Here is a 57,671-nt window from a genome sequence, read left to right as displayed (position 1 = left end):
CTTGCCAATTATCTTCCTGAGCAATGACTTCCCAAATAGATTCAATCACAGGTCTTAATAATGCCGTTTGCGGATTATGAACAGTTAGAGTTTGGGCAATTACATCGATGCGATGGCTATCAAAACCATTCAAGATTCTATGGTACAATATGCACCAATCATCAAAAATTGCTGACGCACCCGGTACTGGTACAATATCTGAACTATTCATCACAAAACCTGGTTCATCTCGCCATTTAGATGAAAAAGTACGAGCCATCTCATAAAAGAATTGGTGATAACCAACTTGGCTCTCTTTCAAAAATTCAATCGTTAGATTCAAGAGTTCTTGAGCTTGTGGATGTACTAACTCCACAAAACCTAACTTTTTCAACATCAAAGAACTGTATTCAGCTTCATAATATTCACCAAACCTAGCTAATCCAGCTTCCATTTCACCTTTATCAATAATCGCCTTTAAAGCTTCTTGGAGGATTTGTAGATTCAGCTGGCAAATACTTGGTTGATTACCGTAACAGTAGCGTCCAGAATAGTCAAAATATGCCGCTATAAAGTAGGGATTATAACTAGGGATAAACGCGTAAGGGCCATAATCAAAACTTTCTCCGGTAATCGACATATTGTCAGTATTCAGGACTCCATGACAAAAGCCAGCCGCCATCCACTGCGCCACTAGTTCTGCAACCCGTTTAACTAATTCGGCGTAAAACAAGGCATATTTATCTTGTTCAGTACTTAAGTGTCGATAATACTGCTCAATTACGTGGTCTAACAGCTTCTTAGTTAAATCTGGACGTTGGAAATAGTGCAGTCGCTCAAAAGTGCCAAACCGAATATGAGAACTGCTCATCCTGACCATCACAGATGAACGGGTAGGCGAAGGTTCATCGCCCCGCCAGAGGGGTAAACCTGTTTCAATCATGGTCAGACAGCGCGAAGTACGTACACCCAAGTAGTGCAGTGCTTCCGCAGCCAGAACTTCCCGCATTCCACCTTTGAGCGTGAGCATACCATCGCCACCACGGGAGTAGGGCGTTCTCCCAGAACCTTTCGTACCAAAATCGTACAATTCGCCATCATTGGCGCGGACTTGCCCGTAGAGAAAGCCTCTACCATCACCCAACTGTCCGTTATATTCACCAAATTGATAGCCGTGGTAACGAAGTGCTAACAAGGGTTTGCGCCCCTGAAATTTGCCAAAGGCTGTGATGAAATCTTCGTCTTTGACTACTTGGGGGTCTAGACCGAAACGGGGTAATAGTTCATCGTTACGCCAACGCAGGATGTGTTGAGGAAATTCCGCCGCTGCAACCTCATCGTAGTAGTCACCGCCTAGAGATTCTAAGGCGTTGTCGTAGTTGAGGGAGAGAAAAGGATTGCTAGAATTCTTGTAGTTTGGAGTTTCAGCCAGAGTCATTACGAGCAAAGCTTAATTCATTCTTCCCTTAATACTACCTCTGGCTTCAGCATCAGCATAGACGCAAAAAGCGACCCATATCTAAAATATGGCAGCGCCACCATCAAAATCTAGAGCGCATAATGGATAAATTTTTGCAATTCAATAAAAAGTTGACTCAATTAGCTCTTTTAGACGCTACATTTGAGGTTTTTGGTTCAGAATCACACCAATATCAATTTAAACCTTGCTTGAGTAACAAAGATATTCAAGTGTTTGAATCCAGATACAATATTACGCTACCAAGTGAATATCAAAACTTTCTGTTAGAAATTGGTAATGGTGGTGCAGGGCCAGGATACGGCTTATCTGGACTATCGGGAATTGAATATGAAGATGTCATCCCAGAGAAACTATACCAAGAGAACTACGAAATTCTATCTAAACCATTTCCTTTAACAGAAGCATGGAATGATTTGGATTTGATTGTCAAAAATAATCTGGGTTTTGTTACCAACAATGATCCCTACTTCAATGATAAGTTTATCCACGGTACTCTCACCATTACAAATTATGGTTGTGGAATTTATGGCATGTTAATTATTACTGGGGAGCAGTCCGGAAAAATCTGGATAGATGACCGGACTAATGATAATGGGATATATCCTGCTTCTTTGACTTTTTGTCATGCTTTCCATGACATTAACCCTGATGATTTTCATCCAGATAGCGATGAGGAACAGCCTTTGAGTTTTTCTGATTGGTATGAAGACTGGCTCAACCGAAGTTTGGAGCAAATCCGCCAGTCTTCGGAAACTTAACCTTAATTAAATAAAACTGAGTTTTTTACTTTGTAGCTGGTTGTGATGTTGGTGAAGTAATTCCTACTGAGTTTGATGTTGGTTGTGATGCCTGTGAAGATAGAATTTTTTTCACTTGCAGGTTATAAGTTTGCAAAATTGATTGAACCTGTTTCTGTTGATCTTGATTCAGATCCAAAGATTTTAACACTATTCTGATTCTCTGACGAGATTGCAGTGCTGCTTTAAATTTAGTATCTTGGGACGGGTTTAATAGAGCCTCAATATCCTTATCTCTTTCCTGGCGAGCCACTTGGATTTGTAGACGCTGTTGATTTGTGAGTTTGATTGGCTGGTGTGATGCAGCACTAGTCTGAGTTTTTAAAGCTGGTGTAGTGGGGGAATTTGGAACTGGTGTTGCCAAGACAACTCCGTGTAAGATGGTAGCAAAAGCGAAAATAGTAGAAAAGACAGATAAACGCTTTATAGAATTAATGGACATTTTGAAAAACTCCTCAATCATTTAATAAAATTGGACACATCGGCTAAAGTGAACCTTGATAACTGAGCCGGGTAGTGAACAAATATTACTATTGCATTTGCTTGTGGAGTTGCTGTGTATTTATTATGGATTTAACATGAATTTCTAAATGCTGCTAACTCGATGTCTCAAATTTGTTAATTAGCTGTGTATAAATAAACATAATACCCAGATCCCCGAATTGTTAGAAAAGTCGCGGATCTGGACACGGCGAATTTTCACAAATCAGATATGATTGCTAGATGAGCATTTTAAGTTATTGCAAAAGTTCTAGAGAATTATTTGAAATGACAGTTTATGTTTGCATAAAGCTCTAATATCTGCACTTACAAAGAAAGATAGGTGGATTTATTTTAGGAGAAAATAGCTGGCTAAAACTTTGGTGCTTGCCAATGAAAATTTGTAAGACTTGTCAGAATATGATCTTCCCATTGCCCATTAATTAACAAATAATCTCTAGCATATCCTTCAATGACAAAACCGAGCCTTTTGAGGACATTGCCACTGCGCCGATTGTGAGGCATATAATTAGCCATGACTCGGTGAAAATTTAACTCTTGAAATAGATATTGAGTTGCGGCTTTTAGCCCTTCTGTCATATATCCTTTACTTTGTTTATTTTCAGCAAGGCTGTATCCCACATAGCAAAAATGAGCGGCTCCTCGGACAAAATTACTGAAATTGACCGTTCCAATAATTACATTTGGATTTTTTTTGGTAAAAATAAATAGTTTTAACGATTGGCCATTGAGAAATTCCAGAAAACTATTTTCTATCTGATACAGCCAATATTCTTCAGTGAAAAAACCATCAGCCCAAAGTGGGTAGAATGGTGTGAGATAAGTTTTATTATCAGTAAAGTATTTGAGAATTTGGGGTATATCTTCATGGATCGCTGCTCGTAATAATAGGCGATCGCTTGTAATTAGTGGCAGTTCTGATATCATAAATTACTTAATCGACGGGATCTCTTCCAAGAACATTCTCGCTAATTTTGTAAATTCTCTCATACCTGCGGTTTAGGAGCAGTGAAGTGAGTATTTTTGCTGTGAATCTGCCATTCAACCAAAATCTTGATAAGCTGATGTCTAATATCTAGAGCGGAAGGATTGAGAGCTAATGGGTGATAAAGCACAGTGCGCGGCATAACTTCGATAAAATCGCTTTGCCCAAACGCTGTACCGCAGGAGATTCAACCAAAAGACAGCTCAAGATTCAACCCAGTCTACAAGAAGGATAGTGATGTGGTGGGAATACGCTACGATTGGCAGGAATTAGAGATTCGGGCGATATACAATGCGCCATTGCTAGAGCTTGTTTATCAAGCTGCTAGCGTGCATCGCCAATATCATGACCCAACAAAAATACAAGTTTGTAAGCTTATATCGATTAAAACGGGAGGTTGTCCAGAAGATTGTAGCTACTGTGCCCAATCTTCTCGCTATAAAACAGAGGTAAAAGCGCAAGCACTCCTAGAAAAGGAAACGGTAATTAGCATCGCCCAGAAAGCGAAAGAAACTGGTGTTAGTCGCATCTGCATGGGTGCTGCTTGGCGCGAAGTGCGGGATAACTCACAATTTGAGGAAGTCCTGGAAATGGTCAAGGATGTAACCGCAATGGGTTTAGAAGTGTGCTGCACTTTGGGTATGTTGACAGCAAATCAGGCTAGGAAATTGGAAGAAGCGGGACTTTACGCCTACAACCATAACTTAGACACCTCGCAGGAATATTACAGCACAATTATTACCACGAGGACATATAGCGATCGCTTGAACACAATTGAGAATGTCCGTCAGACAAATGTGACTGTATGTTCCGGCGGTATCCTGGGCTTGGGCGAAACTGCTGATGACCGGGTTGGTATGTTACAAACTTTGGCAAACTTACATCCGCATCCAGAATCCGTGCCAATTAATATTCTCTCCCAAGTACCGGGCACACCCTTAGAAAATCAGCCTGATGTCCCCATTTGGGATATTGTGCGGATGATTGCCACAGCCAGAATTTTAATGCCAGCTTCCGATGTACGTCTTAGTGCCGGTAGGGCTAGACTTTCTCAAGTAGAACAAGCTTTCTGCTTTATGGCAGGAGCTAATTCTATCTTTTCTAGTGACGACAACAAGATGTTGACAGTGACAACTCCCTGTCCAGATTACGATACTGACCGAGAAATGCTGAATTTACTTGGTTTAGGAATGCGTCCGCCTTCTCAAAGACAGGAGAAGGTGGCAAGTCCAGCTGTTGTGGGATAAATATCTTCTTGTGGGATGGGCGTCTCGCCCGTCCTTATTAAACTGAAGGCAGGCAAGACTTCCGCGTGAGCGCTCAGTGGAACGCTGCCCGCCCCACAAGAGTCTTGGTTAAATTATTTTGGCAGTCCGCAGACCGAAGAACAGAGCAACAGCCAAACCAAAGAACAAAGCTAAAAAGCCGATGTAAGCTGCAATTGCAAACATTTATTTTTCTCCACAATACTTCCTAAATCTATTGAATCATTAGTTGTTGGGCATTGGGCATTGGGCATTGAGCATTGGGCATTGGACATTGGAAAACTCTTCCCCAGTCCTCAGTCCCCACTCCCCACTCCCCAGTCCCCACTTCCCAGTCCCCAGTCCCCAGTCCCCAGATTGCGATACAATACAGCCCACGGGCGCTTGTTTGGGGTTGGGCAATGACTTCTGTAATTAATGTAAATTTACCAGAGCAGTCTTATGAGATTGTGATACCTGCGGTAAGCTACGCTAACGCACCTTCGAGTTTAGATCAACTGGGTCAACAGATGGCCAGTCTCAAGCTAGGCAAGAAGGTACTGCTGGTTTCTAATCCGACGATTTTAAAACATTTTGGGGAAAGAGCGATCGCATCCCTGATATCTGCTGGATTTGAAGTTGCTAGCTGCACCTTACCACCTGGGGAACGCTACAAAACCCTCAATTCCATCCAAAAACTTTACGATATTGCCTTGGAAAATCGCCTAGAACGTTCTTCTACTATGGTGGCTTTGGGCGGAGGCGTGATTGGCGATATGACTGGCTTTGCTGCCGCAACTTGGCTGCGCGGCATTAATGTTGTCCAAGTACCTACCACTCTCTTGGCGATGGTGGATTCGGCAATTGGTGGCAAAACTGGCGTGAATCATCCCCACGGAAAAAACTTGATTGGGGCATTCCATCAACCGCGCTTGGTTTTGATTGACCCAAATGTGTTGAAAACTCTTCCTATGCGCGAGTTTCGCGCAGGAATGGCAGAAGTTATTAAGTATGGTGTGATTTGGGATGCCGAATTGTTTGCCCAGTTGGAAGCAAGTAAACGCCTCGACCAACTCCGCTACGTAAAACCTGAGTTAATAAACACCATATTAACGCGCTCTTGTCAAGCTAAAGCTGACGTTGTTAGCAAAGATGAAAAAGAAGGCGGATTACGGGCGATTCTCAACTATGGACATACTATCGGTCATGCAGTGGAAAGTTTGACTGGTTATCGTTTAGTAAATCACGGTGAAGCGGTGGCCATTGGCATGGTAGCAGCGGGACAAATTGCTGTGGAATTAGGACTGTGGCAAAAGGAAGACACGGAACGTCAAAATGCTTTAATTCAAAAAACGGGTTTACCGACTCAGTTACCATCTGGGGTGGATATTGAAGCAATTATTCAGGCGTTGCAGTTAGATAAGAAAGTCAAAGCTGGGAAAGTGCGGTTTGTTTTACCAACGAAGATTGGTGTAGTGACAGTTACCGATGAAGTGCCATCGGATATTATTCGGCAAGTATTGCGGGGAATGTAAACAATTTCAAGAAGAATTCAGGAGTCAGAATTGAAATTAGTTGCTCTGTTTTTCAATTACGAATTACGAATTATTGAGCCATGATACTCCAAGCCAAAAATCAATTAACTTTGCAAGAGTTCCTAAATCTTCCGCCAGGCGAAGGAGACATAACTTATGAACTTGTTGATGGTCAAGCAATTCCTAAAATATCACCAAAAAAATTCCACTCTAAACTTACTCGCGCACTTCTCAATTTGATTGAGCAATGCTGTGAGGGAAAAGAAGAAGTTTACCCAGAATTAGCTGTTGCATTAACCCGTCGAGGGCGAGATTGGGTACCAATACCGGATATTTTATATATTTCTAATAAACGTTTACCCCCTGACTGGGATCAAGAAGGAGTATGTTCTGTTCCTCCCGATTTGGTGATTGAAATTATTTCGCCCTTCGGGATCGAGAGTTCGCAATCGGCGGAAACCGCCAAGACTGCGACTCTCTCACCAGGACAAATGACAGCTAAAGCTAAAGACTATTTGGATGCTAAAGTACTGCGGGTGTGGGTATTAGATAGTAAAGCCAGAAGTATTACTGTTTTTTATCCAGATGCAGCACCACAAACTTATATGGGAGAAGAATTACTCACAGATTCCCTATTCGAGGGACTGGAATTTACTGTTGATCAGGTGTTTCAAAAGGCGAAAATACCATTAGATGCCGGATAGCATCCTTTTTGCATCTAGCACAATTCGACGCATATTATTTTTATCGCCTGCTTTATATTGAGAAACAAATTCATCAATATCTATAATGCTTCTTCCCATACTTTCATGTGTGCGTAAGCTTAGACCATCGTAGACATCATTAGGGATTATTTCCTCAACAAATCCAGTCATGACCACAAGGTATGTAAGTTGCTCAGGTTGACTACCGTAATAATCAGACTGGATGACTTTCACAAGTTTTAATTCTCCCAGAGTTACTCTTACCTCCTCCATAACCTCTCGTCTTGCAGTTTCCTCACAAGTAAATTCGCCTATCTGTACATGTCCCCCAGGAAGGTCAATACCACGGGCAAGGAGAGCGCATACAATTAAACCATCCTTGGTAAAAGGTACGACTAGAACACTCGTTATCTTTTCAAAGGCAGGCAAAAATGAACTGCCAATATCTACAAAATTGACTTTTTGACCTGTTTGGATGACAGTCTTTCTGCGATCGCTCTCACTCATTACCTTAATTCCTGCTACTTAATACATTAGGATGAAATCCGTAACGCACCATTCGTAAGGATTTGGTGCGTTACGCTGTCGCTAACACACCCTACGTATCTTTTCAAAAATCAAATAGTAGTCCTATACGACTGTTACCAGAAGTTTGCAGTTCATAATTTGAGTTTTCTAGGGATGGGAGTCTACCCTATGTTAGTTCCTAAGCTGCTGCTCAGGAACTAGAATAACCTTGCTGAAATTAAGCGTTAGAAAACATTGTAAGCATTACTAATAGAACAACTAATGCACTGATCCAAAGAGCTAACGATCCCCAACTAACTGAATCTTTTTGTACTCTTTGCCAGAAATTGCTGACTAAATTATTCCGAATTGCCATTTTATAACCTCCAATTTTTATGAAACTTGTACTGACTCAATGCATTAAGCCTGCATTGAGTAAAAAAAAGTTCATCTTTGGGGGTATCAGTCTTGATTTGCTGATTCCCAGAGAGTAACCAACAGAGATTTAAATTAACCCATACAGCGATGTCTCCGACGGGCTACGCCTACGCGAATGCATACGTCTCAACGCATTACTGATCTAAAAAACAAACAAAAATTTACAAAAAGATATTTGTTGATGCTTAACTTGATTTTCCCATACGTAACTGTTTACACTCCCAAATTTGGCGATTTTGAGAGAATTCTTAATGTTGTGTTAACCACCGATAAAAGTTAGTGTTTTTCAAATCACAAACTACGTAAATAGTGACTCTGTTTCACTTTCACTTGTGATTTCTATAGACTTGAAAATAGGTGAGATTGGTAGGTAAATAATGGTGCAACAAATAAGACATAATGAACCGCAATATATCTGTACTATTCCAGTTGAGAAAATTACAGCTAACCAAGACGAAGAAATCATCACCTTTGGTGTATCTGCCGACGAGGCAAAAAAACAAGGCGAGGAATTATTAGCATCTACCTATGGTTGTAATCAATCGCAAGTTTTGGAATTGATGCAGCAAGCACGAATTGAAGCAATAGCTCAGTGGTGTGCTTCTAAAGAGCGCTAAAACTAGTTATGACGGTCTTGGCAACAGCAACTATTAGCAACCAAAATGGTATGCAAATATTCGGCTTACCTGCATGAAGGAGCAATGAATCTATGACTGATGCAAAGCAAACTTCCCCACGCCGCCGTCGCTCTTGGGCAGAGCCATATAAGATCAAGGTGGTTGAGCCATTAAAAATCACTACTCGCGCTGAACGCGAACAGGCGATCGCCCAAGCCGGTTACAATACTTTTCTATTACGTTCTGAAGATGTCTACATTGATTTGCTAACTGATAGCGGCACCTCAGCGATGAGTGATTATCAGTGGGCAGGGATGATGCTAGGTGATGAAGCTTACGCCGGCAGCAAAAATTTCTACAATTTAGAAGCAAGTATCCAAAAGTATTACGGCTATCGCCATATTGTACCCACTCATCAAGGGCGTGGTGCGGAAAACATTCTTTCTCAAATACTGATTAAACCAGGTGACTACATACCTGGTTTAATCAGTATTTCACCACAACCAGGCTGCATCAGGAGTTAGCTGGCGGCACCTTTGTAGATGTAATTATTGATGAAGCCCACGATGCCCAATTACTGCATCCATTTAAGGGTAATGTAGACTTGCAAAAGCTCACAGACCTAATCGAGCGAGTTGGGGCAGAACGTATTCCCTATATCAGCGCCGCCGGAACCGTGAATATGGCTGGCGGACAGCCGATTTCAATGGCTAACCTGCGGGCGGTACATCAGTTAGCCCAAACCTACGGTATCCGCATTATTCTTGATGCCACCCGCGCTGTGGAAAACGCTTACTTTATCCAGCAGCGAGAGGAGGATTATTCCAACCAGGCGATCGCAACCATCTTACATGAATTTTGCTCCTATACCGACGGTTGCACCATGAGTGGCAAGAAGGATGCACTAGTTAACATTGGCGGTTGGCTGGCTCTAAATGACTATGACCTTTACGAAGAAGCACGTAACCTGATAGTAATCTATGAGGGTCTACATACTTACGGCGGTATGGCTGGCCGGGATATAGAAGCTATGGCACGGGGTATAGAAGAGTCAGTTAAAGATGATCATATTCGTGCCCGTGTCGGGCAAGTTGAGTATCTCGGACAAAAGCTTTTAGATTGGGGTGTTCCAATTGTTGTACCTATTGGCGGTCATGCTATTTATTTAGATGCCAAACGCTTTTTATCACAAATCCCCCAAGACCAATTTCCGGCACAACGTCTAGCAGCAGAACTGTATCTAGAGGCCGGCATTCGGGCAATGGAACGGGGGATCGTTTCCGCAGGGCGCAGCAAAGAAACAGGCGATAATTATTATCCAGAGTTAGAACTAGTGCGTTTGACTATTCCACGCCGCGTTTACACCCAGGCTCACATGGATCTGACTGCTGAAGCAGTTGAAGAGGTTTATTATAATCGCGATCGCCTACGCGGACTCAAAATGATTTATGAGCCGAAGTATCTCCGCTTCTTTCAAGCAAGATTTGAATTGCTGTAAAGGGGGATTGGGGACTGGGGAATAGGGGACGAGTCTTTGATACTCGTGAATGAGTCCTTGATACTCGCTGACGAGTCTTTGATACTCGTGAATGAGTCTTTGAACTCCACTCCTCTGCCCCCTGCCCCCTGCTCCCCTGCCTATTGTCTTATGCGGCATAGAAAACCAACGTCCGCAACTCGATACTCTCGCGTGGCGGGGCATCCGGTTGGCTTGTGGGGCCATCGAATGCGGTGTGGGCGGCGAACCGCGCCAAACCTTCCTGTGCTGAGTCAAAACATTTTATGAGCAATGCCTCCTTGCGTTGCATTTGCGGAAAGTAGAACCACCGATGTTTCGGGTTATACGTGACTGCCTAGGTTTCGCCGACGCGATCGCGATATACAAGGTCGGTAGCCACAAGGTCTGTTGCTGCAATACTTTGGGCGTCACACACCGCTAATGGAGACTCCTGCACTGGCCCTGCGATCGGTCGCCAGAGGTTGACTACACTGAATCTATGCCGCAAAAGCTCATCTGCGTCTTCAGTACCGAGTGTTTCTAGCACGGTACGGGCGCGACTATAGCCAGACTTAGCAGTGAAGTCGTTGTGTACACCCCTTACTGGTGTCTTTATGCCTTGCTCGCCCTGCTTCGCCCGTTCGGCATTACGGAGGTTGTGATCGAACACTATCACCCTTTGGGCACCTGTCAAATCCTTGAGGAATTGCTCGGCTTCAGGGTAGTAAACACGGCGTACCTCATTCTGATCATAAAAGTCTTTAACAGTGCTGTGGTGTTCGGCCAAGGCGAATCCCTGTTGCTCCAAGGACACATCTTCTGCGATCGTCCGAGCATTATAAATAGGGAGTGTATGTACCTCATACTTCCCGCTTCGTTGTGGAATCCCTGGCGGTGGTTCGTAGGTGTAGTTGACAGGTTTTTCTGCTGTCGGAGTGAGGTAATGGAGTTCTCCCTCAACGTGCGGTAGTTCCTTGAACAATTGACTGTTTAAGCTCATGGGTTAAATCTCCCAGTGAATTCTACAATGTTTTGGTGATAGGGACTGTAACCTTTACCCTGTAACCTATTCCCTATTTCTTGCCCTACTTTTGAGAAGCAACGGCAGTAGGCGCACCAAGAATTTTGGCAAATCGTTCTAAGTAGAAGCTTGCAGGATTTTCCACAGCCCGAATTGACTCGCGATCGCGCACAGTATCCCACCATTTCTGCAAGCGAGGGGTTTCTGTTGGTAAGCTGAAATTGCGGAAGTGTTCCAAAAGAGGCAAGCGTTCAAACCAAGGATAGAAGCTGATATCGACTAAACTCAGCTTGTCCCCTAGCCAGTAAGGGCCATTACCAGACAGCTTACCTAGTCCTTCTTGCTCAATGTACAACAGCGATTCCAAAAACTCTCTTTGTCCCTGTCCCTGTTCTTGAGCATCTTTACCACGCAGAAATTTGTTAAAGGCGGGTACAAAGCGAGTGTTGGCATAGTCGATCCAGATCCGAGCGATCGCTTTAGCACCTGGATCGTGAGGTAATAAAGGTGGTTCTGGGAAGACTTCATCGAGATATTCGTTGATGATGGCAGACTCATAAATTTCGATATCCCCATGTTTGATGGCAGGGACTTTGCCGTAGCGCGAAATCTGTGTGTACCCATCTGGTTTGTTTTGTAAATCAATCTCAGTGGGGGTAAAGTCAATTCCTTTTTCCAGTAAAACCACACGGGTTCTTTGGGAAAAGGTGGAGGCTTTGGCAAAGTAAAGTTGTACGGTGCTCATAGAATACTTTCCTTGTAAATATTGCGTAGACGCGCAGTATCGCTAGACATTGCCTAGTTGAGACACAAGAGTGCTATCACATACTGGATAATATACTACGGTTTCTCAGTCGAATTAGCGTATGATATCTCGGAAATATTTCATAGTCTTTACAAAAATACAAGTCCTAACAATTGGAGATGGTTTGACAAAAGTGACCAAAGCCAAGTATCGATATTCTTGATAACCACTGCTAAAGTTGATACAGCACACAACTATGATGTTATAAGTGCAAAATTTAAATCTGTAAGAACTGCAATCAAAATTAGGTCAGTAAATCAGGATTTTCAAGTCAATATTATGGAGCCAATTCAGCCACAACAGCGCCGCGCCGCTGATCAAGTGTTTCAACAATCCCTCGATCAGTTGGAGGATATTTTACAAGAAAGTTTAGCTGAGGAAGAAGAAATCCCACAACTCCCACAACTGGATACTAGTAGTCTCAGTGAAGTCGAACTTGATCAAGACTTGATAAATATTGATTTAGCGGCTCTTGAGGATGCAGTTGCTGATATTGAACAATATCTCGAAGAAAAAACAAAAACTAAAGAAAAGTCATGAGTTTTAACTCCTGCACAGACGCGATTAACTCCTGCACAGACGCGATTAACTCCTGCACAGACGCGATTAATCGCGTCTCTACTCTTGACTCATTTGCCGCTGAGCTTCGTACAACATTAAAGCAGCTGCGATCGCCACATTCAATGATTCCACCCCAGGACTCAAAGGAATTCTTACTTGCTTGTCTGCGATCGCTGCTAAATCTGCCGATAATCCAGCCCCTTCATTTCCCAGTAAAATCAGACTGGGTTTACGCCAGTCCACGTCCCAATAAGTTAAAGTCGCACTGGGTAAGGTTGCCACTACCTGCATTCCTGCCTGCTGACTTTGTTGAACTGTTGCTTTTAAATCTTCGGTTACGGCCGTCGCTAGGCGAAACCATTGCCCTGCTGAAGCACGGAGAACTTTAGGGCTGTCTAAATCTACACTATCTCCACTTACCCACAACCCCGATGCTCCAACGGCGGCGGCAGTGCGGATCATCGTACCCAGGTTTCCCGGATCTTGCACCGTTTCTAAAGCTAGCACTAAACCAGTAAATGGTAGTTGAGTTTGGCCTTCGCTTCGTTTTGCGGTTGCCACCACACCATCCGGTTGGACTGTAGTAGCGATCGCATTTAATACTTCCTCGCTCACAATTTCGGAGCGATCGCTTTTATTACAAGCTTCTGACCAGAGTGAGGAGTGGGCTGCTTGCCATCCTGGGGTACAACACACTGTTTCTAGTGGGTAATTCACCGCACAAGCTTCCTCTAGCAGGTGCGTCCCTTCCAACAAAAATAACTGCTGCTTGTGCCGCTCCTTGGTGGAGTGGAGTTTGCGAATTTGCTTGACTAGGGAATTTTGTAAACTGGTCAACACGATTTTAGATTTTGGATTTTGGATTTTGGATTTTCGATTAATCTAAAATCGGCAATCTAAAATCCAAAATTATTATGCGGAACCCGGGACTTGAACCCGGAAGCCTTGCGGCACTAGAACCTGAATCTAGCGCGTCTGCCAATTCCGCCAGTTCCGCTGGCACTTGTACTTATCGACAATTTCCTATTATTGCGTAATTTTTTACCTTTGTCAAGTAAAAACATAACGCCTCGTTAAAAGTCTCAAACTGAAAACGAGTTTTTCAGAGGATAGGTTGAATCAAAATATTAACTGAACAGTACAGCAGAGATTTTTAGAGAACACTTAAGTTATTTTACTGAGTATTTAATTTTGCATAAAATTACTACTTATTCGTTATTTTTTGTAAAATTTTTAAAAAGCTCAAAAAGCCTGCTATTAATTCTTTTCAGCCCTCATTTTCCCCAAAAAAACACTTTTTTCATCCAAGATGTTGCCCTAAAATGTGGACAATTTGAATCTTTACTGTAGAATCAAAACCAACTTCAAACATATAAAATACGTATTACTTTTGGAGGTAGGCTTATTAATCCTTCTACCAGCTTACCAGATGCCAAAATTGCTCCAGAAGCAGACTCCTCAGTCTTGCAAATTTGGGGTGGGCATCCTTTGCGAGGTCATGTGAAAATTAGCGGGGCAAAAAATTCAGCACTGGTAATCATGGCTGGAGCCTTGCTGTGTCCGGGCGATTGTCGTATCCGCAATGTCCCCTTATTAGCGGACGTAGAGCGGATGGGTCAGGTATTATTGGCTTTGGGTGTACGCTTAACACGACAAGGTGATGTTTTAGACATCAACGCCAACGAAATTAAAACATCAAAAGCTCCCTACGAACTAGTTACCCAGCTGAGAGCGAGTTTTTTCGCCATTGGTGCCATTCTGGCAAGATTGGGAGTAGCACAGATGCCCTTACCAGGCGGTTGTGCTATTGGAGCAAGACCAGTTGACTTGCATGTCCGAGGACTGCAAGCAATGGGAGCTGAGGTGCAGATTGAGCATGGCATTTGTAATGCCTACGTCCCTGGCAGCAGCCGGAGATTAAAAGGTGCGAAGATTTACTTAGATATCGCCAGCGTTGGAGCGACAGAAAACTTGATGATGGCGGCTACCCTGGCAGAGGGTGAAACGGTCATCGAAAATGCTGCCAGAGAACCGGAAGTAGTTGATTTAGCTAACTTCTGTAACGCTATGGGAGCCAAGATCAAGGGGGCGGGGACTAGTAGGATTATTGTTGAAGGAGTCCCCAAGTTGCATTCTGTTGACTACAGCATTATTCCCGATCGCATTGAGGCCGGGACATTTTTACTGGCAGCAGCAATTACCCGCTCAGAACTTATCCTCTCGCCGGTGGCTCCAGAACATCTTGTACCAGTGATTGCCAAGCTGCGGGATATTGGGGTGACAATAATTGAAGAAAAGCCTGAACACTTACGCATCCTGCCAGCGGAAACCCTCAAGGCAACGGATATTGAAACTCAATACCATCCAGGTTTTCCCACAGATATGCAAGCGCCGTTCATGGCTTTGTTGACATTGGCCGAAGGCGACAGCGTGATTAACGAATCTGTCTTTGAAAATCGCTTGCGTCATGCCTCAGAGTTGAATCGCTTGGGGGCAGACATTCGTGTCAAAGGCAACGCTGCTTTCGTTCGGGGAGTACCGAAATTGTCTGGCGCACCAGTATTAGGCACAGACTTACGAGCATCGGCAGCGCTAGTCATCGCAGGACTGGCGGCAGAAGGACAAACCACAATTCAGGGATTACAGCACCTCGATCGCGGCTATGATCGACTCGATGTGAAATTGCAGCAATTGGGAGCTAAAATCCTGCGCGTGGGCGAAACATCAGCAGATGCAGAAATCGCTTCCAGCATCAGTAGCCTGTCAAGTTGAAATTGATCGGCTACTGATGCAAGAACAAGGGAAATGAGGGAGACAAGGTAAAATTTTCTTCCTCTGCTCCCCCTGCCCACCCTACTTAAATCGTTATACTAACTGTGGGAGGCTGTTTATTTAACCAGCCAAATTCCATAGTTATGTTTTTTTATAGCTTGCTGCACTATGTCCTTCATCAAAACCCCGCTGATTGGTTTAAAAGCTGACTCATTTCGTCATCCATTAGACCTGGAAGCTACCAGAGCGCTCAAGCAGATACCGGGCATAGATATGTTGGTACGAAATTGGCTCGGGCCAATGGCAGAACAGGTTTTCTATGTCGAAAATATTGCCTCCAGTGTTCTGGTAGGTGAAAAGCAACTACCCGATTTATACAAGCTGTTGTTAGACGCCTGTAAAATCCTGGATATAGATCCTCCCCAGTTGTACGTCCGGCAACATCCGGCTCCCAACGCCTATACTTTTGCTGTGCGGGGTAAGCAGCCGTTTGTTGTGCTCCACACATCTCTGATTGATATCCTCACTCCAGAGGAAATACAGGCAGTAATTGCCCACGAGTTGGGGCATCTCAAGTGTGACCATAGCGTTTACTTGACTCCTGTAAATTTATTAATATTAGCTGCGGCAATTGTGCCCAATGTCGGAACCTTCGTTGCTCAAGCGATACAGGCACAGCTTTTAGAATGGGTCCGCTGTGCTGAGTTTACCTGCGATCGCGCCGCATTACTAGCAACCCAAGACCCCAAAGTTGTCATGTCAGTGTTGATGAAGTTGGCGGGTGGTTCCCCCACCTTAGCGCCACAACTGAATCTCGATGCCTTTGTTGCCCAAGCCCGCGCTTACGATGATATTAGTAAGACTGAACTCGGTGAAATGGTCAAAACTGCCCGTACAGCCCAATTAACCCATCCAGTACCAGTGCTGCGGGCCCGAGAAATTGACCGTTGGTCAAGCAGCACAGAATATCAATCTTTAATCCAAAGTCATGGACTGAAGTCTACAAGCAATGAAGTTGCACCCAAAGGCGGATGGCGAAACTGGTAGAGCCACTAATGAAATTTGATTATGCAAATTTAGATGTGTTTTAGCTTACAATACTCCAGAGGATTAGCTTATGCGATCGCGCTTATTAGAGTAGTTGAGCCAAGCTATGGGCGATTGCACCGTGATGTAAAAATACTGCTACAGCCTAAAAATCAGCTAATGACCAGGTTCCCTTACGACCAGTTCGCCAAAGACTATCTTAAAGAATTGTTACAGCCATTGGGGGAAGTGGAAACAAGTCGGAAAGTTCCAGCCCAAATCCGAGAGATTGATGTTTATTTTGTACCTCCACTCCAATCCACAAAGAATACAATAGAATTAGGGCTGTTGGGAAAATTTGCGGCAGAACCTGCATTAGTTGAACCATTTAGAAATGCGGCTACAATTGCGGAGATCCGCAGTTGCATGAATAAGTTGTTTGATATCTTTGCTGAAGTAAAACGTCAAGCTAAAGGTGATAAAAATCGGCTTGCAGAATCAGAATTACCACGTTTGTGGATTTTGTCACCCACAGCTTCTGAATCGATACTGGATGGTTTTAAAACTAACCTAGATGAAGAAAATTGGGGAATAGGAGTATATTTTTTAGGGGATTATTTGAGAACAGCAATTGTGGTGATTCACCAATTAGCTCGTACAGAAGAGACACTATGGTTGAGAATTTTAGGTAAGGGAAGAGTCCAGCAACAAGCAATAGACGAACTAGAAGCACTTCCCCAAAATAATCCCTTACGTTCCAAAGCAATTGATTTATTATTGAATTTAAAGATTACCTTAGAATTCAATCAAAATATAGACGAGGAGGATAGAGATTTAATTATGCGCTTATCACCTATTTACGAGCAAAAATTAGCAGAAGTGAAACAAGAAGGAATCCAAGAAGGAATCCAAGAAGGAGTCCAAGAAGGAATTCAAGCAGAACGTCGTAATGTTATAGAAAATTTGTTGCGAGTTCGCTTTGGTTCTTTAGATGCAGAACTAAGAGTAATTACTGAAGCCTTATTGGCATTATCTCCAGAGGAATTTACTCCTTTATTAGTGCAACTATCCAGGGAAGAATTATTAGATAGGTTCTTTTAAAATAACTCAGTTACTAAGAAATCAATGATTACTTAAACTTGTTAAATCGGACAATCGCATTAAAAAACATCCCATTGGTTAACCCACAGCCGCTACCATGACAGTTGTAACCAACGACGATCGCTTTCAACCCATAAATCTCTTTGAGTACGAAAAGCTAGCAAAAGAGCATCTGTCTCAAATGACGCTCGATTATTATAGCAGTGGTGCTTGGGATGAAATCACATTGCGGGATAATCGTGCTGCCTTTGAGCGAGTCAAGCTGCGACCTCGGATATTAGTCGATGTTAGCGCTGTCTACGACGGGCTACGCCTACGCAATCTAAGTACCTCCATTTTAGGACAACCCCTGCAACTACCTTTGTTAATTGCGCCGATGGCTTTTCAATGTCTAGCCCATCCAGACGGAGAAGTTGCCACGGCTCGAGCTGCGGCATCAGCTGGTGTGGGCATGGTGTTAAGTACAATGGCCACAAAGAGCATTGAAGAAGTTGCGACTGCATGTGATAAATTTCCCGATTCTCTGCAATGGTTCCAGCTTTACATCCATAAAGATCGGGGATTAACTCGTGCTTTGGTAGAAAAAGCCTATAAAGCAGGCTACAAAGCCCTTTGTCTGACTGTAGATGCACCTGTTCTCGGACAGAGGGAGAGAGATAGACGTAACGAGTTTGCCTTACCCTTAGACTTACATCTCGCTAATCTCACCACCATCTCAGGGCTAGATATTTCCCATGAAAAAGGCGAATCTGGATTATTTACCTATTTTGCCCAACAGCTAAACCCAGCAGTAACTTGGCACGATTTGGAATGGTTGCAATCTTTGTCTCCACTACCTTTAGTCATCAAAGGAATTTTACGGGGAGATGATGCTGCCCGGGCTGTAGAATATGGAGCCAAAGCAATTGTTGTTTCCAATCATGGTGGCAGACAACTCGATGGTGCGATCGCTTCTTTAGATGCCCTAGTTGAAATAGTAGCAGCAGTCGATGGTAAAGTAGAAATACTGTTGGATGGAGGCATTCGCAGGGGCACAGACATTCTCAAAGCTCTGGCATTAGGAGCAAAAGCGGTACTAATCGGACGACCTATTTTGTGGGGACTAGCAGTAGCAGGAGAAATCGGTGTTTCTCATGTAATCTCACTCCTACAAGATGAGTTAAATGTGGGAATGGCACTTAGCGGCTGTGCAAAACTACAGGATATTGACCCTAGTTTATTGACCCTGCCACGCCTTTAAGCTTTATATTTAATAAGTTGGGCATATTATTCGAGAAAAACTTTGAGAATTAATTTACAAAGTTGTTACAAAATCCCTAAATTAGGGTAGAATAGTTAAGATTGGACATAAGGGCGGGTGGCGGAATTGGTAGACGCACCACACTCAAAATGTGGCGGCCTTGCGGTCATAGGAGTTCGATTCTCCTCCTGCCCACTACCAAACAATTACTAGAGAGGTTAAAAAGTTATGCGCCTCAAAAGATGGGAATCTCCCCGTAAAGAAGGCAGGAATGACAAAGGTAGAGGTGGTTCTGCAAGGAAGCGGCAACTTAAAAAGCAAAGGCAAATGTTACGGCAAAGACTCAAAGAAAGTAACAAACCAGACAATAACAAAAACAATAGAGCAGGGGAAGAAAAGTTTATCTTCCCCTTATTTTTTGGGCTTTTATTTCAGAAAAAAATAAATTTTAGGGATTTCTCAATACATAGACTAAATTAAATCTGTAATAAATTTGTCAAGTCATAAGAAAAAATTATTAGCCATTCTTTAAAATATACTAATTTAAATTAAACCTCTTAAGCGTATAGTTACGAATCAAAATTGGCAGACTGAGTTCCGGTATTTTGCTTCGCCATCTAATTTTTAGATGTAGCAAATATTACGCAACAAAATATATATCCATAGGAATTTATCGCAATTATAATGTTTGCATGAACAAATCAAAAATTAATTATGAAGGAAGTATGAATTTTGTCAAACAGCGTCTGAAATCTCTAGCTTAAAACAGTAAAATAGGACACAGCAGCAAATAATTATAATATTACCCATTAAGTCAAAAGTATACTAAGAAGGCAATTGCATCTCCACGTGTTAACTTCCAACGATGACACAAGCCGACAAAAAGTCAGGAGTCATTTAATCCGAATTATTCAATACTCGGATTGGTCTAGGTAATCTATGGATTTTTTTCTTGGACACAGGAGTTATTGATGGTGGCGAGAGTGCTTCTACCTACTAAAAAAGTGCTTGATTTTCCTATTACCGCTTTACGCTTTGACGACCAGGTTCAAACAATAGTTAAGTGGGCGAGTAGGCATGAGAGTAAAACTGTATATGTAGCCAATGTACATATGCTGATTGAAGCTCATTGGAATCCAGAGTTTGCCACCATATTACGAAATGCAGATATAGTTACTCCTGATGGTATGCCTCTTGTATGGATGATGCGAAAAATGGGAGCGCTTTACCAAGACCGTGTGGCAGGGATGGATATTTTCCTCGCATTGTGTCAGCTAACTCAAACACAAAATCTTAGTATTTTCTTTGTAGGTTCCCAAACAGAAATTCTTTCTAGGATGCAAAAAAAGTTAGAGCAGGAATTTCCGCAGATGAAGATTGCGGCGATGGAACCTCTACCCTTTCGTCCCCTAACTGAAACTGAAGACGAAGCTTTGGTTCAAAAGATTAACTCTAGTGGTGCTAGCGCCGTCTTAGTATCTCTGGGATGTCCTAAGCAAGAAAATTGGATAGCTCAACATAAGGGTAAGATACAAGCTGTAATGATTGGACTGGGTGGAGTTTTCCCAGTTTATGCAGGAATTCACAAGCGGGCACCTCGCATAGTTCGAGACTTAGGACTTGAATGGCTGTATCGATGGATTCAAGAACCGCGCCGACTTTGCAGTCGCTATGCTAAGACCATCCCACTATTTATCTGGCTGGCTACGAAGCAACTACTATCATCAAGTCGGATTGCAGCGGTCTTTCTTCACGAGACTGGGGATTAAGGAAAAAGAAAAGGAAATAGGTGAGACTGACTAGCATGAAAACATGGTTGTAACGGTATTAGCGACATTAAGGAAATGTCGGGCATGAAACAGTTAAAAATTCTCATCTGTGCATATGCTTGTGAACCCAGAAAGGGTTCTGAACCTGGAGTAGGTTGGAATGTTGTTAGGGAGGTAAGCAAGTATCACCAAATCTGGGTACTCACATCGAACTGTCACCGTCAAGGTCTTGAAACTGAACTAGCACGTAACCCCCTGCCCAACCTGCACGTTGTTTACTTAGATCCTCTAGGCTGGATCATAGACTGGAGTCATCAGAGGATGGGAAAACAATGGGGGGTCTATGTTCATTATTACCTTTGGCAAATTTGGGCGTATTTTATCAGTCGCTCACTCCACAAGCAGATTGGCTTTGATATCCTACATCATGTAACTTATGTGAGGTATTCAAGCCCTAGTTTAATTTCACTGCTACCAGTTCCTTTTATCTGGGGTCCAGTTGGTGGCGGGGAATCATCTCCCAAAAGTTTTTGGAAAGATTTTAGTTTCCGTGGCAAGATATACGAGGTTTTACGAAATTTGGCTCGCTGGATAGGGGAATGTGATCCCTTAGTTCGCCTCACTGCACAACAAAGTGTCTTAGCCCGCGCTACCACAGAAGATACAGCTAAACGCTTGCGCCAAGTGGGCACAAAAAATGTTCAAATTTATTCTCCATTAGGTTTATCTCAAGATGAAATAGCAAATCTTTCAGATTTTGTAATTGTCGATAATTCTGCAATTCGATTTATTAGCGTAGGCAGACTTTTGCACTGGAAAGGGTTTCATTTGGGATTAGCAGCATTTGCCCAAGCCAACTTACCTAATGCTGAGTATTGGATTGTAGGAGAAGGAACTGAACGCAAACAGTTAGAAATATTAACTCAATATCTGAATATTACTAAACAAGTCAAGTTTTTAGGTAATCTATCTCGCGAACATACATGGAGTCAAATACAGAACTGCCATGTGTTAGTTCATCCCAGCTTGCATGAATCTGGAGGATTCGTGTGTTTAGAGGCAATGGCAGCAGGGCGACCAGTGATTTGTCTAGATTTAGGAGGCCCAGCTGTTCAGGTTACAGAGGAAACTGGTTTTAAAATAAAGGCGAATACACCCGATCAAGTAGTAAGTGATATTGCCAAGGCTATGACGTATTTGGCTAGTAACCCAGAGCTAAGATTATTGATGGGTCAAGCCGGGCAAAAGAGGGTGGGAGAGACTTTCAGTTGGGAAAGTAAGGGGAAGCAGTTAATTCAACTCTACGAGGAAATTTCAACCCAGAATAAATCCTACTTGAAATTGAGTTAGAGCGATGATTAGTGATAACGTAATAAGTAAGTCGGTACGAGAAAACCGAGGTATGTTTAGTTTTCTAAAAACTGTGGAGTAACCTATTTTTAAAGTATTCGTTAGCTTGGCATTTAGTTACCTAAATCGATTTTCTAATGCCCACTTACTTAGTATATATCTTCTCAATAGCTCCTTTAGCGATATTAGTAGGAGCTTACCTTAGAAGTGGTAGCATCCGTAAAAAACTAATTAAATTTCCATCAAAAATTTGTCGGATCAGGAATTTTAGAAAAACTGGTTATAGAACGGTAAAACTACTGTAAATCAGGGTGTAATTGCTTTGCATTATCTACTAGTTGGTTCTTTATTTCCACTATTCAGAGACTTAACTGCATGAGAGTGCTGTTGATACATAACCGTTATCAACTTGCAGGCGGTGAGGATGGAGTAGTAAAAGCTGAACAATCCTTACTAAAAGCAAATGGTCATCAGGTATCTCTACTAGAAGTTAGTAATCATGACATTAAAAATACCTGGGATAAAGTTGCAACTGCTATTAGTGCAATTTACTCATATTCAGCAAAACAACAAGTTCGCATCAAAATTTCCCAACTCCGCCCTGATATTGTCCATGTACATAACTTTTTTCCCCTACTCTCTCCTTCCATATATGATGCTTGTCGAGAGCATGGTCTAAGTATTGTCCAAACTCTTCATAACTATCGGCTTGCTTGTCCCAAAGCAATACCTTTTCGAGATGCAAAAGTTTGTGTGGATTGCTTTGGACAGAGGGTGCCGTGGTCTAGTGTTGTACATGGCTGCTACCGCAACTCACGCATACAAAGCTCGGTTATAGCAGCAATGAACAGCTGGCATCGGTTGCGAGGTACTTGGCACGAACAGGTAGATGCTTATATTGTCTTTACCCAATTTCAAAAAGACAAAATGTTACAGGCTGGACTACCAGCAGAAAAGTTCTACATCAAACCTAATTTTGTTTTTCCTCCAGACTCTCGAAACCAAAATGGTGAAGATAGTGACTACTTACTTTTTGTTGGTAGATTGTCTGAAGAAAAGGGAGTTTCGGTTTTAATTGATGCTTATGTACAGAAGAACTTATGCACACCACTAAAAATTGTGGGTGATGGGCCTTGGCGTCAAAAGTTGCAGCAACAGATTAAAAATACCAGTTCCGAAAATTTCATCGAATTTTTAGGGTTTCAGGATAAGCCAACAGTGTTGGCACTAATGCAGAATGCCCGGTTTTTAGTATTTCCTTCCATTTGGTACGAAGGTTTTCCCTTAACTATTGCTGAAGCTTTTGCCTGTGGTCTACCTGTACTGGTGTCCAAATTAGGTAGCATGGTAGAAATTGTCGAGGATGGAGTAACTGGTTTACATTTTGAAGCGGGCAACCATACAGATATGGCAGCCAAAATAGAATGGGCAACCAATCATCCTGAAACTATGAGAACTATGGGCAAAAATGCTCGCCAGGTTTATGAGACTAAGTATGCTCCTGAAGCTAATTATCAGCAGTTGATGGCAATTTACCAACAAGTCATCAATAAGAAGAAATAGTGTGTTCCTAGTGAGGAGGAACAGACCCTAAGGCGTTCATAATCAAGTGAAGCAGATTTTTCATCCAAAGGAATCGCGGCAGAATTTTCTGTTTTAACCCTCTTTCATCACTATCGGATAAATTAACCTTAGTTCGACGATACAGCCAAACGTTGATTCAAGGGTTCACCCCAAAGTGACGAAAGAGTCTAAGTGCAAGGATTTCGACCAATCAATGTCCTGCTGTAAAAACCCATTATCTGAAATCAACTATTAAAGTACTTGACATAAACCCAGGATTAACTGCTATATTAACTAGAGTAAAGTCGTTGGGGCGTAGCCAAGTGGTAAGGCAGCGGGTTTTGGTCCCGCCATCCCTAGGTTCGAATCCTAGCGCCCCAGTAAATCTAAAGACAGGCATAACAGCCTGTCTTTTAGAGTATTTAATTAGATTTTTAAGATGCGTCTCAATTGCATCTAATTCTGTAAATGTTACTTGTCAGGCGATTTGAGAGCTTGATCCAGAGTCTGCCGAGCCTGTTCTGCTTTAGATCGCGCTTCCTGGTAACGCACATTAGCTTGGGCAAAATTTTTGAGAACTTTAAAACCTTCCTTGAGCCGAGTAATCTCCTCTTCTGTCACCGAATCGTCAGTGAACAGAATATCAACCGCTTTGCGAATTTCTAACGCTTCGGCTCGTGACTCCTGAACTTTCAGCTTGAGTGTGGCCAGGTTACTCAGCACCTGAACAGCTTGTGTAATGCTATCTTCACCGCTAGCAGTATCAATAGTTGGCTCTTTAACCTCAATTAATTGTTGAGGGCCAAATCCTTCTTCCAGTTCCGTGGGTAGCTTACCTGCATCCATCAGTTCCATCAGCTGATCCATTGCTTTGTCACGGGCTTTGGCTGAATCTTTTCCAGAAACAGTAAGGATAATTTCTGGGCTTTGAGCGAGAGTATATTGAACCATATTTGAGCAGAAAATTTGCTGGTTAACCAAGCTGAGGTAAAAGATTATAACATACTGCGTGTCCGGTTATTTGTTGGTTTATCTATTTCGGTGTCGGGTTGCCAAATTCATTCCTACCCCTGCTAAGTCGCTCAAAATAAAACTTTATACTTAAGAAAAGGGAAATAAGTTTCAACAGGAGGGGAGAGCAATGGCTCCCAGTCCCACCATCATGCAAGCTGTGGAAAAACTGGGCTACCGTGTCACCGTTGGTGATGTGGCAATCCAGGCAGGATTGAAGGTCGCTGAAGCTAATCAAAGTTTGTTAGCCCTGGCATCTGATGCTGGGGGACATTTGCAGGTAGCGGATTCAGGTGATATAGTTTACCTTTTCCCACAAAATTTTCGAGCAATTTTGCGTAATAAATACTTCCAGTTACGATTGCAGGAATGGTGGAAAAAGGTCTGGAGTGTTCTGTTTTACCTGATTCGTATTTCTTTTGGAATTTTCTTGACTGTTTCCATCGCCCTGATAACTATTACCATCTTCATTATTATTACTGCTGCTAATTCAGACCGTGACGGCAACAATCGGGGCAGTAATTCCGGCGGTGGGGGGTTCTTCTTTTTTCCAAATTTATTCTGGTATCTTAGCCCAAATTATGACACTCAGTACCAGGAACGGCGACGTGGAAGCCGGGAAGAAAGCAATCTGAATTTCTTTGAAGCTATATTTTCGTTTTTGTTTGGCGATGGTAATCCTAACGCCAACTTAGACGAACGTCGCTGGCAAGAAATTGCTACGGTGATTCGGAGTAACCGTGGCGCAGTGGTAGCAGAACAAATTGCCCCATATTTGGATGACATTGGCGAGGGATATACAAGAGAGTACGAAGATTATATGCTGCCCGTTCTGACGCGATTTAATGGGCAACCGGCGGTAAGTCCCGAAGGGCAAATTGTTTATTACTTCCCAGAGTTACAGGTGAGTGCAGTTAAAAAGCGCCGTCATTCAATATCACCTTACTTGGAGGAATTGCTTTGGCGTTTTAGTGCCGCAAGTTCCGGGCAAATTATGTTGAGTGCTGGGTTGGGTGTACTAAATTTTGTTGGTGCTTTAGTACTGGGAAGTCTGTTGAGAGATGGCACTGTTGCCGCCCAATTAGGTGGACTGGTAGCTTTTGTGCAAGGAATTTATTGGCTACTATTGGCTTACGGAGCAGGTTTCTTAGGCATCCCGTTATTGCGTTATTTCTGGATTCGGTGGCGTAATCGCAAAATAGGCGATCGCAACCGCGATCGCCTTTCCCGATCAAGGCTATTGGCAAGTCCTGATGCACCTTTACAACAAAAAATCGACTATGCTCAACAATTTGCCACAGAAAAAGTCATTGGTAACGAAGACTTAGTGTATACTAGCGAAACTGACTTACTCGACCAGGAAGTTGAGCGTTCTGCACAAATTGATGCTGAATGGCAACGGCGGTTAGACCAGTCATAAGCAATTCGCTCATCCAATAACTAAGAAGGAAAAAAATGGGCGGGCATCTTGCCCACCCAACAGAGTTTTTGAGAGAATGCGATCGCGTCGGTATCGCTAATAAAAATTGCTTCAAATTGGTAGCGCGATACCCACCCGACTATTTCCTTTTACCGCCGACTGCGAAAACCCTGTCTTCCATTAACTTGGTCAAAGAGGACATCGTATTTATCAAAAAATGCGATTCCAGTATTTACAAATATAGTTAGTTCTGCCTGTGGCGAGATACTCAAATTCCAGCGATTAAATCCGTCGCGGGTTCCTGGAATCAGACTGTAATCAAAAATGCCATTAATTGCTACTTTCACGGCATTTGCTGAACCTAATACTCCTGGTTTGAGTTTACCTGCTGTAGAAGCTGACTTGAATTCAGTCAAACCATTAATAGTTGCAGTATCAGCGCTCATTCTGGCATTACAAGAATTTTTAGCAGAACTCCCAGCAAGAGTTAAACAAACTTTGCCCAGTCGAGAGTCCCATCTTTTACCGGGTACACCATTAATTTCGGGTTGTTGACTCCAAGAAGCCATTTTGAAACCTGCTTGATTTTCAGCAGTTAAACCGAGAACTAGGCTGCCATTATTGTTACTACCACCATTTCCAATCACGATAAATCCGTTACTCAGATTGCCTGGTAATTTTCTCAACGGGTTATAGAGAAGTGACTTTTCAAAATAGTTGACACCGACAATACCAGAGAATGGTACACCACTATTTGCTGAACATTTAGGTTTTTCGGCAGTACACTGGCGACTAGTAACAACCTGTACGGGAACAGGTTCTGTGGTGGGAATCAAACCAAACCGAACATTAGTATAAACTAATTCTCCCTCCAGGATAGTACCATCACTTAATACCTCCTTGATATTTTGACCTGTTCTTTGGATCGGGGCATTACCTAAAAACTCTTTGGGAACTCTTAGCCCTGCTGACCCTGTATCTAATAAAATACGTCTTGGCTGACCATCTGCGATCGCTACTTCTAGAAAATAGCCGCGAACAGGTTGACCGAGGGAAGGTTTTGGATATAAAGGTAAGGATATAGTCTTAAAAGTTGGCTTGCGGGGTGTATTTTGAGAGATGTCGCGCAAGGCTGGGTTTGGGAAAAGCTCCGCAAATGCTGACTGGCGTTGCGCTGCTGGTTCAGGCGCGATATCCCAAAGGCTTTCGTAGTAAAAAAAGCCGATACCTAAACCGCGTTGTTGCACTGCTTGCACCTGGGATTGAATTTGTGGTATGGAAACTGGGCGATTTCGTAACCCCGCCATAATACCGATACCAGTTGGGATGATTTGCTGGGTTTCTAAAATTTCTGGGCGGGTAATTTGAGCGATAAAACTTTCTAAATCATTACGGTATACCTGCATAACTAACTCATCGACAATACCCAACCGTACCCAGTTCAGCCAGTCTTGCAGTTGTATCTTGTAGGCGAAATCATAGTAATTGGGAGCAACTGAGAAAATGGCATTAGGTTTTCTAGCTATCACAGTTTGGTGGAGGTCTACCATGAATGCAGTAATTTTATCTGCCCGCCATTTTATCCATGCTTGGGCTTGGGGATTGGGTGGAGGAGGCTTCCCAGTTTCTTGAGTATATAGACTAATGGTGTACTTGTCGTAACCAAAATCTACAGGTAAACTCATGTGGTCGTCAAATTGAACGCCATCAGCATCGTATTGAGTGATAACTTCCATAACGAGTTCGCTGATAAACTTTTGCACTTCGGGGTGAAAGGGATTCAGCCACGCTACTTCACCTGCAGCACTAATTGAAGTTTGAGTCCCATCCTGCTTTTGTGTTAGCCAATCTGGATGCTCGGATGTGAGTTCGGAAATTAGAGGAACCATGAAACCAAATTCAAACCAGGGTATTGCTAGTAGCCCTTGTCTACGGGCTTGAGTGATAATGTCTGCAATTACATCTTGTCCATCTGTTCCCTTGAAGAAAAAGGGGATACCCATTTTTTGCATGATGGCACTGGGGTATTGTGTATAACCATCATTCCAGACTACGGGATAAACAGTATTAAAGTTTAACTGCCGCAGTTGGCTCATGGCTGCTTCCACCTGTGAACGATTTCTGAAAACGCTAAAATCGTTACTACTTAGCCATACTCCCCGAATTTCTTGACGAGGTTGAAGAGGTAGTTGGGCAAAGGTAGGGGCAAAGCTGTTGAGTAGCAATACTGCAAAGAATGATATCAGACATAATAATGGCAGCAGACGCTTCCTCAAAAGCCACCAACCTTGATGAATCAAAGGCGATGTATATTGACTCGCGGCTTCTCTACCAGACACTACGCATAGCTTGTTTAGGAATAGCAATACGTGTCTGTGCACAGGCTTAAATAGTAAGTTAGTTAGAGCTGCATTAATTTCTATACTTTTTTCCCAAAACTGAGTTGTCATTACTTCTGCTTACTAAATGAGGTTAATTAGTTATATTTCATTCCATATAAACGTTAAATTGCTACACCAGGAAAACTGATACAGTAATTTAGCTGCAAGATAGTTGACGCAGTTATAAGGTTAGTAGTGCCAAATATAAATGTTTCAAATGTAAGCTGTAATAAATTCTCACTCTTTCATGTAGTAAGTTAGAGCACAATTACAAAGTAGAACGCTACACTATTTAATCATGATCACTGAAATATTACGCTACAGTCCGTAAAAACGCATACTCAAGAGATAATCCTGACCCCCTTCGTAAACCGGACAATCAGTAAGAAGTTTTTGTAGATGGAGAGTTTAAAGACTTCATTAAACCAATTTTTGACCCACTATACCTGTATCATAATCAACACGTTGATCCTTATGCGATCGCTATCTCATTCAAGTAGTTAGCAGAGAATCACCCAGATGCTGACTTGCGAATTATGCGGATGGAAGTAAGAGGTGAAGATAAGTTTCTACTTCGCGCTAAAACTGCACCATAAGTTGACAAGTCTGCATTGAGCGCGAAGTACTTTGAAATTTATCACATTATCTTCAGTTTCACACTTTCAACATGGGCGGTTTCTACTGTGGCGATCATGACTGTCATCGCTGGGTTAACTTTTTTATCCGCTACTGCACTTTGTTGACGAGGCGGAAGACGACTTAATACACTCATCCCACCCAAGGCGATCGCGATTCTTAAACCAGCACCCAAGAATAATGGCTTCAACCATGCCCTGGTTATTTTTTGATCTGATTTGCTCAACTAGTATCTTCAGAGGTTACAGGTTCTTCCATCTCGATTTCTGAAACACTTTCATCGCTCACAGCCCCACCTCCACTTCCTGTCTATGCATACCAATCTTGGTATTTTCTTAATAAAACTTGAAATTTATTTACTTCATATCAACTATGGCGCATTTCATAGTATATGTCTTTCACATAAAGATGTATACAATAGAACAGATAACGCCTGAGTAATTACTAGTAAAAAATGCTTAAAAATTTTATGTATATTATGACCAAAAAAATTATCTCATCTCATGTAGCCACTCTAGGTCACACACTATATGTATTTAGATCACTGTCAACCAGTGGTTAGATATGGAAAACTAGTGAAGCTAATGTAGATTTATCCAAATTAGAATCAAAAGAGTTAATGCATTTGGTTATACTTATAAAATCTTATTTATACGCAAGAGATAATTCTTCTGAAGCTTTTGTGTTGCCAGGAAGCCTGGCCATACCATGCAATCCAGGTATAGGTCAAGCTAGCGTCCACAGCTACACGTGAGTTACAAAGGAGCAAACTCCATTGCCCTAAATTCCAGCAAGGGTGGCCCTGATTATGGAATTTTGAAATCAATCAATCAAATCAATAAATAATTGGTATTTACCAGAGTAACCAGATATGTTCAATGCCACTGAAATTTTAATTGATGCCTTTGTAAATGAAATTCGAGAAGGCTACCGTCGCACCTATGGCTGCTTCAAAAATGATTATCAGGACATTATCGCCTGGGCTGGTAACATGGCTTTGGAAAACATTGCCAATAGCGACGCCCTTTATCACAATGTTGAACACACCGTCCTTGTCACCCTGGTGGGGCAAGAAATCTTACGTGGTAAACACATTAGAGAAGGTGGTGTTTCCAGTGAAGACTGGTTGCATTGTATCATCTCCTTAGTGTGTCATGATATTGGCTACGTTAAGGGAGTTTGCCGACAAGACCGAGAAGCAACAGACTTATATGCCACAGGTAAAAACGGCAGAATGGTTTCTGTAGCTCCTGGCGCTTCCGATGCCAGTCTGACGCCGTATCATGTTGATAGAGCCAAGCTTTTTATTGATGAGCGTTTTGGAGGTCACAAGTTGATCGATGCTGAGGCAATTAAGAGCAATATTGAATTGACTCGATTTCCCGTGCCTGCGGCAGAAGATCATGAAGATACAAAGTGCTTTGCAGGATTAGTCCGGGCTGCTGATTTGATTGGTCAACTAAGCGACCCGCGTTACCTGAAGAAAATTACTTCTTTATTTTACGAGTTTGAAGAAACTGGTGTAAATAAAGTTTTGGGCTATAAAACCCCTGCCGATTTACGTAATAACTACGCTAAGTTTTACTGGAATGGCGTCTATCCCTATATCCAAGAGGGACTGCATTACCTATCATTGACACAACAGGGAAAACAAATTCTCGCTAATCTCTACTCAAACGTGTTTGTTGTGGAACATGAAAAACAACAGGAAGAACAGCAGCGGTATTTAGAGAAGTTAGGAGTTGGGAGTTAGGAGTTAAGAGTTGGGAGTTAAAAACTATTAATCATGAGTTATAAATTAAGATAAAAGTTTAATAACTCATAACTTATAACTTATAACTCCTAACTAGTATGGATTGGTGGCAACGACTGAAGAAAAATCCTTTGGCACGATTTGGGGCAATTTTGCTGTTAGTTTTCTACATAGCAGTAATTGCAGCTGATTTCGTGGCTCCTTATGACCCCTATGCTTCACAGGCCAATGGTTCACTACTGCCACCAACTAAGATCGACTGGGTTTCTCAGTCAGGGCAGTTTATCGGGCCCCATGTTTATCCGACGACTCAGGGAGACACGAATTTAGAAACAGGCGATCGCAAACTTATTGTAGACTTGACAAAGCCCTCACCCCTGCGTCTATTTGTCTCCGGGCCAGAATACCGATTGTTGCAGATGAGTTTGCCATTACCCCCAAAGTGGGATGAAGTGACAATCTTTCCTGGTATTCCCTTAAATTGGCATTTATTTGGCACAACAAGTGCGGCCAAATTCAATATCTTGGGCACTGATGACCAGGGCCGCGACCAACTTAGTCGCCTGCTGCATGGCGGTCGCATCAGTATGTTTATCGGGATTTTTGGCATTATCATTACCTATCCCCTCGGTTTGCTCATCGGGGGAATTTCTGGCTATTTGGGCGGTGTGACTGATAGCGTCATTATGCGCTTGGCAGAAGTGCTAATGACTTTCCCTAGTATTTATCTTTTGGTGACTTTGGGAGCAGTGTTACCAGCTGGTTTAAGCAGTACCCAGCGCTTTTTGCTAATTGTGGTGATTACTTCGGTTATTAGCTGGGCTGGTTTAGCACGGGTGATTCGGGGACAGGTACTATCAATTAAAGAGCGAGAATTTGTCCAAGCGGCACGCGCAATGGGCGGGAACCCACTTTATATTATCCTCCGCCACGTTCTGCCGCAAACGGCTAGTTATATAGTTATTTCTGCTACTCTTGCAATTCCCAGCTTTATTGGTGCAGAGGCGATACTGAGTCTCATCGGCTTGGGAATTCAACAACCAGACCCCTCTTGGGGCAATATGCTTTCTCTGGCTAGCAATGCTTCAATTTTGGTACTGCAACCTTGGTTAATCTGGCCGCCGGCTGTGCTGATTATCCTCACAGTGTTGGCATTCAACTTACTCGGTGATGGATTGAGAGATGCCCTCGACCCCCGTAGTTTAAGAAGATAAGCTCTTAGAATAGCAAATGCGATCGCTGATATAGCAAATGCTGTCGCTGATATAGCAAATGCTGTCGCCGAAGTAGCAAATGCGATCGCCGAAATAACAAATGCGATCGCCGAAGTAGCAAATGCGATCGCTGATATAGCAAATGCGATCGCTGAAGTAGCAAATGCGATCGCTGATATAGCAAATGCGATCGCCGAAGTAGCAAATGCTGTCGCCGAAGTAGCAAATGCGATCGCCGAAGTAGCAAATGCGATCGCCGAAATTAGTCCGTGAAGGCGGACTTTGCCTGTGTAGCGGCGAATTCTATTCGCCTACTGTTGCAAAACCCAACGGCGAAACAGTTCCACCATAATCCGCCAGCTTCCCTGAGTTTCCTCAACGACATCATGACGCTTCAGAGTATTCAGCGCTTCCTGTAAATTGGCGTCGTTCATACCTGTAGACTGAGCCAAGACATCCAGACTTAACCCCTCTAGGTGAGATGCAAGGACTTGTAGAATTACCTGTTGACCCTCAGCACTCCGCGCCGCCTGACCCCAAACCCCATCAAAGTAATAGCGTCCCCGTTTGAAAAACTCAGGGTCATTGATAACTGCTTCCACATCTTCTACAGTGAAAACTGGCTCACGCGATCGTCCTTGCTCAAAAACAAAATCATTGTAGCCGCGCACTAGCTGAAAACCCAGCAGTTGCACTAAATATGGTTGACCATGTGTCAAAACATAAATTTCATCTAAAGCTTCCGGGATGTAGTCGAGGGGGAAGTCTTCATTAACTGGGTTAGCGAGAATTTGGCGGGTAGCTGCACGTTCCTGAAAGCCTACATGAATAGGAATGACGCTGGCAAAGAAAGGTTGGAAGTAATCTGCTGTCATCTCCTCTAAAGTATGTAAACCAGCAAAGGCAAAGGCGATTTTAGAACTCATTTGCACCAAACCCCGCAGAAAACCCATAAAGTCGATAGGAATTTTGTTCGCTTCTATTAAATCTTCAATTTTCTCGAATTCGTCTAAGGCGATGATTAACCCGCCCTCTAGCGTTACTTCCACCTGTTTTAAATAACGTTCAAAAGTCCGGTAGGGGAGATTAAGTAAATCAGCATCGGTTGGGGATGGAAGTTCGACAGTTCGAGAAATTTCATCACAAATTGCCATCAGCACCTCACCTACACCTTGGGCGGTATCTCCCAAACGTAGCAAGTTGACATAGGCTAGTTGTATTTTTGAGCCTAGACAGTTAGCAGCATTAACCAGAATGGAAGTTTTGCCCATGCGCCTGTGACCGTAGAGAACTACAGACTGGAGTTGATTACCCATCACCCAGAGTTCTTCTAACTGTCTGATGATATCTTCTCGCCCAACAAAGAGATGACCTTGAACGGGGTCGCCTACAACATAAGGATTAATCACGCGCTTGGTAATGGAAATTTCCCCTACTTCACCAGTGATTTGTAAAAGGCTTTCTTTCCAAGTTTCAGCGATATCTATGATTAACCCTTGCTCTGCTTGCGGCAAGGTGTCGGCTTGATTTAGGATCTTTGTCAGTTCGCCTAATGCTCGGTTGAGAGCTAAAGACCTAGCTGAACGTGAGACGCTGCGGTTAACAAACTGGACATCTTCAACAACTCGACGCAGACTAGCAAGAACTTTCCAGGTAACTGGACGTAAAAGAGGTTCCTGTGGAAAAGGAATAACTTGGATAGTAGCAATAAAGGCTGGTTCTTGAGCTTCCTGAAACGCGGCTAAAGTTTGGGCAAGGGTGTACATTTCCTCACCGTAAAGTAGAGAACGCACTACCGCAAAAGCCTCTATTGCTTTCGCTGGCTCATATTTATGCAGATGCCAGAAGCCAGCAGCAGCAGCACGGGCAGGAGTATCTAAGCGAGTGTCTGTGTTAAAACGAGCTTGTAAACTTTCTTGCCAAGAACTAGGGAAGAGAAAGTAAATGGAAAAGAAACCTCTAACAAACCTTGACTTTAGGGTTTCATTTAGAGAAGCTGAAGCAAAACGTACTATATTCCAATCAAAAGGATTTGCCGCCAGTCGAGAGACATTCCAAATAAGTTGCTCTGAGGGGATTTTGGCAAGTACTCTATTGACTGCTTGGAGAACGGGAATGAATTGTAGGGTATATGCCAGCAGTTCATTAGTATTATGTAAACCTGTTTCCCAATCATTTTGCAACCAATTTTGCAAGCGCCAGACAAGATTAGGAAGAGGAAGCGGAGTGATGCGGGGAATTAGCCAACTACTGTTTTGAATTGTTCGCAAGTTTAAAGGTGAGCCAATAAGCCAGGTTTCTGGACGCAGTACGACCACGCTTACCGCTACGTCGAACACCACACCGAACGCCACGCCGAACACCACACCGAACGCCACACCGAACACCACACCGAACGCCACACCGAACGCCACACCGAACGCCACACCGAACGCCACGCCTCCTGCCACGCCTCCTGCCACACCTACCGCCATGCCTACCGCCATGCCTCCTGCCACACTTACCGCCACGCCGAATGCCACGCTTCCCGCCACGCCTACCGCCACGCTTCCCGCCACGCCTACCACCACGCCTATCGCTACGCCTCCCGCCACGCCTACCGCTACGCCTCCTACCACGCCGAATGCCACGCTTCCCACCACGCCTACCACCACGCCTCCCGCCACGCTAAACCAGTCAACGGGAATGTTTACTGCCTGAAAAATTAGACTTACAGCTAGAGGTGTAACTATTGTTAAAACTAATCCTTGAAAAAGTAACTGGCGTTGGATAGCATTTTGACGCAATAACTTCCATCCCTTCCGCCAATTCATTTCCCCTTCAGGAATATACCCACCCCCGAATATATCCACATACCACCGCAAAGCTTGGGGAAAGAAAAACACCCAGTACAAAAGGCGCAGATAATCCAAGGGATTCCACAGAGATAGGGGACGCCTCAACTTGGGCGCTAAGTCTAGGCGGGGTACAAGGGTCATTATTCAACCTCCATCTTTACCCGTGAAGAACCTAACCCCCCAGCCCCCTTCCCTATGAGGGAAGGGGGAGTAGGAGTAATCTTGCTCCCCTCCCCTCGTAGGGGAGGGGTTGGGGGAGAGGTCAAAGTGATGTCATTCATTGCAAACTCTCCAAATACTGCGAATAAGTTCGATAACACAGTTGCATCAGTTTACGAGGATGTCCACCACTTTCGTGGATTAGTTTGATAATTTCTTCTTCAGTAAAACTCACAGAAGTTCTAGCTAAACGGTTGGTAATAAAAGCACGTATGGTAGCTTCATCCCAAGGATGAATCTGTTCTTCTTGGCAAATACCTGCCAACGGAGAAGTATTACCTTGCTCCTGACTATCGTTAAAAAGGTTGTTCAGAGGTTCGGTGGCAGCTAAAATCAGCTTCAACGGAGCATTACTTCCTTCAGCTAAACCGCGCAAATAATCCCTTATATTGCGAGTAAAACCTTCGCTTGTAAGTTTTCCTACATTGTCTAGAGCCAGTAGTATTTTATGATTTCGCAAATTGCGGGTTAACTGATAGTCTTTACTTTCGGGTATACCAATCTCGTGGCACAAATCACTATAAAATTGACTTTCATTATGAAGTAAATTCAGGTCTAAGAAAACTGACTGACGTTCACTTGTGAGAAATTTTTTCGCCTGTTGGTTAATCATCCATAGCAGCGAAGATTTGCCGATTCCCTCTTCCCCAATTAAAACAACACTACTACCGCTATTCAACACCTCAAATACTCGCCGGATTTCGCGCTCTCGGTCAAAGAATAAATACTTTTCTTCTACTCTCCCATTAAAGGGAATGAAGGGATTATGATTTGGCTGTAATAGATTATCTAGCTGTGATTCATCTCCTCGTGATGTATTAGTTGGTTCTACAAGCGGCTCTTGGGAAGGTAAAGCTTTTCCTGAATGCTGTTGATAATGATATTTAATTTGATTTTTAAAATTTTTCTTATTAACTTTTATCCCTAAATCTTGTGTGATCTTTTTGCATAAATTTGCACCTGCTTCTCTCAAATATTGCTCAGAGAGAAAAGTCTGAGTAGCAATATCTGAATAAATCTGACCTTCCCAGATTCCTAAAAAAAGCTTTTCTTCCAATTCATTTAAGACTTGATTAGTCTTTTTAGCAAACAGCACATTAATGAATGCTAACGCTTGTTTTGAGTCCATTAGGCGTAATTGAATTGGCAGAGCAAAGTAAAAATCAGCCCTTAGTGTAATACTTTACCTTACAAACCTACATTTGCCTACTTTCCCTTACAACAATTTAATCACTCAAACTTCCTACTAACGCCTACCTATAGAGTCTGTGTCTCAAGTGATGATGGTGTTACAGAACAAAAGTTGAGGAGTTTGAGAAATGACAACTTTTAGACAACAGCTTGCACTTGCTCTTATCGCTGCCACCGCCACCATAGTAGCTGCCGGAGTGCCTGTCATAATGGGGCTTGGCAACAAATCTTCTCTAGAGTCAAAGCCCTCTGTCACCACCACTTCTACAACGTGTGATAAAGTTACTGTGGCTAAAGTATGCGTTGATAATCTTACAGTGCAGTTTAATAGCAACGAACCTCAGCAACTAAAAAATCGCGATCGCATACCTCTAAAAGCTGGAGATACTCTAAGATTATCAAACCTAACCTATTGCATACCATCTAAAGCTCCAGTCAATCGAGTAGAAGTAAAAGTTTATCTGTTTCCAAATGGAGTTGAGAGTTATAAAAATGGACTTTTCACTCCTAGTAACTTCCCGATTAATGCTGCTTGTCATAATATTGGTAATTTTCAACAAACTTGGAAGCTTAAACCAGGACAGCACCGAGTTAGCATACCTATTATCAAATATGTTGGCAGCAACAGAATTGTTGAGAGTAGTTTCTACTTTAACTTGGATGTTGGACGGTAATTTCAGTCTTCTGTTTAAAAGCAAAAGTGAGTAATAGTTTTATGGCTTACAGCGAGTTTAGTTTAGCTAAAGCAAAACAAGAGTTTAATTTAACCACATTAGAAAAACGCGATATTTTCGCTGCTTTTCCGGAATTAACAGCGAGTAATTTACTTGCAGAAACACTCAATTATAATCTGGAGATCGCTTTAGCTAGTAATAGTGAAAAAGCTCGTTCTGAGTTAATTATTGCTCCAATTTTAGTTGATTTACGCCGACAATTACGCGAACAAATCGGTTTATTTTCTGGAGTAGATTTCACAGTCGATAATAGCAAAGGATTAAACGGCACTTGCGATTTTATTATTACTAAATCTCCAGAAATTCTAATTTTGACAGCACCAGTAATTACAGTTGTAGAAGCTAAAAAGGAAAATATTAATGCGGGTTTGGGTCAGTGTGCGGCTGAAATGGTAGCAGCCCAAATTTTTAATGAGCAATCTGCAACTGAGATTAAAACAATTTACGGCGTAGTGACAACTGGCAGCATTTGGCAATTCCTCAAGCTAGAAGAACAAACATTAAGCATTGATTTAAGCGAATATTATCTCAAAGATGTGAATAAAATTCTTGGTATTTTAGCCAGTGGTATTTCTCAAGAACATTAACAAAATATGAGAAGGAATCAGAATTCACAATTCTCTACTTAATACCGAATTCGCGGATCTACATAAGCATTTAAAATATCAATCAAAATGCTGGCGCTGACAACGATCGCACCAAAAAATACCAGCACTCCCTGGACTGTGGGATAATCGCGATCGGCGATCGCTTGATACAGTCGATTGGCTAATCCAGGCCAAGAAAATGTCACTTCTGTCAAAATCGCCCCACCTAACAGAGACGCAAAGGTTAATCCTAAGACTGTAATTACTGGGATTAGCGCATTTTTTAAGGCATGGGAGACTAAAATATTATTTTCACCAATACCTCTGGCTCTAGCAGCTTCTACATAATCTGCTTGCAAGGTTTGCTTTAAATTCACTCGCACAATTCGCTCAAAAATTCCACTAAGCAAAATTCCTAGCGTGAGACTCGGTAGCGCAAGATGGTGCAAAGATGTGAAAAACTGGGTGAAGTTTCCACCGAGTAAGCTATCAATTGTATACAATCCTGTTACAGTCGTAGGAGCCGGAAGATTGGGCGGAAAGCGGTTGGAATTGGGAAACCAACCCAATTGGACTGAGAAAATCAACTGCAAAAGCATTCCCGCCCAAAACATGGGGAGTGCGTAGGTGATGATCCCAAATAAGCGCCCACCGACATCAAAATATGTTCCAGGACGGGAAGCCGAAAGAGTCCCAACCGCAATTCCAACGATGAGTGCAACGGCCATACTACATACTGCTAACTCCACCGTCGCCGGGAAATATTGCCCAATTATGTCTCCAACATTCTGTCCGCGACTCATTAAAGACGTTCCTAAGTCAAAGCGCAGTATACTTCCCAAATAATTTAAGTACTGTAGCCACAAAGGAAGATTTAAACCTAGTTGTTTTCGCAATTCTTCTTTAGCAGCTTCTGGCGCACGTCCGCCGAGAATTGCATCTGCTGGATCTCCAGGTGTTGCTCTTAGTAAGAGAAATACAATGGTGATGATGGTTAATAGCTGAAGTGGTGCAAGAAGCAACCGAGAAACAATGTAATATTGTAAAGCTTTAGAGCGAGACATATTTTAGTTATTTGTTATTTGTTATTTGCAAATGACCAATGAATATAGCGGTTCTCGCTTGAGTGCAGTAGAATTTTGACCTCTCTCCAAACCTCTCTCCTGCAAGGAGAGAGGCTTTGATTATTACTCGTCAACACTAGTAGGGTAGGGGTTGGGGGTTAGGTCTGTATTGGACTTAACTGCAAACCGCTATAATGACTACTGACCAATGACTAAGTACACGTCACCGTCAAAGGGGTTAGGAAATATTCAGACTTGATGTTGGGTTTCACTTCGTTCTACCCAACCTACGAATGATTAAATTCCATACTCTTTTTGTGGTGTTCTGTACTAATGTCTAATGACTAATGACTACTTTTTAATTGTCTGGTAAATCAGAATTTGCGTAGGGTTAAGTTGTACGCTACTAACACCTTTTTGGGCAAATACATAGTCTTTATTTTGCCATAAGGGAACGTAAGGTACATCAGTAGTTACTTGCGTTTGAATTTCTGTAAAAATCTTCTGACGCGCTTCGGGGTTTTGTTCTTTGCGTTCCTGATCAATCAGTTTATTTATGGCTTCGCTATAGTAGAACGAACCCTGAATTTGACTGCCTCCATCTTCGCATCCTTTAGCAACTGAACCTTTGTCACAAGATAAAAACGGCTGGACGTAATTATCTGGATCTAAAAAGTCTGGATACCAATCAAGTAAAGCTGCTGGATACAAACCCTTAGCAATGTCTTTAAAGAAGGCTGGCCCTTCGGCTTGGGTGACTTCAAATTGGAGTATTCCATCCATTTTGACATCGACAAGGGATTTGAGTGTCTGTGCTGCCAAACTCCGAGTAGGTGAACTAGAAGGATACCAAACTTGTATCTTTGCAGGATTTTCTTTGGAGAAACCAGCAGTAGTTAACAATTTTTTAGCTTGATCAAAGTTAGCATCGCCATATTTATCTTTGAATAATGGCACAGAAACTTTAAAGGTGGTGGGAATCATGCTATAAAGCGGATCTGCTTGACCAAGTAACACTCGCTCGTTTAAAAGTGGACGGTCAATTATGGATGCGATCGCTTGTCTTACCTCTAATTTATCTAAAGGCTTTTGATTCCGGTTTAATACCAGATAACTCACTACACTACCGTTAGCTGCGATCGCTTGCCAATCCCCTTTTTTACCACCTTCTTCCAAGCTCCGATTTTGATCTGGCTGTAACGACTGATAAGCTATATCCACCGCACCTGTACGGAAAGCATTAAATAAATTAACCGGACTAGTTTGAATTTGGAGGTTAACACCTTTGTTAGCTGGTTTTTCTCCCCAATACTTATCAAACACATCAAGTCGGATGGAATCAGTACCATACTGTCCTAATTTATAAGGGCCAGTCCCCACAAAAACATTCGGCTTGAATTTACCAGCACCGAGTTCGTAAGCTTTGGGTGAAACTGCACACATCCCAGGAAACGCCAGCAATGAGGGAAACGCTGCAAAGGGCTTTTTCAGCTTGATGGTCAACTCATACTCGCTTGTCGGTTTTATCGAATCTACTATATCGGCTAGTAAGAATGAGGGTTTTCCTTTATTTTCAATAAAACGCTGGATGGTAAAGGTCATTGCTTGGGCGTTGAAGGGAGTCTCATCGTGAAAAACTACTCCCTGACGCAAGGGGATGGTATAAGTTAAGCCATCTTGACTTACTTTGGGTAATGCTGTAGCTAGCTGGGGCTTAATTTCGGTGCTTCCTGGTTCGTAGTTGTAGAGGCGATCGCTCATATTAAACACCAAAACCAAGGATGCTAACTCATAAGCATCAGCCGGATCAAGGGTTCTTGGCTTTGCTGTTGTACCTATAGTAATCCGCCCATCACCTGTAGGGGTATTTACAGAACCGGATGGTGGCGTAGTTGACTGTGGACGAGGAGCGCAACTAACAACTAAAAATAAACATAGACAGAACAAAGATAGGAATTGTGTAATCCGACCCCACCGTTTCACGGAAAAGGAAAACCAGGTCATGGCAATAATATTTTTGATATCAGCGGTCAGCAATTTTACTACATTTATGACTCTTGTGCTGAATCTTCATAAATATAGTGGTTCTCGGTTCTCGTACCCTGCGGGTACTCGTATTGGAGAACTCGTAGAGTAGCCACTACAAGTCTATGGATGGAACACACGCTTTGGTTGGCAATGCATACGGCTAAGTATATACGTATAAAAAAACATAATTTGTATAGATAAATGAGAGAAAACTTGTTCTACATTATGACTCTGTAGCCGTCTAAATCAAAAATTTGTGGCGGATGCTCAACTTCATAGTTAAGTTTATTGCTATTGTGCGATGTCTACGGCGGGCGTAGCTGCGGCACTATTTTGTTACAAAAAATCCTTGACAAAAATACAGAAATTAACATTTGTTAAGCACTGAAAAATTTTTATTTAATTAAGATTTTAAACATTGGCTAAATTTGTCGTAAATTCATAGTTACTAGGAAAATAGGTCTGTTAAACTTTGACCTTAGTCCAAGTAGTGTACATAAAGACTTTGGCTGTTGCTGCTTGGGCACAAACGTCGATGGAGCGGTTTATCGTCAAGATCGGCTGTATTGTCAAAAAGAAGAGTGTTTGGACATCAGCGAAATCAAGCGATCGCGATATCGTAAACAGCAGATTGAAAGTCTAATAGTGAGACTAAGACCGTGAAGTATTTCTTTCTATCTGAGGGATGGGCAGTTGCTAGAGTCTGGGCATCTGATGGACTCTGGCAAATAACCGCATGGCGACGCCAACCAGATATTCAGCGAATGAATATTTGTTTAGTCGAACAAAACGAATTGCTATGGCTTTATCGAGTTGAAGAAGCCGTTTTAACCGTGGAAGTGAAGCCAACAACACCAGTAATTGCCAGTAAGACTATAGGTCAAGTAGTACTCAAGCGTCTGATGAGCGCCGAACAGGTAATCGAACGCCTGGGTACAGCTGAGGCGAAGTGTCAACTGCAAAATATCCAGTTGGTGGTTCAGTAGATAGTGGGGCATTGGGCATTGTGGGCATTGGGCATGAGTTATTCTTTTCTACTCCCCAGTCCCCAATCCCCAATCCCCAGTCCCCAATCCCCACCCTCCTCGTAAAGAAAAAATAAGCAAATTTAATCTGTCAGGGGTATTGGTAGCGAAAAAACTTGGACATGCTACGCGATCGCATCAATTTACACGCTTGCAAACAATTCCATCAATAGTTACACTTTTTAAAACATTCTCATTTTTGCTTGGCGATGGCTACCCTACAAGGTAAACCTCCCGAAGCGAGTAAGCATTGCCAAAGTACCTACGCTGTCTGACTTCTAAGAGTAAGCTGTGGTAAGACTCTGGCTCTGGCAATAACAAAAAACAAGAGAGAGTTTTCTGAGTGGCGACTTTCGTCTCTCAGAACCTCAGTAAGAAAATTGCTTTGTAAACTAACTCATCGAGGAGGAGCGTAGTCGATGGGACTACCCTGGTACCGAGTACATACAGTCGTTCTGAATGATCCAGGGCGACTAATTTCTGTACACCTGATGCACACAGCCTTAGTAGCAGGCTGGGCTGGTTCGATGGCACTCTACGAACTGGCTGTTTTTGACCCTAGTGATCCGGTTCTCAATCCGATGTGGCGTCAAGGGATGTTCGTCCTGCCCTTCATGTCACGTTTGGGCGTCACCCAATCTTGGGGTGGTTGGAGCGTTAGCACTGCTCCAGCAAGCGATCCTGGCTTCTGGTCATTTGAAGGGGTTGCTGCGGCTCACATTGTTCTTTCCGGCCTTTTGTTCCTAGCCGCCGTTTGGCACTGGGTTTACTGGGATTTGGAACTTTTTAGAGATCCCCGCACTGGTGAACCTGCCCTAGACTTGCCAAAAATGTTTGGCATTCACCTGTTCTTATCTGGTCTACTTTGTTTTGGGTTTGGTGCTTTTCACCTCACCGGACTATTTGGCCCAGGGATGTGGGTTACTGATCCCTATGGTATAACTGGTGCCGCGCAGGCAGTAGCACCGGAATGGGGCCCAGATGGTTTTAACCCATATAATCCTGGTGGCATTGTGGCTCACCACATTGCCGCTGGTGTTGTTGGTATTATTGCAGGCTTATTCCACCTCACAGTCAGACCCCCCGAACGGCTCTACAAAGCCCTACGGATGGGGAACATTGAAACAGTACTTTCTAGCAGTATTGCAGCAGTCTTCTTTGCTGCTTTTGTTGTTGCTGGTACTATGTGGTACGGTAACGCCGCCACACCCATCGAATTGTTTGGCCCTACCCGCTATCAATGGGATCAGAGCTACTTCCGTCAAGAAATCCAGCGCCGTGTCCAAACAAGCGTTGCCCAAGGTGCAACCCTTGACCAAGCTTGGTCGCAGATTCCTGAAAAACTGGCTTTCTATGATTACGTCGGTAATAGCCCCGCTAAAGGCGGTCTATTCCGTACAGGGCCTATGGTCAAGGGTGATGGTATTGCCCAGTCTTGGCAAGGTCATGCCGTATTCAAAGATTCTGAAGGACGGGAATTGACCGTGCGTCGTCTCCCCAACTTCTTTGAAACCTTCCCAGTGATTTTGACTGATGCAGATGGAATTGTCCGCGCTGACATTCCCTTCCGTCGGGCAGAATCTAAGTATAGCTTTGAGCAATCTGGTGTCACCGTCAGCTTCTATGGTGGCGATTTGAATGGTAAAACCTTTACAGAACCAGCTGATGTGAAGAAGTATGCCCGTAAGGCTCAAGGCGGTGAAATCTTTGAATTTGACCGGGAAACCTTGAACTCTGATGGTGTATTCCGCACCAGTCCTAGAGGTTGGTTTACCTTTGGACACGCTGTATTTGCTCTGCTGTTCTTCTTTGGTCATCTCTGGCATGGCGCTCGGACAATCTACCGAGACGTGTTTGCTGGTGTTGATGCGGATCTAGAAGAGCAAGTTGAGTGGGGTCTGTTCCAGAAAGTGGGTGACAAGTCAACCCGCCGGAAGGAAGCCCTTTAAGGGACGGGGACTGGGGACTGGGTGGGAACTGAAAAGAGTTTTCCAAATACCCAGTAACCAGTACCTAATCCCTAATCCCTAATCCCTAATCCCTAATACCCAGTACCCAATCCCTAATCCCTCATTACTAGCTGGATAGGCAGGAAATCTTAATATGGAAAGCGTTGCGTACATCTTGATTTTTACTCTGTGTATAGGTACTCTCTTCTTTGCGATCGCATTTCGCGAACCCCCTCGCTTTGAGAAACCAAAAGATAAGTAGATCCTATTCCCAGACTTTTAAGCGGATTTAATCTTAATATCCGTTGCTACTAAGCATGGTAGCAACGGATATTATTATGTTTGTCCTTTATTGGTTTTAACTACTAAGTAAATGACTAATCATTTTTATATTGTGATATAATTTCCAATCTTGGGAGTAGATATGTGTTAATACTAGCTTTTCTGCGCTAGGATGAAAAAGGATGTTTAAGTGTAAGCTGCCATAAAACTGTTTGCATGGCACATCACGCTTGTCGCACAACCTTTACGGAGACTAGAACCAGGAACAAATCAGCATGGTCAATCAGAATTTAACCGCTACAGAAATTGGATTCACTCACGAAGATTTCGCTGCTCTACTTGACAAATACGATTATCATTTTAGCCCTGGTGATGTTGTCCCAGGAACAGTATTCAGTATAGAGCCGCGCGGCGCTCTGATTGACATTGGTGCTAAAACTGCAGCATATATACCTATACAAGAAATGTCTATTAACCGGGTAGATAGCCCGGAAGAAGTCTTACAGTCAAACGAAACGCGGGAATTTTTCATCCTTACCGATGAAAATGAAGATGGACAATTAACCCTTTCCATTCGCCGTATTGAATATATGCGGGCTTGGGAGCGTGTGCGACAGCTGCAAGCAGAAGATGCTACTGTGCGTTCTGGCGTGTTTGCAACCAATCGCGGCGGAGCATTAGTACGGATTGAGGGATTACGTGGCTTTATCCCAGGTTCTCACATCAGTACCCGCAAACCTAAAGAAGAATTGGTAGGCGAAGATTTACCATTGAAATTCCTAGAGGTGGACGAAGAACGTAATCGCCTAGTTCTATCTCACCGTCGGGCGCTGGTTGAGCGCAAGATGAACCGCCTAGAAGTCGGCGAAGTAGTAATTGGTACTGTTCGTGGTATCAAGCCCTACGGTGCTTTTATCGACATCGGCGGTGTCAGTGGTCTACTACACATTTCAGAGATTTCCCACGAACATATTGATACGCCTCATAGCGTGTTCAATGTCAATGATGAAGTGAAAGTTATGATCATTGACTTGGATGCAGAAAGGGGTCGGATTTCCCTATCTACCAAGCAGCTAGAACCCGAACCCGGTGACATGATTAAAAACCGGGATTTGGTCTACGATAAGGCAGAAGAAATGGCTGCTAAGTATCGCGAACAGCTGTTAGCCAAGCAACAAGGTGCTACTGCTGCACCTGCGGCACCTGTGGAAGTCGTAGCAGAGGAAGAAATTCCACCAGCAGCTGAACTCGAAGAAGAAATTCCACCAGCAGCAGAACTTGAGGAAGTAACTCCACCAGCAGCAGAACTTGAAGAAGCAACTCCACCAGCAGCAGAACTTGAGGAAGAAATTCCACCAGCGGCTGAACTTGAGGAAGTAACTCCACCAGCAGCAGAAATTGAGGAAGTAACTCCACCAGCAGCAGAAATTGAGGAAGTAACTCCAGTAGTTGCGGAAACTGAAGAAGAGATTCCAGCAGCCGCGGAAACTGAAGAAGAAATTCCAGCAGCTATTGAAGAATAATACATTTATAGTTTTACTTGTTTTTAAGTAAGAGTATTAAATCATTATATAAAGAGGGAAAAACCCTCTTTTTTTATGTGGAGAATTGGTAACAGTTAGGAGTTAAGAGTTAATAATAAAAATTCAGAACTCTTCACTCCTAACTAAATAAGTGGGGTTAAATATTGTGGCAACCATTAAGTGTAGAAACATCACTTTTAATAATATCCAGGCAATTTTATTTGACAAAAACGGTACTCTAGAAGATTCAGAAACGTATTTGCGATCGCTCGCACAAAAGGCAGCAAGGTTAATAGATGCTCAAATCCCTGGAACTGGGGAACCCCTATTAATGGCATTTGGCATCAATGGCAATCTTCTAGATCCCACAGGTTTAATATCAGTAGCAAGCCGCCGTGAAACAGAAGTTGCGGCTGCGGCATATATTGCCGAAACTGGCAAAGGATGGTTTGAGTGCTTAAAAATAGCCCGTCAAGCTTTGGATGAAGCGGAAAAATACATTGGACAAACTCCTTCACCGCTGTTTGTGGGTAGCTTAGACTTGTTGAAATATCTAAGGGGAGGGAATTTGAAACTTGGCATCCTCTCAGCTGCGACAACTGAAGAAGTACGTAATTTTGTAGCTAATCACCAGTTAAGTGATTATATTCAGTTGGAAATGGGAGTAGATGAAGGGCCGAGTAAACCAGATCCATTGTTATTTTTGCAAGCTTGCCAAGCTTTGGGAGTTGAACCGAGTGCTACATTGATGGTGGGTGATTCAGTTGGTGATATGCAAATGGCGCATAATGCTAAAGCCGCAGGTTGTATTGGTATTACTTGGGTGGGTAAGTCAGATAATGTCCGAGGTGCGGATGTGGTGATTAATCAACTTGATGAAATCCAGATTTTAAAGGATTGATTTATAGTTGAAATCAATATTTTTGATAAAAGTCTTATGCTGTATGTAAAGGGGTTAAATTATTTTCTGGTAAAAGGATAAAACAGGGATACCCGACCCTTCTTTTAACTTTAGAAAAAATGAGCGAATCGTAAGCTACTAGTTAACTTTTGTAAAAATTACTACAGCATATCTCTTTGGATAGATTCACTAAATTTCTCAGTTTGAGTTATGATTTTATACAGCTTCTTGTTATGGCAATTCTCAAATAAATAGACCTCTAACATAAATGCTTAAATTGTCATGTTGAGCGGAGCGAAACATCTGGTGAGATTCTTCTCTCCACTGCGTTCCGTTCAGAATGACATTCCTGATTTTTTGACTTTTGCAAGAGGTCTAAATGAAATGCGCTGATAAATAATTTAAGGGGCAGAAATCAATTGTTTTTTACTATTTTCTGTCTCCCTTAACCAGAGCGTATTGCACACAACTAAGAATTGGTATAAATCCCCAAACCCCAAAGAGCCTGCTGGGGAAAATTTCTTTGTTTAGAAGTATCTTAGGGAATTTTCAGTTGCAGCTAATGTGCATAGGAAATTACACGTTTTTGCGGAGTCATTAATATGAAAATTTTAAGTGGTCTTATTTCCAGTTTGACCCTTCTGAGTTTAAATGTTGTCGGTTTATCTCAGGCACAGGCTCAATCAAAAGGATTTGAGTTTCAAAAAGTTCCAGTAACTCTTGTCGGAAATGGTTGCCCACCGGGAACAGCAGAGGGAATTTTGAATGGAGATACTCTTTCAATAACATTTTCTGAGTTTGAAGCTTTAGCTTCACCTCCTAAGGTTGTATCAAAATCCTGCAATCTGCGGATCGGTCTGAATGTACCTTCTGGATTGAATGTTCAGCCGATTAACGTCAAGTATATTGGCTTTGCAGATGTGCCTCAAGGAGGCAGTGCTAACCTGAACGTTAGAATACTCTTTCAAGGTCAAATAATTCCAACTATCAATAATCCAAACGCGACGTTTAACCCTGGCTTTTCAGATGTTTGGAGCAAAGATGTAGGTATTACATTAGGCACAATAAATGCATGTAAGAACCCAGTGAGTTCGATTTTTGGTATCAATTCAAATCTGACAGCAAGAGCTAGAGGTATACCTGCAAATCAAGAAACCCAAATCAGAATTGATACAATCGACACAGCAATCGGTCCTGTATTGTTCCAAATCAAGTTTGCTTTTAATCCTTGTTAGGTTTTTTAAATGCATAGTTAAGTTTTGCATTTAATTTTTCACAAAATCTGATCCCTCTAAAGCTGCTTTACCAAATTATCGAAAGATTTCTTCCAATCACTCTGAAGAAATCTTTTACTCTGTGTGTTGAGAAAAAGTATTGAGAACCAAATGGCAATTCTCAAATAAGTGAAATAGACTGAGAAATAATTTCCGAGCCAGAAATTTATTGTTTTTTCCTATTTCTGTCTCCCTTAACCAGAGCGTATTGCACACAATTAAGAACTGCTATAAATCCCCAAACCCCAAAGAGGCTAGCTGGGTAAGATTTCTTTCTGTAGAAATATCTTAGGGAATTTTAAGTAGCAGCTAATGTGCACAGTAGATTACACATTTTAGCGGAGTCGTTAATATGAAAATTTTAAGTGGTGTGATTTCCAGTTTGACGCTACTGAGTTTAAATGTTGTGGGTTTATCTCATGTACAGGCTCAATCACAACAAGAAGATGGATTTGATTTTCAAAAAATTCCAGTAACTCTTGTCGGAAATGGTTGCCCACCGGGAACAGCACAGGGAATTTTGAATGGAGATACTCTTTCAATAACATTTTCTGAGTTTGAAGCTTTAGCTCCATCTCCTAAGGTTGTATCAAAATCCTGCAATCTGCGGATCGGTCTGAATGTACCTTCTGGATTTAACGTTCAGCCCATTAACGTCAAGTATCTTGGCTTTGCAGATGTGCCTAAAGGAGGCAGTGCTGACCTGAATGTTAAAATATTATTTCAAGGCAGAGAAGTTCCAACTGACGATAATCCAAACGCAACATTTAAGGGTGGCTTCTCAGATGTTTACAGCAAAGATGTAAGTATTACATTAGGCACAATAAATGCATGTAAGAAGCCTGTGAGTTCGATTTTTGGTATCAATTCAACTCTAACGGCAAGAGCTAAAGATACATCTGCAAATCAGGAAACCCAAATCAGAATTGATACAATCGACACAACAATCGGTCCTGTATTGTTCCAAATCAAGTTTGATTTTAATCCTTGTTAGGTTTTTTAAATGCATAGTAAATTATGCATTTTCGCGGAGTCGTGAATATGAAAGTTTTAACTAGTCTTATTTCCAGTTTGACGCTACTGAGTTTAAATATTGTGGGTTTATCTCAGGTACAGGCTCAAACACAAGGATTTCAGTTTCAAGAGGTTCCAGTAACTCTTTTCGGAAATGGTTGCCCATCGGGAACAGCAGAGGGAATTTTAAATGGAGATACTCTTTCAGTATCATTTTCTGCGTTTGAAGCTTTAGCTTCACCCCCTAAAGTTGTATCAAAATCCTGCAATCTGCGGATCGGTCTTGATATACCTTCTGGATTGAACGTTCAGCCGATTAACGTCAAGTATCTTGGCTTTGCAGATGTGCCTCAAGCAGGCAGTGCTGCCGTAAACGTTAGAATACTCTTTCAAGGTCAAGAAGTTCCAACTATCGATGATCCAAACGTTTCGTTTGGACCTGGCTTTTCAGATGTTTGGAGCAAAGATGTAGGCATTGTATTAGGCACAATAAATGCATGTCAGAACCCAGTGAGTTCGATTTTTGGTATCAATACAAATCTGACGGCAAGAGCTAGAGATATACCTGCAAATCAAGAAACCCAAATCCGAATTGATACAATCGACACAACACTTGGTCCTGTACTGTTCCAAATCAAGTTTGCTTTTAATCCTTGTTAGGTTTTTTTAATGCATAGTAAGTTTTGCATTTAATTTTTCACAAAGGCTGCTTTAGCAACTTATCGAAAGATTTCTTCCAATCTCTGTGAAGAAATCTTTGAGTCTCTGTCTTTAGAAGAAATAGTATTGACAACAAAGCTGACAAACTCTCCTTATTGGATATGAAAGATATGAAAGTTTTAACTAGTCTTATTTCCAGTTTGACGCTACTGAGTTTAAATATTGTGGGTTTATCTCAGGTACAGGCTCAAACACAAGGATTTCAGTTTCAAGCAGTTGCAGTAACTCTTTTCGGAAATGGCTGCCCGTCTGGAAATTCCCAAGCAAATTTGAAAGCAGATACTCTGTTTGTAACTTTACCTCAATTTCAGGCTGTAGCTTTATCTCCTAAGGTTGTATCAAAATCTTGCAATCTGAGAATTGGGCTTAATGTGCCTAAAGGGTATAAAGTTAAGCCCATTAACATCAAGTATGTTGGCTTTGCAAATGTGCCTAAGGGGGGCAGTGCTGACCTAAAAGTTACATTAGTGTTTCAAGGGAAAAATGTTCCAAATTCTAGTAATGATCCAAACGCAAACTTCCCGTCTGGCTTTTTAAATGGATGGCAAAAAAATGTAGCTATTACGCCAGATGCAATAGACGCGTGTGCTAACCCAGTGAATTCGGTTTTCGGCATCAACACAAATTTGATAGCGCGTGCCAGAGATGTAGCTGCGGGGCAGCAAACCAAAATTCTAATCGCTCAGGGCTATCAAATTAAGTTTACTTTTACTCCTTGTTAGTAGGGGCAGATATAGCGGTGCGATGTAGAAAATCGAATGTTAGAGGATTAAATAAATCCTTGAAAGAAATGAATGAAAAGCCCGCGCACCAGCCTCAGTATGATCCTGTCCTTGTGCTTGCCTCCTTGTGCAACTATCTGATCTGTATCTCCGATTACACAGCCGGCTGGTGGATTCGGCAAACATTCTGGCAACACTTTTCTGCTGCAAGCTAAAGCAGCAAGCATAAAGATTTCTACACTGCCAACTAAGGGACTTCCAATTAAAAAAATATCCAACTTGTAGTGGCGTGGCAAGCCTAAAATGTTACATTAAAAATCTCTGGAAAATTCAACTTTAAAAATATAATCCAATTTTTCTATTGCACTATTCTAGCCTTGCCACGCTAGAAGGGTGTGTTATGCCTCTGGCTAACGCAGCATGATAGATTAGAAAGATGGTGCGTTACTTCGTTAACACACCCTACAAAATAAGATTGGATGATTTATTTTTTGGTAGTCCCTAAACTGAATATGACAGTGGGAAGGACTTCGCATCCTTTGGCTTCACATACACGCGCTGTTTCGGTTCTAACCCTAAGTCATTAAAGCGATCGCGTGTTAGATGCGCCATCACCACTTGTCCGTCATCGAAAGTTAATTCTACCTGAATTTCCCAACCCAAATGTACCAATCGGCTCACTGTTGCAGGTGTAGTGGCACCGTTGGCAACTTTTTCAAAAATCACATCTTGCGGGCGTAAAAATACTTGGGGGTGTGGCGCATCAAATCCGCTACTTTTAAAAATCTTCGAGGTGCTGGGCAATATGTTCACTGGGCCGATGAAACTCATCACAAAAGCCGTGGCAGGATTGTCGTAAATTTCTGCTGGTGTCCCCACCTGTTCCACACGCCCTTTATTCATGACCACAACTTCATCGGAGACTTCCATTGCTTCCTCTTGGTCGTGGGTGACGAAAACCGTGGTAACATGAACCTCATCATGGAGGCGGCGTAACCACGCCCGTAAGTCTTTGCGGACTTTAGCATCGAGTGCGCCGAAAGGTTCATCTAGCAGTAATACTTCTGGTTCTACTGCCAGTGCCCTTGCTAATGCTACCCGTTGTCTTTGACCACCAGAAAGTTGTGATGGATAGCGATCGCCTAATCCAGTCAACTGCACCAATTCTAGTAACTGTTCTACCCTTCCCTTAATCTTTTTTGGCTGTGCCTTACGAATTTCTAAGCCAAAGGCAATATTCTGTCTGACAGTCAGATGCTTGAATAGGGCATAGTGCTGAAATACAAAGCCAATATTACGCTGTTGCACGCTTTGGTATGTAGCGTCCTTACCGGTAAGCAGGATTTTGCCGCTATCTGGCATTTCTAAACCTGAAATTAACCGTAGTAGCGTAGATTTACCTGATCCCGATGGCCCGAGCAATGCAACTAGCGAACCACTCTTAATTTCCAGGCTGACTTGATCAACTGCCTTGAAACTCCCGAATTGTTTAGAGACATTTTCAACTACTATGCCCACTGCTGCTGTACCTCTGCAACTAAATCTACATATCCTTGGTAGGATTACTGTGTCTTACATATACCATACATCGTTATTTATAGATGAACAAGATTTAGCTACCGCAACTGCCGCAATCGAGGAAGCTACAATCAACACCACTGCAATCTAGAAAACTGCAATCAGCAGCACCACAATCTAGGGAACCACAATCAGGAGTTATGCTGGCACAATTGCAGCCCAAATCGGCACAATCAAAACAGTCAGTATTGTCGTTGCTAATAAATGGGGATTTTTGAGCAACTTTACCAGATGCTTGTTTTGGTTGCTGAGTGTCTGCTTCCTCCTCTGTGGATTCTTCTGAGTTCTCGGTTTGCGTACACACGTAGGAAGCCGCTATGTGTCTACGCAAAATTTGATTAGCTTGCTTACAAGCTTGAAATCGTTCATGAGAATTGACAAAAGCTGCTTTTAATCCTTCCTTGGCAATTACCCGCTTGATGTATTGAGAGCAAGATTCGCTGCCATATAGTATTCTGTGGGCACAAGCAAAACCTTTGTGTGGGGAAATGTGCTTTTGATATCCGGTAATTGCGGCGGCACTAACTTGTCTAGTAAAAGAATCGAATAAGGAAATCTGCATATTTTGGAACTGGGGACTAGGGATTAGGCAATATTCTTCCTTCATTCTTCCCAATTCCAATCCCCAATCCCCATTACCCCTTATCCCCAGAGGGGGCCCCACCTTCCCCAATCCCCAATTCGTATCGAAACATTAAGGAATATTGCATTTCAGTAGAAACCTGAAGGTAAAGCGCCAAATCACCAGAAAGACCGTGGTAGTATGCTCTCGGTAAATGTGAAGATTGGGAGAAAGACCTTTGACACTACGGGTTGCTGTTATTGGGTCAGGCCCTGCTGGTTCATCTGCCGCAGAAACGCTGGCAGCCTCTGGGATTGAAACCTACCTGTTTGAGCGGAAGCTAGACAATGCAAAGCCTTGTGGGGGCGCAATTCCCCTATGTATGGTGAGTGAATTTGACTTACCACCAGAGATTATCGATCGCCGGGTACGGAAGATGAAAATGATTTCGCCTTCCAATCGCGAGGTTGATATCAATCTGGTAAATGAAGATGAATATATAGGAATGTGCCGCCGGGAAGTCCTGGATGGCTTTTTGCGCGATCGCGCTGCAAAAGTAGGCGCAAATTTAATTAATGCCACTGTTCATAAACTCGATATACCAGGAAACAATACTGATCCCTATACCATCCATTACATTGACCATACAGAAGGTATATCACAGGGTATTGCCAAAACCCTGAAGGTGGATTTAATTATTGGGGCGGATGGGGCTAATTCTCGCGTTGCTAAAGAAATGGACGCTGGGGATTACAATTATGCGATCGCTTTCCAAGAGCGAATTCGCTTACCCGAAGATAAAATGGCCTACTACAACGACCTCGCCGAAATGTATGTCGGTGATGACGTTTCTACCGATTTCTACGCTTGGGTTTTCCCCAAACATGACCACGTAGCTGTCGGTACTGGTACAATGCACATCAATAAAGCCAGCATCAAACAGTTACAAGCTGGTATTCGTGCCCGTGCTTCCGAGAAGCTAGCAGGCGGTAAAATCATCAAAGTCGAAGCCCACCCCATTCCTGAACATCCCCGTCCCCGTCGTGTTGTCGGTCGGATAGCTTTGGTGGGAGATGCTGCTGGTTATGTTACCAAATCCTCTGGTGAAGGTATTTATTTTGCCGCTAAATCTGGGCGGATGTGTGCCGAAACCATTGTCGAAACATCTAACAGTGGTAGCCGCATTCCTACAGAAGGCGACCTCAAGGTTTATCTGAAGCGTTGGGATAAAAGATACGGACTCACTTACAAGGTGTTGGACATTCTGCAAACCGTGTTCTATCGTTCCAACGCCACCCGCGAGGCGTTTGTGGAAATGTGCGATGACCTCGATGTACAACGGCTAACATTCGATAGCTATTTGTATAAAACGGTTGTCCCAGCTAATCCCATCACCCAACTTAAAATTACTGCCAAAACCATTGGTAGTCTAATTCGGGGTAATGCCCTTGCACCTTAACTGAGTCCAAAGGACTGGGAATTTCAACAAATAAATTACCTAATTTTGTGGGGTGGACATCTTGCACGCTTATTAATCAGGGCGGGCAAGATGCCCACCCCACAACATATATTTTTATCATTTGATGGTAATGGTTAGTGAGGAAGGCTAATCATGCAACTAAATCGATTCGACAACATTCAGGAATTCTGGCACTGCACTCAGGCTTACTTACTCCAGCATCAGGTAGAAAATAATGTTTTGCTCAGTATTTTGCATACCTTGTTGCATAACCCAGAACGTTATCTGAGTAAGCCTTATTTAGCAATTGTCCAAACAAGTGGCGAGATTGGGGCTGTTGCCATCCGCACCCCACCCCAAAAATTGATCCTATCCAAAGCCCAGAATATGGATGCTTTGCAGTTGATTGCTCAAGATTTGCGTCAAGAGCAACTGCCAGGAAGCATGGGACTGGCTAAAGAGGTAGAAATATTCTCGCAGATTTGGCAAGCGCTGACAGGACAATTTTATCAACGGTCGGTGGTAATGAAAATTTACCAATTAACGGCAGTGCAAAGAGTCTCAACGGCCAGAGGATATCTAAGACTAGCAACTGAAGGCGATCGCTCTCTTTTGATCAAGTGGCTTTCTGCATTTTTATCTGAGATAGATGAGGCGGTGAGCGAAGATGTCGAACACCAAGTAGATAATCGCTTGAAACAGCAGAATACTTATTTTTGGGTTAATAGCACTCCAGTTTCAGTTGCGTCTAGTAAACAAGTGTTACCTACAATTGGTCGGATCAATTTAGCTTATACACCACCAGAGTATCGTCGCAAAGGATATGCTACTGCTTGTGTCGCAGTTAGGACTTACGCAAAACTACACGCTGTAGGGGCAATTTATGAATTGCCCCTACGGGAAATCAGGGCTTTCACTGCCTTTTTGCGTAAGTCCTGGCAGTGTTAAGCCAAAAACTCCTAGACCAGGGATGCCGCCATTGTTTCCTCATAGCAGATTTAGCCAATCCCACAGCCAATCATATTTATCAAGCGATTGGGTATCGCCCCATTTGCGATTGGTACGAATACTCATTCACCTCGAAGGAGTAAGCATAATAACAATTCAAAATTCAAAAATAAAGCGATCGCTCCAGGCTGTTAAAGTCAGGTGAGCAACAGGTATGTCCATGACTGTCAGGGCAATAGTGGTAATTGCCACAAGGACAAGCAGGATAATCTTCAGCCTGTTTTTTAACGATTTACTCCCCTAGGAACGCTGCATAACCTGGATTGAAGGGGCAAAATAGAAAATATGACGATTGAATCCGATTCCTCTAATCTACCAACCCCAAAACCAGTCCCCGAAAACGACTTGCAACCAGATGACTTTGACGGTAATTCAACTGAGAAAAACCTAACCTCAGAAGCACTAGCAGCCATTGGGTCTTTGCAATCTCCGCAACATACAACTGCTCTCAAACAAGCCCGTTCTGACTTCAAGCAACCCATTACCAACCAATTCACAGTTAAGCCAAGGGCATTGGTGATTACTCTAATAGCGATCGCCATCACTTTTCTCGGAGTTATCCTGAATAACTGGATCGTTGGCATTATCGGAACACTGATGACTTTGGTGTTATCCTTAGCGATATTATTGCCTTGGTTGCAAAAAGTTTTAACCGAGTGGTTTTCACCCCAAGAACGCACGCTGATTGTTGCCTTTTTGGGACTAATAGTAGCCATGATCGGCTTGATCAGGTTCACAGGTGTAGGCGATCGCTTACTGCTTTGGGGACGCCAGATTAACTGGGATATTGCTGGAACCCTAGCAGACTGGTTTGGCGCTTTGGGGCAAATTTTCATCGCTGTCATCGCCGTTTACGTGGCGTGGCGACAATATGTCATTTCCAAAGACTTGACAATTCAGCAAAACCTGTTAACAGTTCAGCAAAATATTATTACTCAGCAACAGACGATTGATTCCTATTTTCAAGGCGTTTCCGACTTAGTATTAGATGAAGAAGGATTATTAGAAGATTGGCCCCAAGAAAGAGCGATCGCTGAAGGACGCACGGCGGCAATTTTGAGTAGTGTCGATGGTAGTGGGAAAGCGAAAATTCTCCGCTTTCTCTCACGTTCTAAGTTGCTGTCACCCCTAAAACGCGATCAACGATTAGGTCGCCCCATTCTCGACGGAAGTGGCGGATATGCAGAAGACCGCTTGGAAGGTGTGCGTGTCATCGATTTAGGCGTAACCCTAGCCGCAGCAGACCTTTCTGGTACTGATTTGCGTTGGACTGACCTCAGCGAAGCTAATCTTGTCCGCGCTAATCTGGCCGGTTGTGACTTAGTAAAAGCCAACCTGTCCCGCACAATTTTATATAATGCGAATCTCAGTGGTGCTGACATCAACGGGATTCGCCTATTTTACGGTGTAGTGGATAAAGCATCACCCCGCAGTCGCACTGAACGACCAGATTATGAAACCGGCGAACAGACTGGGGCTGTGGTGGAAAATGCCAATTTCACCAATGTACAACGGATGTCTGAGTCTGCACGTTGCTACTGTTGTACTTGGGGTGGCGAAAAAACTAGAGGTACTATTCCTGGTGGTTGTGAAGGTATTCCCAATAAGTTGGGAAAATAATTATAAGACTAGATAAAAAATTAGTTAGCGGCATTAAAAATCTGCTGTGCAGTTAAATTTAATTGGGGAAAGGTAGGTGATGAAATCGCGGTGTTATCTTGAAACGGTGTCATTTGATATTCACCATCAACTAATTCGCATACAAAAATAGTAGGTTGTTTGGGATTGCCGATGAACTTTCTTGCACCCAATGCAGCATAATCAGCAATCCAATATTCGGGAATGCCCATTTCCTCATAATCCCTAAGTTTATTGTAGTAATCATCTCGCCAGTTGGTTGAAACAACTTCAATAACTATTGGAACCGATGCTGCTTGGCTTACTGTTGACTGTTTTTGAAAAAGCGGTTCATTGTCGAGATTATCAAGATTTAGCAGCAACACATCAGGCGAATAAGCGGATTCAGCAGAAGGAGTTTGGATCAATGCAGTTTTGGGTATAGTGTAGGGAAGATTCAGGCGATCAAACTCGACAGTTAGCTTATGGGCTATAAATCCCACCACTTTTTCATGCGAACCGGTTGGAGGCGGCATTTCAATAATTACTCCTTTGTGGAATTCATAGCGTTTTCCATCGTTGGGATACCATTCGATAAATTCATTAAAGGTTAATAATTTGGGCAACGCTTGGGTCATAATCTTAGCTCCATATATGTTTTACTTTATCATGCAATAAATGTTGATTTTTAGTTGACAAAATTCGCACTTATGTTTTTTTCTTATTTTTAAGAAGTGTAAATACTTCTCCCCAAAGAGCGCCATGTGTTTCCCAATCCCTAACTCTAGCGACCTGCGACAAATATCTCTTCTGCGGTCAAATTCAGGTCTGGAAATGTTTGGGAGATCAGGCGTTCTGTTCCCCTAAACTGTTGTCCTTGATAAGTTCCATTGACTAACTGATAAATTGTAATTACAGGTTCTTTGGATAAGCCAATGTAGCGCTTGCCTCCTAGCCCTAGATAATCTGTGATCCAATACTCTCCAATGCCGAAAGCTTCGTAATCTTCTACTTTACGGGCATAGTCATTCTGCCAATTAGTACTGACAACCTCCACTACCAATTTCACAGACTTGCCTAATGTAATCACTGGTTCAGTTTTCCATAGTGGCTCATTCGCCAAACCGGTCTGATCAAGAATCACAATATCTGGTCTAAAGGCTGAATTTTGACCTAATGGTTTAATCAGGCATTTCATAGGAATAAACCAAGGCAAGTTGAGCAGATCAATTGCTACGTTGAGCTTACGATTAATTAACCCAGCTACTTGTTCATGAAGTCCAGTGGGTTCCAAGTCGATTAGTTCTCCATCGATTAACTCGTAGCGTATATCATCTAGATAGCCAGCAACGAATGCCTCAGAGCTAATAGTAGCTGTATTAATAGTGGCTGAGACCATAGAGATTTGTCCTTCCAGGTTCAGAAGTAGAGCAGGTATTGCTGCTCTTGATTATTCTAAGGCAATACCG

52 protein-coding genes, 3 tRNA genes and 1 pseudogene (1 of these 56 cut by a window edge) are annotated in these 57,671 nt (G+C 42.7%); 35 read left to right on the top strand and 21 right to left on the bottom strand.

Features of this window, described 5'->3' with window-relative positions:
• Positions 1-1,417, bottom strand: the 5' portion of a protein-coding gene (locus V7K30_RS01505; RefSeq protein ID WP_334996414.1) for a protein adenylyltransferase SelO. The gene continues 41 nt to the left of window position 1, outside the view; 1,417 of the gene's 1,458 nt are visible here — the first part of the coding sequence; the start codon lies at positions 1,415-1,417; the stop codon falls past the left edge of the window.
• Between the two features lie 122 nt (positions 1,418-1,539).
• Between V7K30_RS01505 and V7K30_RS01500 the strand changes: the two genes are divergently transcribed.
• Positions 1,540-2,217 (top strand): SMI1/KNR4 family protein, encoded by a 678-nt coding sequence (locus V7K30_RS01500; protein WP_334996412.1) that lies wholly within the window; start codon positions 1,540-1,542, stop codon positions 2,215-2,217.
• Between the two features lie 25 nt (positions 2,218-2,242).
• On the opposite strand, the gene V7K30_RS01495 is transcribed toward V7K30_RS01500, so the two are convergent.
• Both V7K30_RS01495 and V7K30_RS01490 read right to left on the bottom strand, forming a co-directional pair.
• Entirely contained in the window at positions 2,243-2,698 is a 456-nt protein-coding gene (locus V7K30_RS01495; protein WP_334996410.1) for a hypothetical protein, read from the bottom strand.
• Positions 2,699-3,108: 410 nt separating this feature from the next.
• Positions 3,109-3,684 (bottom strand): GNAT family N-acetyltransferase, encoded by a 576-nt coding sequence (locus V7K30_RS01490; protein ID WP_334996408.1) that lies wholly within the window; start codon positions 3,682-3,684, stop codon positions 3,109-3,111.
• 297 nt (positions 3,685-3,981) lie between these two features.
• Between V7K30_RS01490 and bioB the strand changes: the two genes are divergently transcribed.
• Positions 3,982-4,989 (top strand): biotin synthase BioB, encoded by a 1,008-nt coding sequence (gene bioB / locus V7K30_RS01485; protein WP_334996406.1) that lies wholly within the window; start codon positions 3,982-3,984, stop codon positions 4,987-4,989.
• 108 nt (positions 4,990-5,097) lie between these two features.
• Here the strand turns inward: bioB and petL are convergent, their stop codons facing one another.
• Entirely contained in the window at positions 5,098-5,193 is a 96-nt protein-coding gene (gene petL / locus V7K30_RS01480) for a cytochrome b6-f complex subunit PetL (protein ID WP_298908792.1), read from the bottom strand.
• Between the two features lie 215 nt (positions 5,194-5,408).
• Here petL and aroB point away from each other — a divergent pair, with 215 nt between their 5' ends.
• Positions 5,409-6,521, top strand: a complete 1,113-nt coding sequence (gene aroB / locus V7K30_RS01475) for a 3-dehydroquinate synthase (RefSeq protein WP_334996404.1) — start codon at positions 5,409-5,411, stop codon at positions 6,519-6,521.
• A gap of 80 nt (positions 6,522-6,601) precedes the next feature.
• Positions 6,602-7,225 carry a Uma2 family endonuclease gene (locus tag V7K30_RS01470; RefSeq protein WP_334996402.1) on the top strand — a complete coding sequence of 208 codons (624 nt, stop codon included), beginning with the start codon at positions 6,602-6,604 and terminating at the stop codon, positions 7,223-7,225.
• Here V7K30_RS01470 and V7K30_RS01465 read toward each other — a convergent pair.
• Positions 7,211-7,732, bottom strand: a complete 522-nt coding sequence (locus V7K30_RS01465; protein WP_334996400.1) for an NUDIX hydrolase — start codon at positions 7,730-7,732, stop codon at positions 7,211-7,213. The genes V7K30_RS01470 and V7K30_RS01465 overlap by 15 nt on opposite strands.
• 815 nt (positions 7,733-8,547) lie before the next feature.
• Here V7K30_RS01465 and V7K30_RS01460 point away from each other — a divergent pair.
• From V7K30_RS01460 to V7K30_RS01450, 3 genes are all read left to right on the top strand, one after another.
• Complete coding sequence (locus tag V7K30_RS01460) at positions 8,548-8,787, top strand: hypothetical protein (RefSeq protein ID WP_334996398.1); 240 nt, start codon at positions 8,548-8,550, stop codon at positions 8,785-8,787.
• Positions 8,788-8,879: 92 nt separating this feature from the next.
• On the top strand, positions 8,880-9,311 hold the full coding sequence (locus V7K30_RS01455; RefSeq protein WP_334996396.1) for a beta-eliminating lyase-related protein: 432 nt from the start codon (positions 8,880-8,882) through the stop codon (positions 9,309-9,311).
• Complete coding sequence (locus V7K30_RS01450; RefSeq protein ID WP_334996444.1) at positions 9,296-10,285, top strand: tryptophanase; 990 nt, start codon at positions 9,296-9,298, stop codon at positions 10,283-10,285. Before V7K30_RS01455 ends, V7K30_RS01450 begins: the two co-directional genes overlap by 16 nt.
• Before the next feature lie 148 nt (positions 10,286-10,433).
• On the opposite strand, the pseudogene V7K30_RS01445 reads toward V7K30_RS01450, so the two are convergent.
• Both V7K30_RS01445 and V7K30_RS01440 read right to left on the bottom strand, forming a co-directional pair.
• Positions 10,434-11,285 (bottom strand): annotated as a pseudogene (locus V7K30_RS01445) (CmcJ/NvfI family oxidoreductase).
• Between the two features lie 85 nt (positions 11,286-11,370).
• Complete coding sequence (locus V7K30_RS01440) at positions 11,371-12,051, bottom strand: glutathione S-transferase family protein (RefSeq protein WP_334996394.1); 681 nt, start codon at positions 12,049-12,051, stop codon at positions 11,371-11,373.
• Positions 12,052-12,390: 339 nt separating this feature from the next.
• On the opposite strand from V7K30_RS01440, the gene V7K30_RS01435 reads away from it, so the two are divergent.
• The gene (locus V7K30_RS01435) at positions 12,391-12,651 is read left to right on the top strand and encodes a hypothetical protein (protein ID WP_334996392.1); all 261 of its coding nucleotides are present in this window, start codon (positions 12,391-12,393) and stop codon (positions 12,649-12,651) included.
• 78 nt (positions 12,652-12,729) lie between these two features.
• Here the strand turns inward: V7K30_RS01435 and V7K30_RS01430 are convergent, their stop codons facing one another.
• Both V7K30_RS01430 and V7K30_RS01425 read right to left on the bottom strand, forming a co-directional pair.
• The gene (locus V7K30_RS01430) at positions 12,730-13,512 is read right to left on the bottom strand and encodes a TrmH family RNA methyltransferase (RefSeq protein WP_334996390.1); all 783 of its coding nucleotides are present in this window, start codon (positions 13,510-13,512) and stop codon (positions 12,730-12,732) included.
• Between the two features lie 75 nt (positions 13,513-13,587).
• Positions 13,588-13,669 (bottom strand) — tRNA-Leu (locus V7K30_RS01425).
• 407 nt (positions 13,670-14,076) lie between these two features.
• On the opposite strand from V7K30_RS01425, the gene murA reads away from it, so the two are divergent.
• The 10 genes from murA to V7K30_RS01375 all read left to right on the top strand — a co-directional run bounded on the left by murA (position 14,077) and on the right by V7K30_RS01375 (position 23,874).
• Positions 14,077-15,444 (top strand): UDP-N-acetylglucosamine 1-carboxyvinyltransferase, encoded by a 1,368-nt coding sequence (murA, locus tag V7K30_RS01420; protein ID WP_334996442.1) that lies wholly within the window; start codon positions 14,077-14,079, stop codon positions 15,442-15,444.
• A 168-nt stretch (positions 15,445-15,612) separates the two neighbouring features.
• Positions 15,613-16,491, top strand: a complete 879-nt coding sequence (locus V7K30_RS01415; protein ID WP_334996388.1) for a M48 family metallopeptidase — start codon at positions 15,613-15,615, stop codon at positions 16,489-16,491.
• A 159-nt stretch (positions 16,492-16,650) separates the two neighbouring features.
• Entirely contained in the window at positions 16,651-17,571 is a 921-nt protein-coding gene (locus V7K30_RS01410; RefSeq protein WP_334996440.1) for a hypothetical protein, read from the top strand.
• Between the two features lie 97 nt (positions 17,572-17,668).
• Positions 17,669-18,811 (top strand): alpha-hydroxy acid oxidase, encoded by a 1,143-nt coding sequence (locus tag V7K30_RS01405; protein WP_334996386.1) that lies wholly within the window; start codon positions 17,669-17,671, stop codon positions 18,809-18,811.
• A gap of 111 nt (positions 18,812-18,922) precedes the next feature.
• Positions 18,923-19,006: transfer RNA gene (locus V7K30_RS01400), tRNA-Leu, on the top strand.
• Between the two features lie 76 nt (positions 19,007-19,082).
• Positions 19,083-19,256, top strand: coding sequence for a hypothetical protein (locus tag V7K30_RS01395; RefSeq protein ID WP_442941034.1), 174 nt, complete (start codon positions 19,083-19,085; stop codon positions 19,254-19,256).
• A gap of 526 nt (positions 19,257-19,782) precedes the next feature.
• Positions 19,783-20,580, top strand: coding sequence for a WecB/TagA/CpsF family glycosyltransferase (locus tag V7K30_RS01390; protein WP_334996382.1), 798 nt, complete (start codon positions 19,783-19,785; stop codon positions 20,578-20,580).
• Between the two features lie 84 nt (positions 20,581-20,664).
• Positions 20,665-21,930 (top strand): glycosyltransferase family 4 protein, encoded by a 1,266-nt coding sequence (locus V7K30_RS01385; protein ID WP_334996380.1) that lies wholly within the window; start codon positions 20,665-20,667, stop codon positions 21,928-21,930.
• Positions 21,931-22,305: 375 nt separating this feature from the next.
• Entirely contained in the window at positions 22,306-23,493 is a 1,188-nt protein-coding gene (locus V7K30_RS01380) for a glycosyltransferase family 4 protein (RefSeq protein WP_334996378.1), read from the top strand.
• A 309-nt stretch (positions 23,494-23,802) separates the two neighbouring features.
• Positions 23,803-23,874: transfer RNA gene (locus V7K30_RS01375), tRNA-Gln, on the top strand.
• 90 nt (positions 23,875-23,964) lie between these two features.
• Here the strand turns inward: V7K30_RS01375 and V7K30_RS01370 are convergent.
• A complete protein-coding gene (locus V7K30_RS01370; RefSeq protein WP_334996376.1) occupies positions 23,965-24,444 on the bottom strand; it encodes a hypothetical protein in 480 nt (159 codons plus the stop codon).
• Positions 24,445-24,634: 190 nt separating this feature from the next.
• Between V7K30_RS01370 and V7K30_RS01365 the strand changes: the two genes are divergently transcribed.
• Positions 24,635-25,924 (top strand): hypothetical protein, encoded by a 1,290-nt coding sequence (locus V7K30_RS01365; RefSeq protein WP_334996374.1) that lies wholly within the window; start codon positions 24,635-24,637, stop codon positions 25,922-25,924.
• A 149-nt stretch (positions 25,925-26,073) separates the two neighbouring features.
• Here V7K30_RS01365 and V7K30_RS01360 read toward each other — a convergent pair whose 3' ends face one another.
• Positions 26,074-28,374 (bottom strand): glycoside hydrolase family 10 protein, encoded by a 2,301-nt coding sequence (locus tag V7K30_RS01360; protein WP_334996372.1) that lies wholly within the window; start codon positions 28,372-28,374, stop codon positions 26,074-26,076.
• A gap of 568 nt (positions 28,375-28,942) precedes the next feature.
• The gene (locus tag V7K30_RS01355) at positions 28,943-29,167 is read right to left on the bottom strand and encodes a hypothetical protein (RefSeq protein WP_334996370.1); all 225 of its coding nucleotides are present in this window, start codon (positions 29,165-29,167) and stop codon (positions 28,943-28,945) included.
• A gap of 645 nt (positions 29,168-29,812) precedes the next feature.
• Between V7K30_RS01355 and V7K30_RS01350 the strand changes: the two genes are divergently transcribed.
• Together V7K30_RS01350 and V7K30_RS01345 are read left to right on the top strand one after the other, a co-directional pair.
• Positions 29,813-30,694, top strand: coding sequence for an Npun_R2479 family HD domain-containing metalloprotein (locus tag V7K30_RS01350; RefSeq protein WP_334996368.1), 882 nt, complete (start codon positions 29,813-29,815; stop codon positions 30,692-30,694).
• 98 nt (positions 30,695-30,792) lie between these two features.
• Entirely contained in the window at positions 30,793-31,908 is a 1,116-nt protein-coding gene (locus tag V7K30_RS01345; protein ID WP_334996366.1) for an ABC transporter permease, read from the top strand.
• Between the two features lie 4 nt (positions 31,909-31,912).
• Here V7K30_RS01345 and V7K30_RS01340 read toward each other — a convergent pair whose 3' ends face one another.
• From V7K30_RS01340 to V7K30_RS01330, 3 genes are all read right to left on the bottom strand, one after another.
• On the bottom strand, positions 31,913-32,134 hold the full coding sequence (locus tag V7K30_RS01340) for a hypothetical protein (protein ID WP_334996364.1): 222 nt from the start codon (positions 32,132-32,134) through the stop codon (positions 31,913-31,915).
• An 85-nt stretch (positions 32,135-32,219) separates the two neighbouring features.
• A complete protein-coding gene (locus tag V7K30_RS01335) occupies positions 32,220-34,886 on the bottom strand; it encodes an ATP-binding protein (protein WP_334996362.1) in 2,667 nt (888 codons plus the stop codon).
• A gap of 136 nt (positions 34,887-35,022) precedes the next feature.
• Positions 35,023-36,093, bottom strand: coding sequence for an ATP-binding protein (locus tag V7K30_RS01330; protein ID WP_334996360.1), 1,071 nt, complete (start codon positions 36,091-36,093; stop codon positions 35,023-35,025).
• A 190-nt stretch (positions 36,094-36,283) separates the two neighbouring features.
• Here V7K30_RS01330 and V7K30_RS01325 point away from each other — a divergent pair, with 190 nt between their 5' ends.
• Entirely contained in the window at positions 36,284-36,829 is a 546-nt protein-coding gene (locus tag V7K30_RS01325) for a hypothetical protein (protein ID WP_334996358.1), read from the top strand.
• Positions 36,830-36,870: 41 nt separating this feature from the next.
• A complete protein-coding gene (locus V7K30_RS01320; RefSeq protein WP_334996356.1) occupies positions 36,871-37,476 on the top strand; it encodes a hypothetical protein in 606 nt (201 codons plus the stop codon).
• Between the two features lie 38 nt (positions 37,477-37,514).
• Here V7K30_RS01320 and V7K30_RS01315 read toward each other — a convergent pair whose 3' ends face one another.
• The gene (locus V7K30_RS01315) at positions 37,515-38,540 is read right to left on the bottom strand and encodes an ABC transporter permease (RefSeq protein ID WP_334996354.1); all 1,026 of its coding nucleotides are present in this window, start codon (positions 38,538-38,540) and stop codon (positions 37,515-37,517) included.
• A gap of 351 nt (positions 38,541-38,891) precedes the next feature.
• Positions 38,892-40,544: an ABC transporter substrate-binding protein gene (locus tag V7K30_RS01310; RefSeq protein ID WP_334996352.1), complete on the bottom strand. Its 1,653-nt coding sequence runs from the start codon at positions 40,542-40,544 to the stop codon at positions 38,892-38,894.
• Positions 40,545-41,227: 683 nt separating this feature from the next.
• Between V7K30_RS01310 and V7K30_RS01305 the strand changes: the two genes are divergently transcribed.
• The 9 genes from V7K30_RS01305 to V7K30_RS01265 all read left to right on the top strand — a co-directional run bounded on the left by V7K30_RS01305 (position 41,228) and on the right by V7K30_RS01265 (position 49,978).
• Positions 41,228-41,554 (top strand): hypothetical protein, encoded by a 327-nt coding sequence (locus V7K30_RS01305; RefSeq protein WP_334996350.1) that lies wholly within the window; start codon positions 41,228-41,230, stop codon positions 41,552-41,554.
• A gap of 458 nt (positions 41,555-42,012) precedes the next feature.
• Positions 42,013-43,542 carry a photosystem II chlorophyll-binding protein CP47 gene (gene psbB / locus V7K30_RS01300; RefSeq protein WP_334996348.1) on the top strand — a complete coding sequence of 510 codons (1,530 nt, stop codon included), beginning with the start codon at positions 42,013-42,015 and terminating at the stop codon, positions 43,540-43,542.
• 154 nt (positions 43,543-43,696) lie between these two features.
• Positions 43,697-43,804, top strand: a complete 108-nt coding sequence (locus tag V7K30_RS01295; RefSeq protein ID WP_084227385.1) for a photosystem II reaction center protein T — start codon at positions 43,697-43,699, stop codon at positions 43,802-43,804.
• Positions 43,805-44,099: 295 nt separating this feature from the next.
• A complete protein-coding gene (locus V7K30_RS01290) occupies positions 44,100-45,347 on the top strand; it encodes a 30S ribosomal protein S1 (RefSeq protein ID WP_334996346.1) in 1,248 nt (415 codons plus the stop codon).
• A gap of 166 nt (positions 45,348-45,513) precedes the next feature.
• The gene (locus V7K30_RS01285; RefSeq protein WP_334996344.1) at positions 45,514-46,248 is read left to right on the top strand and encodes an HAD family hydrolase; all 735 of its coding nucleotides are present in this window, start codon (positions 45,514-45,516) and stop codon (positions 46,246-46,248) included.
• A gap of 602 nt (positions 46,249-46,850) precedes the next feature.
• A complete protein-coding gene (locus V7K30_RS01280; RefSeq protein WP_334996342.1) occupies positions 46,851-47,483 on the top strand; it encodes a DUF4360 domain-containing protein in 633 nt (210 codons plus the stop codon).
• A 391-nt stretch (positions 47,484-47,874) separates the two neighbouring features.
• Entirely contained in the window at positions 47,875-48,516 is a 642-nt protein-coding gene (locus tag V7K30_RS01275) for a DUF4360 domain-containing protein (RefSeq protein WP_334996340.1), read from the top strand.
• A gap of 47 nt (positions 48,517-48,563) precedes the next feature.
• Positions 48,564-49,196, top strand: a complete 633-nt coding sequence (locus tag V7K30_RS01270) for a DUF4360 domain-containing protein (RefSeq protein WP_334996338.1) — start codon at positions 48,564-48,566, stop codon at positions 49,194-49,196.
• A 161-nt stretch (positions 49,197-49,357) separates the two neighbouring features.
• On the top strand, positions 49,358-49,978 hold the full coding sequence (locus tag V7K30_RS01265; protein WP_334996336.1) for a DUF4360 domain-containing protein: 621 nt from the start codon (positions 49,358-49,360) through the stop codon (positions 49,976-49,978).
• A gap of 501 nt (positions 49,979-50,479) precedes the next feature.
• Here V7K30_RS01265 and V7K30_RS01260 read toward each other — a convergent pair.
• Together V7K30_RS01260 and yidD are read right to left on the bottom strand one after the other, a co-directional pair.
• On the bottom strand, positions 50,480-51,496 hold the full coding sequence (locus tag V7K30_RS01260) for a sulfate/molybdate ABC transporter ATP-binding protein (RefSeq protein ID WP_334996334.1): 1,017 nt from the start codon (positions 51,494-51,496) through the stop codon (positions 50,480-50,482).
• A gap of 94 nt (positions 51,497-51,590) precedes the next feature.
• Positions 51,591-52,118, bottom strand: a complete 528-nt coding sequence (yidD, locus tag V7K30_RS01255; protein ID WP_334996438.1) for a membrane protein insertion efficiency factor YidD — start codon at positions 52,116-52,118, stop codon at positions 51,591-51,593.
• A gap of 238 nt (positions 52,119-52,356) precedes the next feature.
• Here yidD and chlP point away from each other — a divergent pair, with 238 nt between their 5' ends.
• From chlP to V7K30_RS01240, 3 genes are all read left to right on the top strand, one after another.
• Positions 52,357-53,577, top strand: a complete 1,221-nt coding sequence (chlP, locus tag V7K30_RS01250) for a geranylgeranyl reductase (RefSeq protein ID WP_334996332.1) — start codon at positions 52,357-52,359, stop codon at positions 53,575-53,577.
• A 153-nt stretch (positions 53,578-53,730) separates the two neighbouring features.
• Positions 53,731-54,525 (top strand): GNAT family N-acetyltransferase, encoded by a 795-nt coding sequence (locus V7K30_RS01245; RefSeq protein WP_334996330.1) that lies wholly within the window; start codon positions 53,731-53,733, stop codon positions 54,523-54,525.
• Positions 54,526-54,870: 345 nt separating this feature from the next.
• Positions 54,871-56,205 carry a pentapeptide repeat-containing protein gene (locus V7K30_RS01240; protein WP_334996328.1) on the top strand — a complete coding sequence of 445 codons (1,335 nt, stop codon included), beginning with the start codon at positions 54,871-54,873 and terminating at the stop codon, positions 56,203-56,205.
• Between the two features lie 20 nt (positions 56,206-56,225).
• Here the strand turns inward: V7K30_RS01240 and V7K30_RS01235 are convergent, their stop codons facing one another.
• Together V7K30_RS01235 and V7K30_RS01230 are read right to left on the bottom strand one after the other, a co-directional pair.
• On the bottom strand, positions 56,226-56,840 hold the full coding sequence (locus tag V7K30_RS01235; RefSeq protein WP_334996326.1) for a Uma2 family endonuclease: 615 nt from the start codon (positions 56,838-56,840) through the stop codon (positions 56,226-56,228).
• Positions 56,841-56,986: 146 nt separating this feature from the next.
• Positions 56,987-57,601, bottom strand: a complete 615-nt coding sequence (locus V7K30_RS01230; RefSeq protein WP_334996324.1) for a Uma2 family endonuclease — start codon at positions 57,599-57,601, stop codon at positions 56,987-56,989.
• Positions 57,602-57,671: the final 70 nt, after the last annotated feature.

Source organism: Nostoc sp. (genome assembly GCF_036917655.1).
Taxonomy (GTDB): Bacteria; Cyanobacteriota; Cyanobacteriia; order Cyanobacteriales; family Nostocaceae; genus Nostoc.
This window is presented reverse-complemented; position numbering and strand designations above follow the sequence as displayed.

What these genes read in the sequence shown, in the direction of transcription:
- V7K30_RS01500 (WP_334996412.1), top strand. Translation starts at nt 1,540, where the DNA reads ATGGATAAATTTTTGCAATTCAATAAAAAGTTGACTCAATTAGCTCTT.
- V7K30_RS01495 (WP_334996410.1), bottom strand. Translation starts at nt 2,698, where the DNA reads ATGTCCATTAATTCTATAAAGCGTTTATCTGTCTTTTCTACTATTTTC.
- V7K30_RS01490 (WP_334996408.1), bottom strand. Translation starts at nt 3,684, where the DNA reads ATGATATCAGAACTGCCACTAATTACAAGCGATCGCCTATTATTACGA.
- petL (WP_298908792.1), bottom strand. Translation starts at nt 5,193, where the DNA reads ATGTTTGCAATTGCAGCTTACATCGGCTTTTTAGCTTTGTTCTTTGGT.
- aroB (WP_334996404.1), top strand. Translation starts at nt 5,409, where the DNA reads ATGACTTCTGTAATTAATGTAAATTTACCAGAGCAGTCTTATGAGATT.
- V7K30_RS01470 (WP_334996402.1), top strand. Translation starts at nt 6,602, where the DNA reads ATGATACTCCAAGCCAAAAATCAATTAACTTTGCAAGAGTTCCTAAAT.
- V7K30_RS01465 (WP_334996400.1), bottom strand. Translation starts at nt 7,732, where the DNA reads ATGAGTGAGAGCGATCGCAGAAAGACTGTCATCCAAACAGGTCAAAAA.
- V7K30_RS01460 (WP_334996398.1), top strand. Translation starts at nt 8,548, where the DNA reads ATGGTGCAACAAATAAGACATAATGAACCGCAATATATCTGTACTATT.
- V7K30_RS01455 (WP_334996396.1), top strand. Translation starts at nt 8,880, where the DNA reads ATGACTGATGCAAAGCAAACTTCCCCACGCCGCCGTCGCTCTTGGGCA.
- V7K30_RS01440 (WP_334996394.1), bottom strand. Translation starts at nt 12,051, where the DNA reads ATGAGCACCGTACAACTTTACTTTGCCAAAGCCTCCACCTTTTCCCAA.
- V7K30_RS01435 (WP_334996392.1), top strand. Translation starts at nt 12,391, where the DNA reads ATGGAGCCAATTCAGCCACAACAGCGCCGCGCCGCTGATCAAGTGTTT.
- V7K30_RS01415 (WP_334996388.1), top strand. Translation starts at nt 15,613, where the DNA reads ATGTCCTTCATCAAAACCCCGCTGATTGGTTTAAAAGCTGACTCATTT.
- V7K30_RS01410 (WP_334996440.1), top strand. Translation starts at nt 16,651, where the DNA reads ATGACCAGGTTCCCTTACGACCAGTTCGCCAAAGACTATCTTAAAGAA.
- V7K30_RS01405 (WP_334996386.1), top strand. Translation starts at nt 17,669, where the DNA reads ATGACAGTTGTAACCAACGACGATCGCTTTCAACCCATAAATCTCTTT.
- V7K30_RS01395 (WP_442941034.1), top strand. Translation starts at nt 19,083, where the DNA reads ATGACAAAGGTAGAGGTGGTTCTGCAAGGAAGCGGCAACTTAAAAAGC.
- V7K30_RS01390 (WP_334996382.1), top strand. Translation starts at nt 19,783, where the DNA reads ATGGTGGCGAGAGTGCTTCTACCTACTAAAAAAGTGCTTGATTTTCCT.
- V7K30_RS01385 (WP_334996380.1), top strand. Translation starts at nt 20,665, where the DNA reads ATGAAACAGTTAAAAATTCTCATCTGTGCATATGCTTGTGAACCCAGA.
- V7K30_RS01380 (WP_334996378.1), top strand. Translation starts at nt 22,306, where the DNA reads ATGAGAGTGCTGTTGATACATAACCGTTATCAACTTGCAGGCGGTGAG.
- V7K30_RS01370 (WP_334996376.1), bottom strand. Translation starts at nt 24,444, where the DNA reads ATGGTTCAATATACTCTCGCTCAAAGCCCAGAAATTATCCTTACTGTT.
- V7K30_RS01365 (WP_334996374.1), top strand. Translation starts at nt 24,635, where the DNA reads ATGGCTCCCAGTCCCACCATCATGCAAGCTGTGGAAAAACTGGGCTAC.
- V7K30_RS01360 (WP_334996372.1), bottom strand. Translation starts at nt 28,374, where the DNA reads ATGACAACTCAGTTTTGGGAAAAAAGTATAGAAATTAATGCAGCTCTA.
- V7K30_RS01350 (WP_334996368.1), top strand. Translation starts at nt 29,813, where the DNA reads ATGTTCAATGCCACTGAAATTTTAATTGATGCCTTTGTAAATGAAATT.
- V7K30_RS01345 (WP_334996366.1), top strand. Translation starts at nt 30,793, where the DNA reads ATGGATTGGTGGCAACGACTGAAGAAAAATCCTTTGGCACGATTTGGG.
- V7K30_RS01335 (WP_334996362.1), bottom strand. Translation starts at nt 34,886, where the DNA reads ATGACCCTTGTACCCCGCCTAGACTTAGCGCCCAAGTTGAGGCGTCCC.
- V7K30_RS01330 (WP_334996360.1), bottom strand. Translation starts at nt 36,093, where the DNA reads ATGGACTCAAAACAAGCGTTAGCATTCATTAATGTGCTGTTTGCTAAA.
- V7K30_RS01325 (WP_334996358.1), top strand. Translation starts at nt 36,284, where the DNA reads ATGACAACTTTTAGACAACAGCTTGCACTTGCTCTTATCGCTGCCACC.
- V7K30_RS01320 (WP_334996356.1), top strand. Translation starts at nt 36,871, where the DNA reads ATGGCTTACAGCGAGTTTAGTTTAGCTAAAGCAAAACAAGAGTTTAAT.
- V7K30_RS01315 (WP_334996354.1), bottom strand. Translation starts at nt 38,540, where the DNA reads ATGTCTCGCTCTAAAGCTTTACAATATTACATTGTTTCTCGGTTGCTT.
- V7K30_RS01310 (WP_334996352.1), bottom strand. Translation starts at nt 40,544, where the DNA reads ATGACCTGGTTTTCCTTTTCCGTGAAACGGTGGGGTCGGATTACACAA.
- psbB (WP_334996348.1), top strand. Translation starts at nt 42,013, where the DNA reads ATGGGACTACCCTGGTACCGAGTACATACAGTCGTTCTGAATGATCCA.
- V7K30_RS01295 (WP_084227385.1), top strand. Translation starts at nt 43,697, where the DNA reads ATGGAAAGCGTTGCGTACATCTTGATTTTTACTCTGTGTATAGGTACT.
- V7K30_RS01290 (WP_334996346.1), top strand. Translation starts at nt 44,100, where the DNA reads ATGGTCAATCAGAATTTAACCGCTACAGAAATTGGATTCACTCACGAA.
- V7K30_RS01280 (WP_334996342.1), top strand. Translation starts at nt 46,851, where the DNA reads ATGAAAATTTTAAGTGGTCTTATTTCCAGTTTGACCCTTCTGAGTTTA.
- V7K30_RS01275 (WP_334996340.1), top strand. Translation starts at nt 47,875, where the DNA reads ATGAAAATTTTAAGTGGTGTGATTTCCAGTTTGACGCTACTGAGTTTA.
- V7K30_RS01270 (WP_334996338.1), top strand. Translation starts at nt 48,564, where the DNA reads ATGAAAGTTTTAACTAGTCTTATTTCCAGTTTGACGCTACTGAGTTTA.
- V7K30_RS01265 (WP_334996336.1), top strand. Translation starts at nt 49,358, where the DNA reads ATGAAAGATATGAAAGTTTTAACTAGTCTTATTTCCAGTTTGACGCTA.
- yidD (WP_334996438.1), bottom strand. Translation starts at nt 52,118, where the DNA reads ATGCAGATTTCCTTATTCGATTCTTTTACTAGACAAGTTAGTGCCGCC.
- V7K30_RS01245 (WP_334996330.1), top strand. Translation starts at nt 53,731, where the DNA reads ATGCAACTAAATCGATTCGACAACATTCAGGAATTCTGGCACTGCACT.
- V7K30_RS01240 (WP_334996328.1), top strand. Translation starts at nt 54,871, where the DNA reads ATGACGATTGAATCCGATTCCTCTAATCTACCAACCCCAAAACCAGTC.
- V7K30_RS01235 (WP_334996326.1), bottom strand. Translation starts at nt 56,840, where the DNA reads ATGACCCAAGCGTTGCCCAAATTATTAACCTTTAATGAATTTATCGAA.
- V7K30_RS01230 (WP_334996324.1), bottom strand. Translation starts at nt 57,601, where the DNA reads ATGGTCTCAGCCACTATTAATACAGCTACTATTAGCTCTGAGGCATTC.